We start from the raw sequence: 56,722 nt of genomic DNA on the forward strand, positions 1-56,722 counted from the left end.
TGAATCCGGGACGCTGCATGACGCCGGCTCGGACCAGTTCGGCGAACCCCTCCCCGGCGGTGTCGCTCTCGTCGGCCAGTTCGTCGGCGAGGTCGGCGATGTCGCCCTCGGTCTGGGTGCCGAGCACCTTGACCACCGACGCGGCGACCTCCGCGTTCTCGTGCCGCTGCAGTGCCTCGGACACCCCGCGGGACATGTGGTGCAGGCCGAAGATCCGGCCGACGAACGCGCCGATGCGGGGGTCGGCCGGCAGACGGCCGGCGCCGGCCTCGTCCACCGCCCCGGCGAGCACCCCGAACGTGGACATGAAGCGTTCCGGGCCGCTGCGCTCGTAGCCGAGTTCGGAGGTGACCTGCGCCCAGCCGTCGCCGACGGTGCCGAGCACGAGGTCGTCGGGCACGAACACGTCGTCGAGGACGACCTCGTTGAAGTGGTGCTCACCGGACATCGACAGCACGGGCCGGATCTCCACGCCGGGCGAGTCCAGCAGGACGATGAACTGGCTCAGTCCGGCGTGCCGGTGCGCCGGGTCGAGCGGCGCGGAGCGGGCCAGCGCGAAGAAGGCGTCGGCGTGGTGGGCGCCGGAGGTCCACAGCTTGGTGCCGGTGATGCGCCAGCCGCCGTCGACCTCCACGGCCCTGGTCTTCACGCTCGCCAGGTCGGATCCGGACTCGGGTTCGCTCATGCCGATGGCCCAGCAGATCTCGCCGCGGGCGATGCCGGGCAGGAACCGCCGTTTCTGCTCCTCGGTGCCGTACTTGAGCAGCGACGGCGCCGCCTGCCGGTCCGCGACCCACTGGGCGGCGACCGGTGCGCCGACCGCGAGGAGTTCCTCGGTGACGACGAAACGCTCCATGAAGGTGCGGCCGTGCCCGCCGTACTCGGTGGGGATGGTCATGCCGACCCAGCCGCGGGCGGCGAGGGCCTTGGTGAAGTCGGTGTTCCAGCGGGCGAGCCAGGTGTCCACGCCGGGGGTGAACACGCCTGCGTCGATCTGCTCGCGCAGGAAGGCGCGCACCTCGGCTCGCAACGCGGCGAGGCTCGGGTCGGGGGCACCGGCGGACGGCACCAGTGATGTACGCATCGTCGTCTTCTTCCGTGAGGGGGTCAGGGTCGCGGTTGCAGCAGCAGCAGGGCCAGGTCGCCGTATCGGGCCGCGATGTCGGCGGGGGTGTCCGGACCGTCCGGGTCGTACCAGTTCGCGATCGAGGTCGTCATCGCCAGGATCGAGCGGCGGCAGTCCTCCGGGTACGGGGTGGTGAACGCTCCGGATTTCACGCCGTCCTCGATGATGCTGCCCAGCAACTCGTTTCCGGAACGTCGCCGCTGCTCGTAGACCGCCGCGTTCTCCGGTTCCAGGTTGCGGACCTCGGTGCCGATCATCAGGCTCTGCTCCTGGCAGGTGGTGCGGAACCGGACGAGGGCGATCACCAGGGCCCGCAGTCGCTCCACCGGGTCGTCCCCGACACGCGAGAGTTCCTCGTCGCACATCGCGTCGAAGGCGTTGACGCCGTCGATCAGGATGGCCAGCAGCAGGTCCTGCTTGTTCTTGTAGTGGTAGTACAGCGCGGACAGGCTGACGCCGGCCTCCTGGGCGATCGTCCGGATCGACGAGGCCCCGTATCCGTTGCGGACGAACTCGCGACGGGCCGCCTCGATGAACACCCGTTGCCGCTCCGAGGGGACGACGGTGTCTCCCTGTCGTGCATAGGTGCCCCGCCGGACGCTCATCGGTCACCTCCGGCGGTCACGGGGCGCAGCGCCCCCTTGACGAGCTTGCCGGTGGGCGTCCGGGGCAGCGCAGCGACGAAGTCGACGCTGCGCGGGCACTTGTACCCGGCGATGCGGTCGCGGCAGTAGGCGATCAACTCGGCGGCGAGCGCCTCGTCGCCGGCAACGCCCACCGCCGGCTGGACGACCGCCCGGACCGATTCGCCCATCTCGGCGTCGGGCACGCCGATCACCGCGACGTCGAACACCTTGGGGTGCAAGGCGAGTGCGTTCTCGATCTCCTGCGGGTAGATGTTGACCCCGCCGGAGATGATGGTGAACATGGCCCGGTCGGTGAGGAAGAGGTAGCCGTCCTCGTCGAGATATCCGATGTCCCCGGTCGTCGCCCAGGTGGGGTGGAGCGGGTGGCGCGACTCGGCCGTCTTCTCCGGATCGTTGTGGTACTCGAAGCTGTACCCGGGACGTTCGAAGTAGATCGACCCGATCTGCCCGGGCGGCAACTCCGTTCCGTCCTCGGCGCAGATGCGGGCACGGCTGGGGTGGCCGTGACCGGTGCGGCCCACGGTGCCGGGTTTGCGGAGCCACTCCTGCGGCGAGACGAGGGTGCTGCCGACGGATTCGGTGGACGAGTAGTACTCGTAGATCCGCTCACCCCACCAGTCGATCATGGCGCGCTTGACCTCGACCGGGCACGGCGCGGCCGAGTGGATGGCCACCCGCATCGCGGACAGATCGTAGCGGCCGCGGGCCCGTTCGGACAGCTTCAGCAACCGGACGAAATGCGTGGGCACCCACTGACTGTGGGTGACGCGGTGGCGCTCGAGGTCGGCGAGGCAGGTCTCGGCGTCGAACCTGCCCGCGACGATCGCGGTGCCCCCGAGGGCCTGCGCCGCGGCCCCGAACCGCAGCGGCGCAGCGTGGTAGATCGGCGCCGGGGAGTAGTACACGCAACCGTCGTCGAAGCCGAAACTCTGCAGCAGGCCGACCGCGTTGGAGGCCGCCTGCTCACCGACCTGCACTCCGCTGAGCGCGGGCTTGATCCCCTTCGGCCGGCCGGTCGTGCCCGACGAGTAGAGCATGTCCGTGCCGCCGGGCTGGTCGGCCGGCGGGGTGGTGCTCATCGCGGCGATCTCGGCTTCGTATCCGAGGTGTCCGGGTATGTCGCCGCCGAATGCCAAGCGGTGCCGCACCTTCGGCGTGTCGTCGGTAACGGCGACGGCAAGGTCGGCGAGCGGCGCGGAGACCACGAGTGCGGTGGCGTCGCAGTCGTCGACGATGTAGGCGACCTCGGAGGGGGCGAGATGCGTGTTGACGAACGTCACGTACATTCCGGAACGTACTGCCGCCCAGTACAGTTCGAATGCGGTGGCGTCGTTGACCGACAGCACCGCGAGGTGGTCCCCGAGGCCGAGGCCGTGGGCGCGGAGCCAGTGTGCGAACTGCACCGAACGGTCCTCGAGCTCACGGTAGCTCACCACACGGCCGGTGGCGGCCTCGATCGCCGCCGGCTTGTCCGGGGTGACCGACGCGTAGCGTCCGGGATACATCCGAGCTCCTTCCACCTGCCCTGACGGGACGGTTACAGGCCGAGGTCCTTGGCAATGATCGTCTTCATGACTTCGCTGGTGCCGCCGTAGATCCGGCTGACGCGGGTGTCGGCGTAGAGCCGGGCGATCGGATACTCGGTGATGTAGCCGTACCCGCCGTGCAGCTGCAGGCACCTGTCGATCACGCGACCGGCGACCTCGGTGCAGAACAGCTTCGCCCGGGCGGCGTCGGCGACCGACAGCTCGCCCCGGTCGAGCAGCTCGAGGCAGTGGTCGGCGAAGACCCGTGCCGCCTGCACCTCGGCGGAACATTCCGCGAGAACGAACTTGGTGTTCTGGAAGGAGGCCACCGGCTTGCCGAACACCGTGCGGTCCCGGGTGTACGCGAGGGCATGCTCGATCGCGGCCGCGGCCTGGCCCACCTGGTTCAACGCGATGCTCAGACGTTCCTGGGGCAGGTTGTGGGCGAGATAGCCGAAGGCCTTGCCCTCCTCGCCGAGGAGATTCTCCACCGGCACCTTCACGTCCTGGTACGACAGCTCGGCGGTGTCCTGCTGGTGCAGACCGAGCTTGTCGAGCTTGCGGCCGACGGAGAACCCCTCGGCGTCGGTGGGGACGCAGAGGATCGACAGTCCGGCGCGACGGTCCTCCGGGTCGAACGGGGCGGTGCGGCACACGGTGAGGACCAGGTCGGCGGTGACGCCGCCGGTGATGAACGTCTTCGCGCCGTTGACGACGTAGTGCGAGCCGTCGGCGGACAGCGTGGCCGTGGTGGCGATGCTGGCCAGGTCGGAGCCGGTGCCGGGCTCGGTCATCGCGACGGCGGTCATCATCCGCCCGGACGCGAAGTCCGGCAACCAGCGCTTCCGCTGCTCGTCGGTACCGTATTCGAGCAGGTACGGCAGGATCAGGCAGGAGTGCACGGTATAGGAGCCGAAGGACACCCCGGCCCGCGCCACTTCCTCGAACACGATGGCGTTGTACTTGAAGCTCGCCTCGCCGCCACCGCCGAACTCCTCGGGCACCTGGATGCCGAGGATGCCGAGTTCACCGAGGCGGTGGAAGAACTCGCGCGGGGGCCGGCCCAGCTCGTCCCACTCCTCGCGATGCGGCAGCACCTCTCGCGCGATGAAATCGCGCACCATGGACCGGAATTCGTCGTGCTCCCGGCTGAAGATCGTCCGCTCCACGGCCGTATTCCCTTCGTTGCGTGCGGCGACCCGCGAGGGCGCGGCGGTCAGTTCCCGGTGAAGTTCCCGCCGCGGCGTTCGAGGAACGCCGAGAGGGCCTCGCCGTGGTCGGCGGTGTGGTGCGAGAGGGCCTGGAACGCCGCCGAGAGCTCGAGGATGCTGTCGAGATCCTGGCGCTGCCCCTCGCGCATCAGCTTCTTGGTCATGCGCAGTGCGTGCGGCGGGTTCGAGGCGACGCGGGCGGCGAGCTCACCGGCCGCGGCGAGCAGCTGATCGGGTTCGACGACCCGGGAGACCATGCCCCACTCGAGCGCGGTGGCGGCGTCGACGCGGTCGCCGGTGAAGGCCATCTCCGCGGCCCGCGCCGCACCGATGGCGCGGGGCAGCAGCCAGGCGCCGCCGTCGCCGGGGATGATGCCGAGCTTGACGAAGCTCTCGGCGAAGAACGCGGTGTTCGAGGCGATCCGCATGTCGCACATCATGGCCAGGTCGCAGCCGGCGCCGACCGCGGGACCGTTGACGGCGGCGATGATCGGCACCTCGCAGTGGTAGATCGCCTTGGGCAGCCGTTGGATTCCGCGACGGTAGCCCTCCCGCAGCTGATGCGGGGCGCCCCCGAACATCCCCGTACGGTCGGCCATGTCCTTGACGTTGCCGCCGGCCGAGAACGCGCTCCCGGCGCCGGTGAGGATCACCACGCGGGTCTCGTAGTCCGCGTTCGCCTCGTCCACGAGCTGCACCAGCCGCTCGACGACGTCGTCGCCGGAGATCGGATTGCGCGCCTCGGGCAGGTTGATCGTCCACGTCGTGACGTGGCCTTCGCGGCTGGAGAGTACGACGTCCTCGGGTGCGCTCATGCGGAGGTCCTTTCGGCCGACGGAACGGCAGGCAGCAGATTAGGTCGAACGATCGTTCAAATTACTGTGCCGAGGACCCGTTGTAAAGAGGGGGACGCCGCGACGGCCGGGCCGGCCGCGCTCACGCGAAGTCGAACGCCCGCGCTCACGCGAAGTCGAACGCCCGCGCTCACGCGAAGTCGAACGCCCGCGCTCACGCGAAGTCGAACAGGGGTGGGAGCACGCACACCACCAGCGCCGCCCAGATCCCGAAGACCGGCAGGTAGCGGGTCTGCCAGCGTTCGACGGAGCCGAACCCGCGGCGGCCACGGACGAACCCGAACAGGAGCCGAGCCGACCAGGTGAGACCGACCAGCAGAACCAGGTTCATCCCGAGTGCGGCCACCTTGTTCGGAGTGAAGCCGAACTCCGCGATTCGCGTGAGCATGGCGGTCAGCATGAGCACGTCGACCACGAGCGCAAGGACGACGAGGACGAGTTGCAGGCGGTCGAACAGGTCGGGCGGCAGATGCGGCTCGCGGGCGGAGACCGCGTACAGCAACAGGCCCAGGACGACGACGAGGATGAGGTCCATCAGGATCAACAGATTCCGGTCGACGTCGACGACGCTTCCCGTCGTCGCGAGGGCCGCGAGCAACACCAGCAGCATGACGATCGTGACGGGGGTGAACACGCGGGTGAGGACGGGCGCGATGTTCTCCACCACGTTCTGCTTCGCCTCGACCAGCCAGGCGGCGACGACGACCGCGCCCGCCGCGCCGAACGGCAGCACCCACTCCTCGACGACCCACTCGGCATCCGTGCCGAGCGCATCGAACGCGCCGATCGTCAGACCCACCAGCACACCCCCGCCGAGGGCGAGAAGGGTGAGATAGACGACCCATTCGCCGGTGAACCGGATGAAGTCCATCCGGCGCCGGTCGGACCGCCACTCGCCACCGACGTAGGCGAGACCGACGACGAACCACAACACGATCGGGGTGTGGATCGCGACGATCACCTCGGTCGAACCGCTCGGGACGAAGGGGTATCCGTTAGTCACGGCCGCCGCCAGCGCGAACGGCACCAGCAGCGCCACGGCGCCGCGGGGCGACATCCGGCGCTTCCACGCGAAGTAGGCGGCGAGGAACGGGAGCACGAGCAGGCCGAGGTTGCGCGCGACGACGCCCTCGTCCAGGGTCGCCAGTCCCGCCTTCAGTGCGACGGCGCCGCCGACGGCGAGCGCGAGAACGACGAGCAACTCACGTCTGGGCCGGGGACCGCTGCCGTCCGCGGCGACGGACGTCAGGACGAGTTGCTTCCAGAGCCGATCGGAATGCTCGCGCGCGAACTCCCGGGAGATGTCGTCCACGCTGCCCATGCGCTTGACCGCGACCAGGAAAGCCTCGTCGGCCGCCAGACCCGCGGCGGACAGATCCGAGATCTGGTCCCGCAGATGATCTTCCATCTCGTCGGCGTCGGCGGTGGAGATCACGCGACGCCGTTCGACGTAACCTCGCCATCGGCCGATCTGCGTCTCCAACGCGGCGTCCATCACGACCACCCGGGGGCCGCGGGCATCTCCGCGCAGCGCCAGACCTGGTCGAGCGCGTCCGCGACGACGTCCCACTGGCTGCGCCGTTCGGCGAGCGCGCTCCGTCCCGCGTCGGTGATCGCGTAGTGCTTGCGTCGTCGTCCGGTGTCGGAACTCCCCCACGATGCCGACACGTATCCGGACCGTTCCAGCCGGTGCAGCAGGGGGTAGAGCATTCCGTCGGTCCACTGGATCCGTCCGCCGGACAGGTCCTTGACGCGTTTGAGGATGGCGTAGCCGTAGGAATCGCCCTCGGCGAGGATTCCGAGCACGAGCGGGGTCGCCGACGCGGCCACGAGGTCCTTCTCGATGTACATAGGTCTCCTACGCCTAGGTCTGCTAGGCATGAACCTAGCAGACCTAGGCATAGGTCGGCCGGTCTTCGGCTGCGGACTGCGCGTCCGAAACGCCCGTCGCACGCTCTGCACAGCGCGGGGAGGGCGCCGGGGTCCGGCGCCCTCCCCGCGGTGGGCCTGCGTTGCTCCGTACTGCCGTGTACCACCCGGTCGGCAGGCGGCTCCGGTGACGCGGTCAGCCCTTCTTCGGCTCCGCCTCCACCTCGTCGTCGTCGGCGAAGACCAACCGGCCGTCGTCCAGCGCGACGGCCCAACGGCGCACCGGCGCCCAGTCCCGTCCGAGTTGCTCGCCGGCCTGGGCAGCCTCGCTGGCATAGTCCTCGACCACTACACCGGGTGCACGGCCCTTCTCGTCGCCGCGGCGCACCACCACCCGCGAGCCGACGGTGAGCCCGCCGCGACCTGCGTCTCCCGAGTTGTCACTCATAACAAATGATCATGACAGCTAATGCGCCCGCGGACATCCCAACGGCGGTTCGGCGCCCTCCGTGTCGGCTTCGGCACGTCCTCACGGCCCGACTCACTCGACGATCGGGAAGAGGGAGTCGCCGTCCTCGGGACTGCCGTCGATCTGCCCTCGATCGACGCGCGAGTCCTCGACGATGACACCCTCGACCACCTCGGCGTGCTTCCCACCGCCGCCCGCGACGGCGGCGTCCCCGTCGACCACCTCGTCGACGACATCCTCGGTCAGTTCGTCGTCGGGCATGGCCGCGACCGGCCGTTCGAGCGGCTCCGCGGGTGCCACGTCGGGCTCCTCCTCCGCGAGGCGCTGGTCCAGCGACTCGCCCTCCTGTTCCTCCCGCTGCGTGGTGCCGAATCGGTCGGCACCGCTCCAGCCCTCCGGCGGGTCCACGACCTCGTCACCGTCGTCGTTGCGGACTTCGTCGGAGTCGAGGCCCTCGCTGGGGCTGAGGGTGTCGCCGGGGCCGTCTTCGATACTCATGACTGTGACGTACCCGAGCCGGCGAACGCGGAAACGCGCAGGTTTACCGGGGTCGGAGGCCGGATATGCCGGGGAGACGACCACAGCGAGGGAGTCTTCCCATGGACGAGAACGACCTCTTCCAGCACATCGAGGAACTGGTGGACGAGGAGAAGGCGCTGCGTTCGAAGTCGAGCGGCGACGGCATGAGCGATCAGGACCGGCAGCGCCTGCGCGCCGTCGAGGAACGCCTCGACCAGTGCTGGGACCTGCTCCGGCAACGCCGCGCGAAAGCCGAGTTCGGCAACGACCCGGACGAGGCGGAGGCGCGGCCGGTCGGGGAGGTCGAGTCCTACCGCCAGTGAGGACCTCGTGACCGGGACCGCGAGGGGGACGGCGTGAGGTTCGAAAGCGTGCGGCTCAGAGCATCGAAAACTCTTGCTGCAGTGGCCCTCTCGCTCGGACTGGTCACCTCGTGCGGCGACACCCCGCCGGGTCCGGCGCCGACCACCGGCGTGCCCGCGTCGTCACCGGCACCGGTGACGGCGACGACGGCCGAGAGCACCCCCGTGCCGAACACCTCGTCGACCACAGCGACCGGGGACACCGCTCCACCGACCGACGCGTCCTTTCCCGGCGAGAACCTGACCCCGGAGGAGGCCGGGGAACTTCAGCGTGCGGTCGACGAGGGCAGCCGGCCGTGGCGGCTGGATCCGTCCCTGGTCGCGCAGGCGTTCGTGGCGGACCGGTTCGGCTGGAGCGACACCGAGGCGCGCACGGCCGACCCGCACACCGTGGAGGTGACCGACCGGACGGACGGCAGCATCGTGGTGCTTCAGCTACGCCAGCCCGTCCGCGAGGGGGCCGACGGCATCTGGGTCGTCACGGGCGGTGTCCGGATCGACTGAGGAACCCGCGCCGGAATCATGCCTGCGCCGCGGTCCGCCGCACGAGGTCGACGATCGCGACGGGAGCATCCGACTGCGGCGCGTGCCCGGCCCACGGCAGCGGCACGAACCGCGCCCCGGGAATCAGTGGGACGTACCGCACCGTCTGCGCGGATGCGACGACGTCGAGCACGCCCTGCGCGAGGGTGACGGGGCACGAGATGCGGTCGAGACCCGTCGGCACGTCCGTCAGCACGGCATTCCACAGCATCGACCAGTAACCTTCCGATTCCGCGAAACCTCCCTTCACGGACAGGGATTCAGCCTTCGAGGTGCGCCACGGCAGGGCCCGCAGCCCGGCGGTGAGCGCAGTGCGCCCGACGGCGCTGTCCGACATCCGCTCGATCAACGGGCTGCGTGCCTTGTTGACGATCCGCGCGACGGCCATGAGCAGTCCCTGGAACGCCCGCTCCGGCGGCAATCCGAGACCGGACGGGGACAGCGCCACCACCGACCTGGCGCGCCCGCGCCGCGCCAGGTCCAACGCCAGACGGCCGCCGAGGGAGTTGCCCAGGACGTGTACCCGGTCCAGCCCGTGGGCGTCGAGGTCCGCCGCGACGGCAGCGCCGAGAGACTCGACGGTGGGACGGGTCGGCAGCATCGGTGACGATCCGTGGCCGGGAAGGTCCACGGCCAGGACGTCGAAGTGCTCGGCGAGGCGCGGAACGAGTTCGGCGAAGTCGTCGCGAGTAGCGCCGATCCCGTGCAGGAGAAGCAGCGGCTCGCCGGAACCGGCACGTCGACAGGCCAATCGAGGAGTGTGCATCGTGCCCATCCTGCCCGGACCGGGAGGGTGCGGCCACCCGGACGCCCGGGGACCCGGCCCCGTCACACCGGCTCGAGCAGCTCCGGACGGTTGTTGCGGGGGTTGTTGACCTCGGTGCTGACCTCGTACGGACGCAGGTGAGGTTCCGGTACCGAGGCGACCAGCGCGTCGACGTCGTCGCGGTCGGTGAGGGCCGGGTCGAGCCACACGTCGTGGAAGGACGACGGGAGCACCAGCGGACACCGCTCGTGGATCTGCCCGGCCGCATCGGTGGCCTCCGTCGTCAGCACGGTGACGGTCCACAGCCACTTGTCGGGATGGTCGTCGGGCAGGTCCGGATCGGGCCACAGCTCGTACAGTCCCGCCATCGCGAGCACGCCGTCGCCGTGCAGGAAGTACGGGATCTTGGTGCCGTCCTCGCGCTTCTGCCACTCGAAGTACCCGTCGGCCGGCAGGATGCACCGTCGCCGCGAGGCGGCGGCCTTGAACGACGGCTTCTCGGTGATCGTCTCGCAGCGGGCATTGATCATCCGGTTGCCGATCTTCGGATCCTTCGCCCACGACGGCACGAGCCCCCACCGGGCGGACCGGAGCTGCCGCACCGCCTCCGCGCCGGGCTCGCCCTTCGGGGCGCGCTCGAGCACCACCCGCACGGTCTGCGTCGGCGCGACGTTGTACGACGGGGGCAGCGGCTCGCCCACCGTCTCCACCACGTCGAACAGGGAGCGCAGTTCCTGATCGGTGACCGTGCTCGCATACCGACCGCACATGGACACCCACCTTCCGTCGTCGGGCCTCGACCGGTCGGTTCCCATGGTGCCGCACCGCACCGACACGCGTGTGACGCCGGTCATCGGCGGGGGCCGTCCGGCCGGGACGCCGGACCCGGCGCGCTAGCCTGGGTGCCGGGACCGGTCGCGCGAACCCGGCGACGACGTCGCGGGCCGCCGTGGTCTCCCCGGACGTGCGGGCTCCTCGGTCCGGCACGCAGTCTGTCCCCCATCGGATTGGAGTACACCGTGGTCGACCTCGCCTATGTCATCGCCGGGTCCGAAGCCACCGGCGGCGCAGGGCTGCAGGCGGATCTGAAGACGTTTCAGGAGCTGGGCGTCTACGGCGTCGGCACCACGACCTGCATCGTCTCCTTCGACCCCCGCAACAGTTGGTCGCACCGCTTCGTCCCGATCGCGCCCGAGGTCGTCGCGGACCAGATCGAGGCGGCCACCGCGGCCCACGACCTCGACGTCGTCAAGATCGGCATGCTCGGCACCCCCGCCACGATCGACGTGGTGGCCGAAGGTCTGCGTGGCCGGTCGTGGCGGCACGTCGTTCTGGACCCGGTGCTGATCTGCAAGGGTCAGGAACCCGGGGCGGCGCTCGACACCGACAACGCGCTGCGTGAGTCCGTGCTTCCCCTGGCCACGGTGGTCACCCCCAACCTGTTCGAGGCCCGCACCCTGGCGGGAATGGACCGCATCGACACCGTCGACGACCTCGTCGAGGCCGCTCGCCGCATCCATGCCCTGGGCCCGCGGTACGTCCTGGCCAAGGGCGGCGTCGAACTCGCCGGTGACGATGCCGTCGACGTGCTCTTCGACGGCGAGCAGGTCACCGTCCTCGCCGCGCCGAAGGTCGGCCGGGAACGGGTGTCGGGTGCCGGCTGCACTCTCGCCGCGGCCGTGACCGCCGAACTCGCCAAGGGCGCCGACGTGCCGGCCGCCGTCGCGCTCGCGAAGGACTTCGTCACCGCCGGTATCGAGGGCCGGGTCGGGGCGCACACCCCGTTCGACACGGTGTGGCAGGGCGCGTACGCGGCGTCGCGCTCCGCGTAGGGCCCCCTCTCCGTCGGCGGGCCGGATTCGCCTACCGGAGTGCAGATCCGGACGTCGACAACCGTCGGGACGGTTGTCGATGTCGGGAACCGGAGCGCGTAGCCCGGTATCGCGATGCGCGGGTGCGCCCGGCGCCTATCGTGGACGGGCATCCGTCCGCTCGCCGAGAGGATCTTCGATGACCACGACCCGGTCCGCGCTCGTCACCGGCGGCACCGGCGGTCTCGGTGCCGCCGTCACGACGCATCTGCTCGAGGCGGGCTGGCGGGTCGTGGTCCCCTGGGTGGCTCGTACCGAACTCGGGCGGCTCGGGGACCATCCGAGTCTGCATCTCGTGGAGGCGGACGTGTCGGACGACGCGCAGCTGCGGCAGGCCGTCGCGCTCGCGGCCGCCGACGACTCCGCGCCGCTGTTCGGCGTGGTGAATCTGGTGGGCGGGTTCACCTCGGGCTCCCGGGTACACGAGACGCCCGTCGAGGTCCTCGACGCCCAGCTGGATCTGAACCTGCGTACCGCCTACGCCGTGACCCGCGCGGCGCTGCCGCACCTGCTCGCGGGCGGCGGCGGGTCGGTGGTCTGCATGTCCACCGCGGCGACGAAACGGCCGTTCGCCGGGGGTGCCGCGTACGTCGCGTCGAAGGCTGCCGTGACCGCACTGGCCGAGACCCTGGCCGTCGAGTACGCCGGCGACGGTGTCCGGGTCAACGCGCTGCTGCCCGTCGTCATCGACACACCCGCGAACCGGGCGGCGATGCCCGACGCGGACCGGCGCTCGTGGTCGCGGCCGGCCGAGGTCGCGCGGGTGATCCGGTTCCTGCTCTCCGACGACGGCGCCGCCGTCACCGGGGCTTCGATCCCCGTCACCCACGTGGGCTGACGCGCCGGACACACCACGCCCCGCCCGGGCCGGCTGGAACCGAGCGAACGGACCATGCCGCCGGCGTGCGGAGCTGGGCGATGGGTCCGCACGCTCCGCGGCCCGGCGCCTCCGTGTCAGGCGGGTAGCTCGAGCCCCTGTTCGGCGGCGCGGCGCGCCACCTCCTCGGGGAAGACGTTGCGCAGCAGGTACAGGTCCCGGCCGATGACCCAGCCGGGGGCGAGGGCGGTGGCGTAGCGCTCGAAGTAGCCGAGCTGCTTGCCGAACAGCACCAGTTCCTCCGGGCTGGCGATCCCCCACTGCTTGCCGAGCCGGATCAGCGCGACGATGAGGTCGCTGAGCCGCAGCTGTCCCAGGTCGCGCCCGAGGATCGGAGCGAGCGCCTGCGCCACCTGGCGGCCGATCTCGGCGTCGTCGGCGTCGAGCCCGCTGGTGTAGCCGAGTGCGCGGATGCCGCGCGCCACACGGGCGAAGTCCCCGTCGATGGCGGTCGCGCGGAACAGATCGCGCAGGATGGCGCGCCAGTGCTCGGGCAGCTCACCGACGATGCCGAAGTCCAGGAAGGCGAGACGGCCGTCGTCGAGCAGCCACAGGTTGCCGGCGTGCACGTCGCCGTGGAACGGTCCGTGCAGGACGACCGATTCGATCCATACCTTCACCCCGCGGCGGATGAGCAGACTGGTGTCGATCGCCGAGTCGGCGGGCACCCGGTCCATGGGCACACCGCGGAGCCGTTCCATGCAGATCACGCGCGGGCCGCAGTAGTCCCAGTACACCTGCGGCGTGGTGACGGTCGTGTTGTCCCCGAACGCGCCGATGCACTCCCGGAATCGGCTCTGCCGGTCCGCTTCGACCGCGCTGTTGAGTTCGGTCATCGTGGACGAGTGCAGGTCGCGGATGATGGCGGTGGCGTTGGCGATGCGGAAGAACTCGAACGCCTGCAGCAGACGCGCGCCGACGTAGGCCGCCCGCAGGTCGACGAGCATGCGGTGGGCGATGCCGGGCCGCTGCACCTTCACGACCGCTTCCCGGCCGTCGTGCAAGACGCACGCATGCACCTGGCCGACGGACGCGGCGGCCAGCGGGACATCGTCGAACCGGGCGAACAGTTCGCCGACGGGATGGCCGAGATCCTCCTCGATCACGGCGCGGGCCCGGTCCGCGGGCACGGGTGCGACGTCGTCGAGGCAGCGCAGGCACGCGTCGGCCAGCGGCCTGGGGAACACCCCGGACGACGACGCCATGAGCTGGCCGAGCTTGACGAATGTGGGACCGAGGATCTCGAACGCATCGACGGTGCCCTCGGCAGCGGCATCGGCGGGGCCGCGGCCGTCGGGCCGCAGCGGCCAGGCGAGCAGTTTCAGCAGGACGCTGACGAGGAGCACCACACCGATGACGACCGTGCGACCGGCCTCGCGCAGGCCGAAACGCTCGAGCGGGGGCATGTCGACATGCAGCGCCGACGCGGGCGGTCCCCCGGCGTACGGGCCTGTCGGTCGGGGCGCGATGTCGGGCACGGGTCACCTTCGTCCTTCTGCCTGCCGGCGGGGCTGTCGGCCGGGGCAGTTACTGGACGGTACCCGGAGTGCACAGATAGTTCGAGACCCTGTTTCCTGTCGGCCCCCGGGACTACGCTCACGCTCGTAACTGCACTTCGGCAGCGACGGGCAGGCGGGGGTACGACATGACTGAGCAGGTTCTCGACTCGCAGGACGACTTTCTGACGCTGGCCGGTCCGTACCGGCGGGAGCTGCTGGCGCACTGTTACCGGATGAGCGGCTCGATCCACGACGCGGAGGACCTCGTGCAGGAGACGTACCTGCGCGCCTGGCGCGGCTACGCGAACTTCGGTGGCCGCTCGTCGCTGCGGACGTGGCTGCACCGCATCGCGACCAACGTGTGCCTGACCGCGCTCGAGGGCAGGTCGCGCCGGCCGCTGCCGACGGGGCTAGGGGCGCCGAGCTCGGATCCGGCCGACGACCTCGTCGAGCGCGGGGAGGTGCCGTGGCTCGAGCCGATTCCCGGCGGGTCCTTCGGCGACGACGGCCGGCCGGACGATCCGACGGACCCGGCGGCGATCGTGACCTCGCGGGAGTCCATCCGCCTGGCGTTCGTCGCGGCGCTGCAGCATCTGTCGGCGCGGCAACGGGCAGTGCTGCTGCTGCGGGACGTCCTGCAGTGGCGGGCGACCGAGGTGGCCGCCGCGCTGGACACCTCGACGGCCGCGGTGAACAGTCTGCTCCAGCGGGCCCGCGCGCAGCTGGAGCAGGCGCAGGTGACGAAGGACGATCTGGTCGAGCCGGAGAGTCCGGAGGCCCAGGCGCTGGTGCGGCGCTGGGTCGAGGGGTTCGAGAAGTACGACATCGATTCGATCGTCGAGATGCTCACCCAGGAGGCGGTGTGGGAGATGCCGCCGTTCGAGGGCTGGTACCGCGGCGCCGAGGCGATCGGAAACCTCATCCGGACGCATTGCCCGGCGAGCGGTCCCGGCGACCAGGTTCTGCTGCCCACGGTGGCGAACGGGCAGCCCGCCCTCGGCCTCTACATGCGAGGCGAGGACGGGCAGCACCATCCGTTCCAGCTGCAGGTGCTCGACGTCGTGGGTGACCGGGTCGTGCATGTGACCGTGTTCTTCGACACCGATCTGTTCGCCCTGTTCGGACTACCCGAGCACCCCTGACGCCGGCCGCTACGCCTGCGCGGACGTCTCGGCCTGCGGTCCCATCGCGGCGGCCGCGGCCTGGACGTCCATCCACATGACCTCCCAGACGTGCCCGTCGAGGTCGCGGAAGGCCCGGCCGTACATGAAGTCGGTCTTCATCTCCTCCGACCCGGCGGTGATCCAGTCGCTGCCACCGGCGGCGAGCGCGGCATCGACGAGGCGGTCGACGTCGTCGCGGCTCTCGGCGGACACGCTCAGGAGCACCTCGCGGGCCGTGGCGGTGTCGCAGATGTCGCCGGTGATGAAGTCGCGGAAGCGCGCCTCCTCGAGGAGCATGACGTAGGTCTGGTCGTTGATCTCGAGGCAGGCGGTGTTGTCGTCGCAGAACATCTCGTTGAAGGTGAAGCCGAGAGCATCGAAGAACGTGCGGGCGGCAGCCACGTCCTTGACGGACAGGTTGGCGAAGAGCATGCGGGACATCTTCAACTCCTTGTGTGTGAGCGGACGGCCGGCACCTCGTGTGAGGTGTCGAGAAGGTAGACCGTCCGGCTCCGGAAAACTCATCGCGCCGGACGGGATCGCCGAAACCCCGGCACGCATCGGAGCGAGAAACTATGCTCGGCGCCCGGTGCTCCGCGCGCCGAGGTGATGGACCATACCCCTGCGGGTATGTATCCTGGCCTCACCCGGCCGACGGAGACGATCGGCCGCCACCGACACCGCGTCCCTCCTCCCTCCCCCCGAAGGCGGGACGTGGCGCCGGGCGTCACACGCCCGGCGCGGACCCCCTGCCCTCCCTCCCCTCGGGCAGGGGGTTTCGTCGTCTCTCGGGTCCGCCTGCACACCGCTCGGAGCGCAGGAACAAATCCCCCGGCCCGTCGGTTAGAGTAGTTGCATAGTCAACTACATGCCGAAGGAGCCCGCCATGCCCGCGGTGACCGTAGACAACATCCTCACCCTGCCCCGCATCCCGGCCCCCGCACCCGACGCGACCGCCCGTCCGGTCCTCGGCGTGCGGACCGCTCCCGTCGGATACGAGGGCGAAGGCTTCCCGGTACGCCGGGCATTCGCAGGTATCGACCAGCGCTTCCTCGACCCGTTCATCCACATGGACCAGATGGGCGAGGTGCAGTACGCGCCCGGCGAACCAAAGGGCACCCCGTGGCACCCGCACCGTGGATTCGAGACCGTCACCTACATGATCGACGGGATCCTCGAACACAAGGACTCCAACGGCGGGGGCGGCACCATCGGCGGGGGCGACACCCAGTGGATGACCGCGGGCTCGGGGATCCTGCACATCGAGGCGCCGCCGGAACACGTCGTCGCCAGCGGCGGCCTCTTCCACGGCGTGCAGTTGTGGGTGAACCTGCCCCGGAACCACAAGATGGCGCAGCCGCGATACCAGGACATCGCCGGCAGCCACGTAGCCCTGGCCTCCTCGCCCGACGGCGGCGCCCTCGTCCGCGTCGTCGCCGGTGAGATCGGCGGTGTCCGCGGCCCGGGCGTGACCCACACCCCGATCGCCCTCGCACACCTGACCGTCGCGCCGGGCGCGTCGGTGACCCTGCCCTGGCATCGCGAGTACAACGCGCTCGGCTACGTGCTCGCCGGGGACGGCACCGTCGGCGCCGAGCACGCCCCCATCCGGGCGGGACAGACCGCCGTGTTCGGCCCGGACGGCGACAGCGTCACGTTCACCGCCGACCGCACCCAGGACTCGCGCACCGCGTCCCTCGAGGTGTTCCTGCTCGGCGGACGGCCGATCCGCGAGCCCGTCGCGATGTACGGGCCGTTCGTGATGAACACCAAGGCCGAGATCATCCAGGCGTTCGAGGACTTCCAGGCGGGACGTCTCGGGACCATCCCGGCCGGGCACGAACAGCTGCCCTGACGCTGCGCCGACGCGCTCGTACCCTGAACCCGCCGCACCTCACCGAGGAGAATCCATGACCGACGCCACGACTCTCGACATCCGGCGCGCCGAGGACCGGCTGACGACGAACATCTCCTGGCTCGACTCGAAGCACTCGTTCTCGTTCGGCCACCACTACGACCCGGACAACACGCACCACGGGCTGCTGCTGGTCAACAACGACGACACGGTCCTGCCCGGTCAGGGCTTCGACACGCATCCGCACCGCGACATGGAGATCGTGACCTGGGTGCTGCGCGGCAGCCTCGTGCACCAGGACTCGATCGGGCACTCGGGCGTCATCTATCCGGGCCTGGCACAGCGGATGAGCGCCGGAACGGGCATCCTGCACTCGGAGAAGAACGACTCCTGGCGGTTGCCCGGCGCCACCGGCGTGCACGCCGCGGAGCACGCCGAGCTGGTCCGCTTCGTCCAGATGTGGGTGGTGCCGGACGAATCGGGCATCACCCCCGGTTACGAGCAACTCGAGATCGACGACGAGCTCATGCGCGGCGGCCTGGTGCCCGTCGCCACCGGCATCCCCGAGCACCGCGATCACGCCGCCATCCGCATCCACAACAAGTACGCCGGGTTGTCGGTCGCCCGCCTGCAGCCGGGCCGGCCGGTCGTCCTGCCCGATGCCCCCTACCTGCACCTCTTCGTCGCCCAGGGCACAGCCGAGCTCGAAGGCGCCGGAATCCTGCGGGAGGGCGACGCCGTGCGGCTGACCGGCTCCGGCGGACAGCGGGTCCACACCGACACGGCCGCGGAAATCCTCGTGTGGGAGATGCACGCCCGCATCGGCTGACCGGGGTGGGCGCAACGCCCGGCCCCGGCCTCGGTACCGTGACCGAGCGAACCCTCGCTCCGCTCGACCTCAGGATGTCGCCGTGACCGTCACCGCCCCCGAAACCGATCGTCTCAACGCCTTCATGGGCATCGACACCGTGAGCGGGGAGCCGGGCACGGTGTCGTTCCGCCAGCCGCTGGGCGCCCGATTCGTCGACCACCGCGGCCGCACCACCGTCGGATCCGTCGGCGTGTTCACCGACGTCCTTCTCGGCGCCGCCCCGCACCTCGTGTGGCGCGGGCAGGGCCGCGACACCCGGTCCGTCCTGAGCCAGCTCAGCGCCTCGACCGCGAATCCGATGCCGGCCCGGGGGGCTCTGCACGGCACCGGCCGCGCCGTCCACGTGGACGACGCCACCGCGTTGAGCACCGCGCAGATCTGCGACGACGCAGGCGATCTGGTGATCCAGCTGACGGGACGGTCGATGGTCGTGGATCGTCCCGCCGTGTTCGACGCGTTCGCGGACGCGTCCGGACTGGTCCGGCCCGCCCCCGAACCCTGGACGGACCCTTCGGAACTCGCCGAGCGCACCGGCCTCGACACGGTCTCCGGCATCGCCGCCGGAACCGTGGCCCGGGGCCCGCTCGCCGGGCTGCTCGATCTGCGCGTCGGCGCCGTCGAGAAGGGACGCGTCGCCGCGGTCGTACCACCCGCGGAATGGATGGCCAATCCGATGGGCGCCGTGCAGGGTGGGGTCCTGGTCTCCGTCGCCGGCACCGTCGCCGAACTCGCGGCGCAGACCCTCACCGCTGCCGGACAGGAGTACCGGTTGCTGAACCTGACGCTCGACTACCTGCGCTCCCCCGCGGCACCCGGCCCCGACCTTCTCGTCGATGCCCGGGTCACCCGGGCCGGCCGACGGCTCGCCTCGATCGACACGCATCTCACCGCACCCGACGGCGCGGTCCTGGTCCGGGCCCAGGCGAGCGTGCAGCTGCTGGCGCCCTGACGACGGCTCACGAGCGCGGCCGGACGGAGGACCGGTGACGGAACGGGCGTCGGCCGTCAGGCCGCCCGCCGTGCGACGACGACGCCCGCGGCCCCGAGCCGCGGGAACCGCATGTCCGAGATGGGGGTGACACTGCCGAGGCGGTTGGTGACGAAGGCGATGGACAAGCCCGTCTCCGGATCGGCGAACGCGCCGGAGCCGCCGAAGCCGAAGTGACCGATCGACTGCAGCGGCTGTTCCCGCAGGGCGACCCAGCCCGGGTGGTAGCCCAGCCGCCAGTTGGGGCGGATACCGAGCACGTAGTCGCGGCGCCGGGTCTGCACCTCGAGGACCTGTTCGAGGGTTTCCGCCTTCAGCAGCCGCGCTCCGTCGAGTTCGCCGCCGTTCGCCAGCGCCCCGTACATCCGGGCCAGCGCGCGGGCGGTGAAGACCCCGTTCCATCCCGGCATCACCGCGTCGTGCGCGGCGGGGCTGCGGGCCAGCTCGTCGAAGCCTTCGGCCATGCCCGCCTCGGCGACGCCACGCAGCCCGGGCAGCCGCGACAGCACGGTGCCGGTGACCGCCCACGGCGCGGGGGTCGGGTTCAGCCGGGGGAAGACCCGGGCGATGCGGTGCCGCTCGTCCTGCGGCACGTGGAACCAGAATTCGCGCAGACCGAGCGGGCCGGCGATCTCCTGCTCGACCAGTTCGGTGAAGGACAGGCCGGTCACCCGGATGGCGATCTCGGCGACGAGGTTGCCGTAGGTGACGGCGTGATAGCCGGGGCCGGCGAGCCGCCGCGGATCCGGTGCGGCGGCCGCCAGCGCGGCCGCCACCGCATCGGAGTCGAGCAGCCCGAAGCGTCCCGGGACGAGGCCCCGCGCGCGGTGCAGACCGGCGCGGTGGGACATCAGTTCCCGGACGGTGATGGACTCCTTTCCGGCGGCCCCGAACTCGGGCCAGTACGTCGCGACGGGTTCGTCGTAGTCGACGAGTCCGCGCTCGGCGAGCCGGTGCAGCACGGTGCTCGCGACGCCCTTGCCCGTGGAGAACGACAGCGCGACGGTGTCGTGGGTCCACCGCTTGTCCCGGGACGCCCAGCCCGCCCAGATGTCGAGCACCGGCTCGCCGTGCAGGTACGCCGCGAGCGCCCCGCCGCCGTTCCGGGTGTCGCGGAACATCTTGAAGAAGCGGTCGGCGACCGGCAGGAAGCGGGGGTCGACGATCATCTCGGTCGGGGGGTGCTCGCCGTCCACCCGCTTGGCCGCTCCGGCATCGGAACTCATCACGCCACTCCTACCGCAGTCTCCAACTCCGACAGAGACCGCTCCGTCAGAGGTATCAGCGTCGCGATGTCCGGTATTGCTTCCCCGCCGGCCACATATCCGAAACCGATCCGGTCGGCATACGAGCACACCGTGACGTTGAGGGCCATCCCGTCGTAGACGATCGAGACGGGGTACATCTCCTCGAGGTGGGCGCCGTTCCAGTACAGCTCGGTGCGCGGACCGGGCACGTTGGAGATCGGCAGGTTGTACCCGGGCCGCAGCCCCGGGTCGAACGGAAGCATCGGGGCGAGGATGGTCGGCAGGATGCTCGGTGCCGTCACCACCAGCGACGGCACCGGCCCCAGCGCTGCGACGCGGTCCTTGGCGACCTGCATCGAGCGGTGGATCAGCCGCAGCCGGTCGGCCGGGTCGGCGAGATCGGTGCCCAGGGTGCACACCGCCGTTCCGAACGCATTGCCCGCCGTCGCGCCGTCCTGCCGTCCGCGCACCGAGACCGGGCAGATCGCCACGAGGGAGTCGCCGGGGAGTTCGCCGTGCTCGCCGAACCACGAGCGCAACGCCCCGGCCACCACGGCCGTGACGACGTCGTTGCCGGTCACGCCCGCAGCGCGCTCGATCGCGCGCAGTCGCGACTTCGGCCAGCCGGCGGCGACGAAGGCGCGTCCGGCTCCGAGTGGACCGTTGAGCCGGGTGCGGGGCGCCCCGAACGGCAGCACGGTGGTGTCGGTGGTCAGACCCTGCACCGTGGCCCCGACCTGCCCCTCGACCGTCCGGCGAACCAGGCCCACACCGGAGGTGAGCGCCCCGAGGACCGAACGGGCCAGGCCGAGCGGCGTCGGAAGGCCACCGGGCGCGGCGTCGGGCCGCGGGTGCCCGCCGGTGGCGAAGAACGGGGACATCGACCGGCGATCGGGGTCGGGCGACATCGACTCCTCGATCATCCGCAGGCCCGCGATCCCGTCGAGCACCGCGTGGTGGACCTTCGTGTAGAGCGCGAACCGGCCGTCGGGAAGGCCGTCGACGAGGTGGGCCTCCCACATCGGGCGGGAGCGGTCGAGCGGTTCGGCATGCAGCTTCCCCACCAGCTGCCACAGCGCGTCCCGTCCGGCGCCGGGCGGCAGCGACGCCCGCCGCACGTGGTAGCTCAGATCGATGTCGTCCACGTCGCGCCAGGCCCACCACCCGCCGGTGTCCACACCCCGGTGCGCCCGGCGTCGCAGCACCGGATCCACCTCGTCGCCCCGGCCGAGCGCGTCCCGGTAGGCGTCGTCGACGAATCGGGAGCCGGCGTCCTCGGGTGGGTTCAGGATCAGCACCACCCCGACGTGCATGGGGTTCGCCAGCAGCTCTGCCGTCATGAGAACCGCGTCGATCGGGTCCATCAGACCCACTCGCCCACCCCGCTTCCACGTGTCTGTGTGGCTTCGGTCACGGTAACTCGAGCGCGGCGTGTCGCGGGCGGAGACGGCCCGTCGCCCGTACGCAGGCCCGTGCCGGGTGCGGGGAATGGGTGTAAGGATGGACGGCATGACCATCGTGGAGCATCCCCGGGCCCGACACTCGGGCATCGACCTGACCCACCTCGACGAGCGCACCCGAGCGCAGGACGATCTGTTCGAGCACGTCAACGGCCGCTGGCTCGCCGAACACGAGATCCCCGCCGATCGTGCCCTCGACGGCGCATTCCGCACCCTGTTCGACAAGGCCGAGGTCGACGTCCGCACCCTCATCGAGGAGGCGGCCGCGTCCTCGGCCGAGCCGGGCACCGACGCGCAGCGCATCGGTGACCTGTACGCCAGCTTCATGGACACCGAGACCGTCGAGGCGGCGGGCCTGGACCCGATCGCCGGCGAACTGGCCGCCGTGGCGGACGCCGCGGACCGGAACGCGCTCGCGGCGGTGCTCGGCCGGTTGCAGCGCGTCGGGATCGGCGGCGCCGTCGGGCACTACGTGGACACCGACGCGAAGAACTCGGCGCGCTACCTGATGCACACGACGCAGTCCGGTCTGGGCCTGCCCGACGAGTCGTACTACCGCGAGGACGGTCACGCCGAGATCCGGGCACAGTACGTCGCGCACATCGGGCGCATGTTCGAGCTCGCCGGCATCGGGTACGACCCGCAGCGGGTGCTCGACCTCGAGACCCGCCTGGCGGCCGGGCACTGGGACGTGGTCAAGCGGCGCGACGCCGACCTGTCCTACAACCTGGTGACGTTCGAGGCGCTGACGTCCGAGCGACCCGGTTTCGACTGGCGCGGCTGGATCGGCGCGCTCGGGGCCACCGAGGAACAGTGGGCCGAGATCGTGGTCCGCCAACCGGGCTTTCTCGACACGTTCGCGCAGCTGTGGGCCGAGGCGGCCCTCGACGACTGGAAGGCCTGGGCCACCTGGCGGGTCCTGCACTCCCGCGCGCCGTACCTCACCGAGAAGCTCGTCGACGAGAACTTCGCGTTCTACGGCCGCACCCTCACCGGGGCGCAGGAGATCCGCGACCGGTGGAAGCGCGGCGTGGCGCTCGTCCAGGATCTGCTCGGCGAGGCTGTCGGCAAGCTGTACGTCGAACGGCACTTCCCGGCCGAGGCCAAAGACCGCATGCAGCAGCTCGTCGCCAACCTGCAGGAGGCGTACCGGCGCAGCATCGCCGAGCTCGAATGGATGAGCCCGCAGACCCGTGAGGCGGCGCTGCGCAAGCTGGAGAAGTTCACGCCGAAGATCGGCTACCCCGACAAGTGGCGCGACTACTCGGCCGTGACCGTCGCCGCGGACGACCTGGTCGGCAACTACCGCAGCGGCTACGCCGCCGAGTACGACCGTGACCTGGCCAAGCTCGGCGGCCCGGTGGACCGCGACGAGTGGTTCATGACACCGCAGACCGTGAACGCCTACTACAACCCGGGCATGAACGAGATCGTGTTCCCCGCCGCGATCCTGCAACCGCCGTTCTTCGATCTGCATGCCGACGACGCCGCCAACTACGGCGGGATCGGGGCCGTCATCGGGCACGAGATCGGGCACGGCTTCGACGATCAGGGCGCCAAGTACGACGGCGACGGCAATCTCGAGAACTGGTGGACCGACGACGATCGCACCGAGTTCGGTAAGCGCACCGCGGCACTGATCGCGCAGTACGACGAGTTCGAACCGAAGGGACTCGCCGGGCACCGCGTCAACGGCAGCTTCACCATCGGCGAGAACATCGGCGATCTCGGCGGGCTGTCCATCGCGCTGAAGGCGTACGAGATCGCGCTCGACGGAGCCGAACCGCCCGTGATCGACGGCCTCACGGGCCTGCAGCGGGTGTTCTTCGGCTGGGCGCAGGTGTGGCGGACCAAGGTCCGCGACGAGGAGGCGCTGCGCCGGCTCGCCGTGGACCCGCACTCCCCGCCGGAGTTCCGCTGCAACGGGGTGGTGCGCAACATCGACGCCTTCTACGAGGCGTTCGACGTGCACCCCGGCGACGAGTTGTATCTCGACCCGGCGCAGCGCGTGCGGATCTGGTGAGCCGGACGCCGGTGCGCCGCGCCCCCCGACGGGGCGGCGTACCGGCGTCCGACTAGGAACGCGAGGACTGTGGTACGGATACCCCGCGCGAGCCGAACCAGGCCAGCGGGTCCATCTTGGCGCCGCCCGGCTGCCACACCTCGAAGTGCAGGTGCGGCCCGGTGGACTGGCCGCGGTTGCCCATCGTGGCGATCACGTCGCCCGCCCGCACCTGCTGGCCGACCGACACGAGCGACTGGTCGATGTGCCCGTAGACGCCGATCGTGCCGTCGTCCTGCTGGATGCGCACCCATAGTCCGAAGCCGGAGGCGGGGCCGGATTCGATCACGGTGCCGTCGGTGACCGACTTGATCGGCGTGCCGATGGCGTTGGCGATGTCGATGCCGTTGTGCGCCGTTCCCCAGCGGGGCCCGAACCCGGAGGTCAGCGCCCCGATGGTGGGGAAGACGGCACTCGGGCGGCTCGCGAGTTCCTGCGCGATCCGCTCGGCTTCCTCCCGGGCGAGGCGCTCGGCTTCACGCCGGCGCTCCTCGGCCTCCGCGGCGAGGCGGGCGGTCTCGCGCTCGGCGGCGCGCTGCAACTGGTCGACGTACCGGTCGGTGCCGGCGTCCGGGAATTGCAGCACCTGCGGTGCGGTCGAGAGCCCGACGGTCGGCTGCTGCCGTTCGGGGGCGGCCTCGGCCCGGGGCTGCCCGGGGGCGGCCTGGGCCGCGGCGCTGCCGGCCGCGAGCACGGCGCCGACCGCCAGGGGAATGGTCAGCAATCGACGCGCGGGCCCGGTCCGGGTCGAGCGTCGGTGTGCCCCACGCCGAGGCGCTGCGGGTTCGAGTGTTTCGCTGAAGTTGTCACCATCGGGGCGGGCGTACGGGGCCAAACTGCTGTCCTCGACGTTCGAGTAGTCCGTTCAATAACGGATTGGTCACGGTCGAGTCACAGATTAGCGCATGCTTGCGGCTGTGGGTAGCGCCTCCTACCTGACCGAATGTCACATCCGGTCGGTTCAGCGGGCTGTTGCGAAATCGCCGAGGGTCCGCGACCGCGAACCAAAGCGCCGGTCCCGGGGCGGGGTCTCCCGCCCCGGGACCACCGCCTCACACAGCGGCCGGCAACCCGCCCCCACCCACCGCAGCGAGGATCTTGCCGATGTTGTGCACCGCGGCATGAAAACTCCACTCACCACGGGCACGGACCAGTCCCCGGCCGGTGAACCGCCGAAAATTCAGATTGTGTTTGGCATGCCCGAACGGAGTCTCGGCAATGTGAGAACGCTTGCGGTAGGTGGCGATTCCCTCCTCGGTGCGCAACCGGTGGGCCATCACCTCGACCGGTGAAGCCTCGACCGGCGCCGGCCCAGACACCGGTGTGTGCCGGGCCGCGTGTTCGAGGTGGCGGGCCTTGCCGCGGGCGATCAACCGGTCCGGTCCCGGCGCGGTGATGTTGGCTTCGGAGAAGTACCCGGCAGCGGCCACCGCCGCCTGCATCATCGGCACGAACGTCGGCGCATCGGTGGGATTGGCCGCCACCGACACCGCCATGATCAGCCCGTCACCGCTGGTCACGGCCTGACAGTTGAACCCCTGCACCCAGCCGCCACCACGCAACGGTTGCAACCCGGACTCCGGGTCGGTGGTGTTGACCACCCGCTCGGGCCGGCCCTCGGTGTCGGCATCGGCTCGTGCCGCCGCGACCGCAGTCGCCGCCGCCGCTGCGGCGGTGGCACGAGCCAGACGTGCCCGGGCCTTGATCACCTTCGGGTCCTGCCCGGCCGGCCGGATCACCCAGCCACCGTATCGGTGGCCTTTCGCTGCCGCTTCGGCCCGCCGCTGCTCGTACCGCCGAACTTTCGCGGCATGGGCAGCCAGGGTCTTCTCCAACGCCAGTTCCGCTGCCGCGACCGCCGCCGAGGCGGGCGGGGCACCCATCGGCATCTGCCCGCCGCGGGCCTGCTCGAGATACAGACGGGCCGAGGTGTCCTTGTCGGCCCGGGCCTGCTCGTCGGCGGCGCGGGCAGCGTCGAGTGCGGCGATCGCCTCGCTGATCCGCGCTGCCCGTGACCGGGGGTCGGTCAACGCCGGTGGGACCGAACCGGGACCGCGGTCGCCGTGATCGTGGGGTTCGTCTTCGGCGGCATCGGTGGCCGCATGCGCGGCCACCGCTGCCGCCGCCACTGCTCGGGCGTGGGCGGCGGCTTCGGCCCGCACCGACGATTCGGTGCGGTTGGCGCCGGCCGAGGCGTTGGAGGCGATCTTGACCGAGTCCAACGCGATGGTCTCCAGCCGGCCCAGTCCCAGGGCTGCAGCCAGCAGCAGGACCTGGGTGAACAGGTCTTCGCAGGCGGTGGCGTGGGTTTTGCGGAACCGGGCGATCGTCACGTGATCGGGGATGTCCTGGGCGCAGATCACCCGGTAGGCCACGTCCTCGGTGCACAGCCGTTCGATGCGGCGGGAGGAGCGTTCCCCGCGGGACCAGGCCCACACCAGCAAGGTGAGCAGCATGTCCGGGTGGTAGCCGGCACGGCCGGCGCCACCGGTCTTGGCGGTCCGATGGAATGCGGTGGTGTCGATCCGGTCGATGATGTCGATGACCGTCCACACGGGATGGTCGGTGCCGAGCCAGTCGCGCATGTCCGGGGGGATCCGGAACTGCTGGTCACGATCGACGGGTCGATATCCTTTGGCCACCAACGGATTCTACACGAAACCGCAGGTCAGCCCCGCCGTGACATGACGGGGCCGACCCACGATTCTGCAACAACCCCTCAGACCGACGCGATGTGACATTCGGTCCACAGCGGCCGGCTCCCGCCGGGGGCCGCCTCGCTCAGCCGTCCGCCACCTGACGCGACGACCCGCCGTCGGAAGCCCGGGTGCGGGCCCGCTCGGCCAGCACCGTGTCCAGCCAGTCGAACATCCGCTGATCGGTGAGAGCGCGGGCGAGGGGCTGGCAGTGGAAGTTGGCGCCCTCCGCAGCGGTGAACGCGACGAGTTCCGTCACCCCCGGTAGCCCGTCCGCGAGCCGGCGGGACTGGCCGGGCCAGAACTGCTCGTCCTCCGGATCGGTGACCAACAGCGGCGTCGTGATCGAGCCGGCGAGGTCGCCGAGCCGGTACTTCAGCACCTCGGTGAGGGTGTCGAAGTACGAGTCCATCCGACGGTAGGGGCGCGCCCGGAACCGCCAGGTGCGTTCGAGCCGGCCCGACAGCCGCATGCCGAAGGCCATGTCCCGGTCGAACTTCTCCCGGTCGCTCTTCTCGAGCAGCTCGATCATGTTCTTCGGCATGTGGGCGAGCCACGACGCGGCCACGTCGACCACACCCGGGTCGGCGATTGCGGCGGCGATCCGGTGCTCGAAGGCCAGTGCGCGCGGAACCCAGTATCCGCCCTGGCTGATCCCGTAGAGGGCGATGCGCGACCCGTCGACCTCCGGGTACCGGAGGAGGAAGTCCACGATCGGGGTGATCACCGCCTCCCAGTCGTGCCGGAACGGCACGCCGCGCTCGAACAGCATGGACTGCTGGCCCGGTCCGTCGAAGAACAGCACGTTGTAGCCGCGCGCCAGGGCGCCGGCCCCGGCGGCGGTCCACAGGCTGCTGATCGGTCCGTCGCTGCCGTTGTTCAGGATCAGCGTGGGGCGGGGCTCGCGGGTCTCCTCACCGAGCGGACGCAGCAGGTAGCCCGGCAGGAAGCCGTCCTCGTAGGGGATGTCGACCCGTTCGGCCGGGTGCGGGGTGGTCTCGACGAACCGGTCCCACGCCGCCCGATGCTGCCGGAACGTCGGCAGCAGCGGGCCGTCGTCGCCCAGCCCGTCGACAGAGTTGACCGCGGTGGCGAAATACGTTGCCGCACGCAGGTATGCACCCGCGGCACTGACCGCGTGCCCGGCCTCGGCGGAGGCGTCGGCGAGGCGTCGGACGCGAGTGCCGAGCGCAACCCAGGCGTCGAACCACTTCTCGTGGTCCTTCTCGCCCAGCGGGGCGATCGTGGCGAGCACCTCGCCGACGTCCGCCGCGCCGTGCACAGCCTGCCCGAGCAGGAAACGGACGTCGAAGTCGAAGTCCTCGTCGCGGTAGAAACCTGCCGTGAACGCCTGGTGGGGATGCGCAAAGAAGGACGCGGGCATGTGAGCTCCCTCGGGCGGTGGCGGGGCACACCCACCGTACGCCCGAACCGGTCGTCCGGCTCGATTTCCGGTCACAGGCGGTGCAGTGCGACCTCGCCCAGTGCGCCGTCGGCGACGGCGGCGGTCATGAAGGAGCAGAACGGTTGTCGCCGGCGGTCCGTCGGCGACCCCGGGTTCAGCAGCCGCAGCCCCGTGGCCGTGGTGGTGTCCCACGGGATGTGGCTGTGCCCGAACACCAGGACGTCGGTGTCCGGATACGCCGCCGACATCCGCCGGTCGCGGCCCGCCGAGGCTCCGGTCTCGTGGACGACGGCGAAGCGCACATCCTCCAGCGTCACGCGTGCGATCTCGGGCATCCGGCCCCGCAATTCGGCACCGTCGTTGTTGCCCCAGCACGCGACCAACCGGGCCGCCCGCGCGGACAGGGCGTCGAAGAGGGCGATATCGACCCAGTCACCGGCGTGCAGCACCACATCGGCGCGGTCGACCTCCTCCCACACCCGCGCCGGCAGGTCCCGCGCGCGGACGGGGACGTGGGTGTCGGCCAGCAGCAGCAACCTCATGCGACCAGTGTGCCGCCCACCGGGACATCCGAGGTTTCGCACGGCTCCCACCGGGCACCCGGCCCCGAGTACGCGACGAACGCATACACGACGAACGATGCCCACGGCGGACGGCGGGCACCACCGGGAGGAACACCATGGCCAACGTCGCCGACGGGATTGTCGACCGGCTCCGGGCCTGGGGCGTGCACCGCGTCTTCGGTTACGCCGGAGACGGTATCGACCCCATCCTGGCCGCGCTCGACCGCGCGGGCGAGCACATCGAACTCGTCACGGCCCGGCACGAGGAGATGGCCGCGTTCATGGCAACCGGCCACGCCAAGTACACCGGCGAGGTGGGAGTGTGCCTGGCCACCCAGGGACCGGGGGCGGTGCATCTGCTCACCGGGCTGTACGACGCCAAACTGGACGGCAAGCCGGTGGTGGCGATCGTCGGGCACGTGGTGACGACGGCCCAGGGCAGCGGCTACCAGCAGGAAGTCGCGCTGCCCACCCTGTTCAAGGACGTGTGCGCCCAGTACGTGCAGACCCTCGACACCCCCGAACAGCTCGGCGCGGTACTCGACAACGCGTTCCGCACCGCCCGGGCGACCTCGAGCCCGACGTGCGTGATCGTCCCGCACGACGTGCAGCAGGCGGGCGTCGCGGAGGACGAGCACACGCACGGCGTGGTTCCCAGCGCCGCGACGGTCGCGGTCCCGCGGGTCCTGCCCACCGACGCCGACCTCGACCGGGCCGCCGACCTGCTGAACTCCGGGCAGCGGATCGCGCTGCTCGTCGGCCAGGGCGCATACGGTGCGGCCCGGGAGATCGACGAACTCGCCGACCTGCTCGGTGCGGGGGTGACGACGTCGCTGCTCGGCAAGCCGGTGATCGACGAGTCCCGGGACTGGGCCTGTGGCGTCATGGGGCATCTCGGAACCACCGCCGCGGCGGACCTGACGACCGGCTGCGACACCCTGCTGATCGTGGGCAGCAACGACCCGTGGACGGAGTTCTATCCCGCTCCGGGCCAGGCGCGGGCCGTGCAGATCGACATCGAAGCCCGCAACCTCGGTGCCAAGTACCCCGTCGAGGTGCCGCTCGCCGGAGACGCCCGCGAAACCCTGCATGCCCTGCTGCCGCGGCTGCACCGGACCGACCGTCCGTGGCGCCGCGATGTCGAGCAGATGGTCCGGACCTGGCGGCGGATCGCCGCCGCACGATGCGCGGAGCCCGCGGACGGGCTCGATCCGCAGGCGGTCGTCGCGGCCCTGTCCGATCACCTCCCACCCGACACCCAGGTGGCCGTGGATGTCGGCTCGGTCGTGTACTGGTACGCCCGGTTCCTGCGACTGCCACCGGGGGTGCCGGCACACCTGTCGAGCACCCTCGCCTCGATGGGGTCCGCGATGCCGTACGGGCTGGCCGCCAAGCTCGCCCACCCGGATCGCCCGGTGGTCGCGCTGGCCGGGGACGGCGCCATGCAGATGAACGGCATCTCGGAGCTCATCACTCTCGCCCACCGCTGGCGTGACTGGGCCGATCCCCGCTTCGCCGTCCTCGTCCTCGACAACGGCGACCTCACCGAGGTGTCCTGGGAGCAGCGGGAAATGGAGGGCGACGCCCGCATCCCCGCCTCGCAGACCGTCCCGCCGTTCCCCTACGCCGACTACGCCCGCCTGCTCGGTCTCGAAGGCATCCGGGTCGATCGGCCCGAGGACGTCGACGAGGCATGGCGCACCGCCCTGACCGCCGACCGTCCGGTGCTGATCCAGGCGGTCGTCGACCCGGCCACCCCGCTGCTGCCACCGCGTGCCTCCGCCGACAAGGTCAAGACGATGCTCGACGCCCTCGAGCGGGAGGGCGCCCACACGGCCGCACAGCGGCTGCGCCGGCAGCGCGAGCAGGAAACAGCGAACTGACCTCGGCGGTCGGACGAGGTTCCACCTCGGCGGTCGGACGAGGTTCCACCTCGGCGGTCAGACGAGGTTCCACCTCGGCGGTCAGACGAGATTTCGCGGGATCCGGCGGTGCCAGTTCTGCGAGTGGACCCGATTCTCCACCGGCCGCGGATCGACGTCCGGATTCCCCAACTCGAACGCGTCCAGTCGCGCGTCGATGATGAATTCGTCTGCCGTGCAGCGCAGCACGGTGTTCGTCGTGATCTCGGTACGCCAGTCGCCGCGTTCGAGGCGGCGCACGGTCCGCGTCTCGCCCCGTACGGAATCGACGTCGTTGCCCCGGAAACTGAACCATTCGGTGGTGGCGCGGCGGACCGTCGTGCCGACGTCGTCGAGCAGGATCGTGCCCTGATCGTTCTCGATCTCGAGGGTGGAGACCCCGGTCGCCAGATCCCGTTCGACCTTCCAGTGGTGCCTGCCCGGTTCCAGGTGCGTCGCGGGCGCCTCGGGAGCAACCTCGGGGGGACCGAACGCTCGTAGTCTCTCGTCGTCCCCGGGACGCTGGGGGCGGTGGGGCAGCGTCAGGGTGCTGGTTCCCGTATTCACCGTCAGCATCACAGGTTCCGGCGACGGCCATGCCAGCGGCCAGTACGACGAGGACACGGACAACCGGATGCGATGGCCGGCGGGGAACGAATGCGCCATTCCGTTGAGCGGGACACGCACGTGATACGTCCGGCCCGGCTCGAGGGGTTGCGGGTCGCCGCTGCCGTCGCGGTGGGTGAGATTCAGCAGGCCGTAGGTGACGCGGGTGGCCTCGCCGTTCGGCGCCACATCCGACAGACGCGCCGCCACCATCGCATTGGGCCGGTCCGCCGACACGTCCAACTCGAGCGTCGGCAGCCCGAACACCTCGAAGGTGTCGCCGAGCGGTTCGGTCTCGAACACCAGCGATCCGCCGTCGTCCTCCCGCTGATCGCCCGGCAGGTCCGGCGTCGCGGCATACGAGGCCCACTTGCCGGCGAACATGCCCACGCTGAGCGGCGACTGCAGCCGGATCCGATGGTGATCGGCTTCCTCGGCGGGCTTGTCGGACAACGAATGCCGGGTCAGGGTGTATCGCCGGTCCTCGATGTTCGGGGACGGCCAGCACGGTTCCGACACCCAGCGACCGGGCCGGTCCGCGTACGACGGCTGCGGCGGGATGCTGTCCTGCATCCAGGCCCGCAACACCGGCTCGTCCATGATCCCGGTGTCGCGGCCCTTGAGCCAGTGGTCCCACCAGCGGACGAGTTCCTGCAGGAACCCGATCGCCGGGCCGGGCACGCCCAGGTGCGGATACCGGTGCCCCCACGGGCCGATCAGACCGAGACGCGGAACGTGCAGATGCTCGAGCAACCGGAAGATCGCGTTGGTGTAGCCGTCGGCCCAGCCGCCCACCGCGAGCACCGGACACTCCACGTCGCCGTAGTTCTCGTTCACCGACGCGCGCTTCCAGTAGTCGTCGCGGTGCTGATGCCCGAGCCACTTCTCGATCCACAATCCGCTGCCGGACAGGCGCTCGTGCCACATCTCCCGCCACCGGTCACCGACGATCGCCGGATCCGGGGGCAGGCTGTTGAACGCGAACATCACCGTTGCCTCGGACAGGTTGTCCGAGAGCAGGCATCCGCCCATGTAGTGCATGTTGTCGACGTACAGATCCTCGGTGGCGGAGGCACTGACGATCGCCTTGAGCGCCGGCGGGCGGCGGGCGGCCACCTGCAGGCTGTTGAACCCACCCCACGAGATGCCCATCATGCCGACGTTGCCGTCGCACCACGGCTGTTCGGCGAGCCACGCGATGACGTCGCAGGCGTCGTCGTGCTCGGCGTCCAGATACTCGTCGGCGAGCACCCCGTCGGAGTCGCCGCTGCCACGCATGTCCACGCGCACGGACACGTAGCCGTGCCCGGCGAGATAGGGGTGGTTGAGGGCATCCCGCGCCCGGGTCAGGTCCCGCTTCCGGTACGGGATGTACTCGAGCACCGCCGGGAGCGGTTCGTCGGTGATCGGTCGCCACATCCGGGCGGCCAGGCGCGCGCCGTCGCGCATGGGAATGAACACGTTCTCGACGTCTCGCACCTCGTACGGGAACGACTCGACCGTGTGCACTAGGTGACCTCCTCGAATTCGAAGGGCAGTGCCTCGAGGCAGTCGCGGTACCGCTGCTCCAGTTCGTCGTGACCGGAAGCGCCGAGGTAGAGGGTGGCGAGCTTGTACCGGTAGGCGTCCTGGTTGGGCAGGTCCGACAGCCGGGTGCCGGGCCGCACATCGATCCGCACGACCGTACCGGGGAAACGTGCCTGCAGCGCGGCGATCTCACTCTCGCTCGGGACGCGGGTGACGATGCCGTCGTCGTAGCGGGGCACCATGCACTGGGCCGCCACCGCGAACTCGCCCTGCCGGTGCGGCATCCGCGGCCGGCGGCCGAGGGCGACGTCGATGGCCACCGCGTGGTTGGACGCTCCGTCCACCTTCGCGAACAGGTCGCTGTGCGACTGCGAGATGCGGGTGTTCACCTCGATGAGCCACAGTTTGCCCGTCTCGGCGTCCCACATGAATTCGGAGTTGAAGCAGCCGTTGTCGTAACCGGTGTGCCGCAGATAGCGCTCGGTGACGTCGATCATCTGCTGCTGCACCTCGGGCGGGACGGTGCGCGCGGGATAGTCGAGATGATCGAAGCTGTGGCCGGCCTCGTCCTTGCGCATGTCGAACACGCCGTGCACCCCGAACTCCCCTTGGAAGATCGACCCTTCCGGTGCAGCCTGCGTCCCGGTGACGATCTGTTCGGCCAGGCAGGTGCGTGCGCCCGCGGCACGCGCCTCCGCCGGGACGTCCACGTGAGCCAGCGCCTGGTCGAAGGGACTCGCGATGCGGCCGATCTCCTCTCGGATGCGGGCGGTGGCGGAGGCGAACTCCTCGGCGTTCGAGACCTCGAATCCCAGCTGGGACGAGTGCGCCTTGATCGGCTTGACCCAGAACGGGAACGGGACGTCGATCTTGTCGAGTGCCTCGGGGTCGAAGGGATCGAAGGCGTCGAAGGCCGGCACACACTCGGGCACGACCTCGCGTTGCAGGATGCGGCTCCACAGCTTGTGTTCGCTGCGGATCACACTCTCGAGGCTCGGGGACGGCAGGCCGCGTTCGGCCGCGAGAACGGGCACGAGCACGCTGGTCGGAAAGTCCCAGTGGGCGATGATCGCGTCGACACTGCCCTCGAAGGAATCGAGCTCCTTGTCCGCTCTCTCGAGCAAGGCGTCGAAGTCGAAGCTGTCGGCGGAGACCAGCGACTCGTAGTCGAGCAACCCGTGGAGGGTGAACCCTTCGGGAACCTCGACGGTGCCGAGCTCTCCGCGCTGCAGATCGGTCAGTCCGGGTACGAAAATGTTCTTACTCATCGTGAACGGGCTATCCCCGTCCGGTCGCCCCGAAACCTCGGCCGTCCGTTCGGACCGTATTGCGGAGATCGTCGGACTTCGTGCCGCGACGGTCGACGGCCGGTTCGGGGACAACTCGTCGATGCGGGTATACCGGCGGCCGGCTCGGGGTATGTCTTCCCGACAGCAACGGAGGACAGCGCAGTGGATCGGTACATGAGGGCTTCGTTCGATCAGCAGTTGCGCGATCTCACCGATCGGCTCCGGGGCCTCGCCGAACTCGCGGCGAAGGCGCTGGAGCTGTCGACACGCGCGCTGCTCGACGGCGACGTCGTCGCGGCCGAGGAAGCGCTCGACCTCGGCGAGGACATCGAGACATTGCACACGGAGTGCAGCGAGCGGGCCGTGGCGATCCTCGCGTTGCAGCATCCGGTGGCCGGGGATCTCCGGTTCGTGTTCTCCGCGGTGCGCATGAGCAGCGATCTGGCGCGTATGGGCCAGCTCGCCCTGCACATCGCGCGCGCAGCCCGGCGCCGCACCCCCGGCGAGCTCGTCCCCGATCAGGTCCGGGGCGACATCACCCGGATGGGTGAGCTCACGGCCACGATGGTCCGCGCCCTGTGCGATGCCTTCCGCGAGCCGAAGCTGGAGCCGGCCTCGCAGATCCGGAACACCGACGCAGAACTCGACCTCGTCCACGCCCGCGTCCTCGGGACCCTGCAGGACCCGTCCTGGACGCACGGCGTGACCCCCGCCGTCGACCTCGCCCTGGTGGCACGCTTCTACGAACGCTTCGGTGACCAGGCCGTGGACGTGGCCGAACGGGTCGTCTTCCTGATCACCGGACGTCGCCCCGACGGCGATCCAGCTCTACCCGGGCGGCCCTGAGAATGTGCCCGGGCCGGTCCGGGTTCACGGTCCGTTCGAGGTCGGCGACGAACTCCTCCACGCGCTCCGTGGGCCACGATTCCAGGCCCCGGCCCGTGCGCTCGGGGTAGGCGGCATGGACGACGTCGAGGATCCGGTGCGCCAGCCGGCTCGCGTCCGCCACGTCGAGACGGTGGGTCGTGCCGTTCAGTGTGACGTCCAGCCCGTCGCCGGTGTCGGTCACGGCAAAGGTGGTCATGTGCGCCTCCTGTGCTCCCCCGCGTGAGGTTACTCGAGACGACCACCCGCCGACCACCGATGACGTGTCGGCGCCCGGCGAGTGGGTACTCGCCGGTCATGAGCATTCCCGCACACGAGCGGCTCGCGATCGTCACCGGTGCCGATTCCGGAATCGGCAAAGCCACGGCCGAGGCGCTGGCGTCGGAAGGATTCGACGTGGGCATCACGTTCCATACCGACGACGCCGGCGCCCGGAACACCCGGGAGGGGATCGAGGAGCGCGGCCAGCGCTGCTTCGTCGTCCGCCAGGATCTGACCAGTCCGGACACCGCCGACGTCGTCGACACGCTCGCCGAGAAGCTCGGCGGGCTGGGTGTTCTGGTCAACAACGCCGGAACCGGGCACATGGACCGGGTCCTCGACCTCGGCTACGAGACGTGGCGCGAGGTGCTCGCGACGGACCTCGACGGTCCGTTCCTGTGCGCCCAGCGCGCGGCCCGCCGGATGATCGCCGGTGGCCGCGGGGGCCGGATCATCAACGTCACGAGCGTGCACGAGCACATCCCCCGGCTCGGGGCCGCCGCCTACTGCAGCGCCAAGGCCGGCCTGGGCATGCTCACCAAGTGCCTCGCACTGGAGCTGAGCCGGCACGGGATCCTCGTCAATGCGGTTGCGCCCGGCGAGATCTCGACACCGATGACGGGCATGGACGCGTCGCAGGCGTTTCACGAGGACCGTCCCGGAAATCCGGTCGGCCGGCCCGGGCACGTCCACGAAGTCGCCTCGGCCATCGCGTTTCTCGCCTCGCCGCGCTCGTCGTACCTCACGGGCGGTTCGATCCCCGTCGACGGCGGGCTGATGCTCATGGCCGCGCACGGTCACGACATGACCGAGGAGAGCCGGCGCGAGATCTGACGTCACACCGGCTCGACGTCCGGCAGCCGCCACGTCCTGTCGAACCACGGTGCGAGGGGACCGTACAGCCGGAACATGGCCCACCAGCTCTTGCCGGGCACGGTCTGGATCCAGTTGTGGCCGTCGTCGGGCTGCTCCGGACCGAAGCGGATGTCGACGGAACCGTCGTCGTTCGTGGTGAAATCGCGGTCCTGGCTCGTCACCGACGGCCACTCCTGCCCGGTCTGCAGCATGGACCGGGTCTGGGTGTCGTAGACGAGGACCGACCAGAAATCGGCTGCCGGAACGTCCGCAGGGACGCGGAGCCGGTAGGCGCTTCCGCCGTCGAACGGGGCCCCCTCGGAGTCGACGCAGGCGACGACGTACTGGGAGCCGGCGCCGACCTTCTCGACGTCCTCTGCCGGACTGATGCCGATGACCGAGAAGTTGAACTGCGCGGCCGCGTCGAGCAGGGCGACCCCGTCCTCCTCGAACCGGTGGCCGCCGAGGAAGATGGCGCGCCAGGCACCGCCCGGGTGGCGGTAGGCCGCCGGCTCCCGGAACCGGTAGGTGAGGGCGCGACCGGTGGCGTCGCCCACCGCGGCGGCCTCGGTGAGGATCGCCCGCATGCGCTCGTCGGGGTCGAACGGCCGGCCACGCCGGATGCCGATCGAGGCGAAGAATCCGAGGGTGAGCGGATCCGACGACTCGGCCGGCTCGGACTGCACCACCTCGTCGAGCATCTCCCACGCCCGGAAGTCGGCGGGCGGGACGCCGACCATCGGTTCCGGCGACACGTTCACGAACCGCATGGACGGTGGACGATCGGCGAGGGCGAGAGGGTAGGCCCGGGTCCGGGCCTTGACGACCTCGACGGCGGGGTGGGGATCGCCGTGCTCGTCGAGGAAACCCCGCGCGAACAGCACCATCCCGAAGCTGTCGGTCCGCACCACGAAGTAGCCGTCGGGGACCTCACCGTCGTAGCCCGGGGGCAGCAGCAGGTAGGCGCCGCCCTCACCCTTGTCGGGGCCGGACACGCCGACGTCGGCCACCCAGCGTCCCCAGCTGTCGTTGATCGCCCCCAGCACACCGGGCGGCGCCTCGACCACGAGCGGACCGTCGCGCAGGTCGATCCAGATGGCGGTGTAGGAGGTACTCGTGTTCGCCGTGAGCCAGACGGTGCACGGGTGCATCAGGTCTTCGAAGACGTACGCCGTCGAATTGACCGGGCCCCACTTCAGCAGGGCCGTGCGCATTGCTTGTATGTTCAGCACCGGCAGAGCCAGCAGGTATGCCTGGACGGCGCGCTGGAAGTCCAGGTTGTCGAACAACGTCCGGACCGTCGCGTCGTCCGGAACGCCGTCGAAGAACCGCAAGGTGCCCACCCGGGTGTGCACCTGGTCCGGCGACTCGATGCCGGGCGGGATGGGGGTTGCCTTCGTCATCGCCGGCCTCCTCGTCACGATGCCCGACTCCGACGCTACGAATCCCTGCACCGGCCCTCAAGGGCCGAAAGCCCACAGTTCGGCCCCTGCCCGTCGTTCGCCCCTGAGGATCGGCGTTCGGTGACGCCGCAGCGTAGGCGGTCCCGCTCGTGTCGCCGGGCTCGGATCCGAGGCCGCCGGGAGGAGGGACGACGGGTGCTCTCACACAAGCTTCACATTCCGGAACGGGAAGTCTTCACCGACGGTGCGTTGACTCGGTGGGGAGAGAAAGGTGGTGCCGGCAATGAACACACGGCGCAGGACTGTGGCCGCACTCGCGGCAGGGGTGGCGATCGGAATCGCCGGATTCGGAACGGCCGTTGCGACCGCCCAAGCGCCCGAGGGCAATACGAGCGGCGATGCGCTGTCCACGCAGGAGCAGTCCGATCTGGTGACGATGCGCGAGGAGGAACGGCTGGCGCGAGATCTGTACCAGCAGTTCGCGCAGAAGTGGGGGGTACAGACCTTCGAGCGCATCTCCGACAGCGAACAGCGCCACTACGATGCCGTCGGCGGTCTGCTCGACCGGTACGGCGTGAGCGATCCGTCGGCCGGGCTCGCGGCGGGAACCTACGGCGACTCTCGACTGCAGGGCGCCTACGACAGTTGGCTGGCCCGCGGTCTGACCTCCGTCGAGGAGGCGTACGCGGTCGGCGCCGAACTCGAGGCCGCCGATATCGCCGAGTTGTCCCGCGCGATCGATGTCAGCGACGAGGACGCGATCGGCCGCGTGTACGGCAGGCTGCGCACCGGTTCCGAGCATCACCTGCAGGCCTTCCAGGCAGCCGCGGCCGGCGAGGAGCTACCCGGCGGGCAGGGGCACGGCCAGGGACAGGGGCACGGCCAGGGGCAGGGGCAGGGGCACGGCCAGGGACAGGGGCACGGCCAGGGGCAGGGGCACGGCCAGGGACAGGGGCACGGCCAGGGGCAGGGGCAGGGGCACGGCCAGGGGCAGGGGCACGGCCAGGGGCAGCAGGGGCACGGCCAGGGGCCGCAGCACCCGGAGTAACACCTGGCAGCCGGCTCGCTGTCGGAGTGCAGCCCGCCGGGAACCTACGGCACGCGGGCCGGTCCGACTCGGACCGGCCCGGCGTCAGTCTCCGGCCGGATGGCGGTTTCGGGTGGGCAACTGCAGTGTGAACCGTGATCCGTGACCGCGGCCGGGGGACTCGGCGGACAGGTCGCCGCCGTGGGCGCGGGCGATTCCCCGGCTGATGGTCAGGCCGATGCCCGAACCTGGATCGTGCTCCTGCCGGCGCCGGGACGGAACACGGTAGAACCGCTCGAAGATCCGTTCCACATCGTCGGGCTCGAGTCCCTCGCCGGTATCGGTGACGGTCACGGTGGCGACGTCCCGACCGGCGGTGACGTCGATGCTCACCCCGCCGGTCTCCGTGGCGGCCAGGGCATTGCCGAGCAGATTGGTCAGCACCTGCGTGATCCGGTCGGCATCTGCCCACACCACGACCGGGCGGGACGGCGGGAGTACGGTCACGGTCAGGCCGGCGTCGTCGAACTGGGGGCGCAGCCGGCCCGCGACCTGGGTCACCAGCCCGTACAGGTCGACCTCGACCGGCTGCAGGTCCAGCCGGCCCTCCTCCGCCCGGGACAGGGTGGACAGATCGTCGGCGAGCCTGCGCAGTCGACCCACCTCGGCTTCGATCCGGACCAGCTCTGCCGGCGCGAAGACCCCGTCGAGGACGCCCTCGGCGTAGCCGTCGATCACGGTCAGCGGGGTGCGCATCTCGTGCGCCACCTCCGACAGCAGCCGGACCCGCCGGGCTTCCGTGTCGGCGAGTCGGACGGCGAGATCGTTGACGTCGCCGGCGACCGCGGCGAGTTCGGACTCCGGCGGCACCGGGATACGGTGCCGGTAGTCACCGGTGGCGATTGCCCGGGTACCCGACCGCACCGACCGCAGCGACCGCAGCAGGCGGCGGGACGCCAGCAGACCCAGCGCGGCGGCCGCGATCACTCCGGCGAGCACCCCGAGCAGCAATGCCGTCGTCACGGCATCGGACACGACCTCCCGCAACGGCCCAGACCCGTTCGCACGACCGCGGCCGTTGCCGGGGCCGGCGGCGCGTTCTTCGAACAGCGCCGGTGCCGCGGCGCGGACGACGGCGAAGGTGACGAGCGCTCCGACCACCGCCACCAGCACGTGGGAGACGAACAGTCGCATCGTCAGGCTCGGCACCGGGAGCCGGAGACCGCGGTTCACCGGTCGACCTCGCTCGCGGCCACGAACTTGTAGCCGACACCGCGGACCGTCCCGATGAAACGAGGGGCGGTGGCATCGTCGCCGAGCGCCCGGCGGATGCTGCGGATGTGCACGTCCACGACCCGCTCGTCGCCGAAGAAGTCTCCGCCCCAGACCTTCTCGAGCAGCTGCCGCCGCGAGTACACCCGGCCCGGGGCCTGCGCCAGGGCCAGAAGCAGATCGAACTCGAGCGCGGACAGTTCCACGGGCATGCTGTCGACCGTCACCTCCCGGGTCTCGGGGTCCACCGTCAGACCGGCGGCCACGACCCGGGAGGGCGCCCCGCCGGTGCCGCGGGCGCGGCGCAGGACGGCACGGACGCGGGCCGCGACCTCGCGAGGCGCGAACGGTTTGGTGATGTAGTCGTCGGCGCCGACCGCGAGTCCCACCAGCTTGTCGACCTCCTCGGCGCGGGCAGTGACCAGCACGACGTACACGTCCGAGAACCCGCGGATCCGGCGCAGCACCTCGAGGCCGTCGAGATCGGGAAGGCGGATGTCGAGCAACACCAGGTCGGGGCGGCGGGACTGCACCGATGTCAACGCTTGTGAGCCTGTTGCGGCTTCGATGACGTCGTAGCCGTCCGCCTCCAGATAGCCGCGCAGGACACGACGGATGTGAGGTTCGTCGTCGACGACGAGGACGCTGTGGGGCACCGTCTCCCCTTTCGATCCGACGGACCGGTTCGGCCGGGCGTCCGGACAGCTGTGGACAGGAGGGTCCGTCGAGGTGTTCGACGGGCAGACCGAGGGTAATCCAGCCGTGCAGTCCTCCGTGGAGTTGCCGTCGCACGCTCCGTCCCCGGTGCGTCCGCCGATGTGTGCGCCGTTCGGTGGGGCTCGCATCACCGGTCGCCCGGAGGTCGAGGTGACGAGGTTGTGGACGTGAGACGAGGTGGAACGCGTGCCGTCGGAGACCGAGCAGAAGAAGAAGTTGTCGCTGACCGGGTCGGTCGCGCTGGGAACCGGGGTGATGATCGGCGCGGGCATCTTCGCCCTGGTCGGGCAGGTGGCGGAACTGGCCGGGTCCTGGATCCCCTGGGCGTTCGTCGCGGGCGCGGTGGTGGTGGCCTTCAGTGCCTACTCGTACGTGCGGTACTCGAGCACGAACCCGTCCTCGGGCGGGATCGCGATGATCCTGAAAGCCGCCTACGGCCCCGGGGTGGTGGCCGGGTCGTTCTCGTTGTTCATGTACGTGTCGATGATCCTGGCCGAGAGCCTGCTGGCCCGGACCTTCGGCACGTACCTGCTGCGTCCGTTCGGGATGCAGGGCTCGGCGGTGTGGGTGCCGGTCCTGGCCGTGGTGGCGATCGCGGCCGCGACGGTGGTCAACCTGGTCGGCAACCGGTGGGTGGAAGGGTCGGCGACGGTGACCGCCGCGATCAAGATCGTCGGGATCGCGGCGCTCGCGGTGGCCGGGATCGCCGCCACCGGGGTGTCGGCCTTCTCCCGGCTGGTCACCGGGGGTGCGGACGCGACGCCGCCGGACAGCGGACTGCTCGGATTCCTGGCCGGCATCGCTCTGTGCATCCTGGCGTACAAGGGCTTCACCACGATCACCAATCAGGGTGACGATCTGCGCGATCCCCAGCGCAACATCGCGCGCTCGATCGTGATCGCGATCGCGGTGTGCACGGTGCTGTATCTGCTGCTGACCGTCGCGGTCACCGGGAGCCTGTCGGTGCCGGAGATCGTCGCCGCCCGGGACTACGCACTGGCCGAGGCCGCCGAGCCGCTGTTCGGGTCCTGGGGCGTGTGGCTGACGGTGGCGGTGGCGGTGGTCGCGACCCTGTCCGGCTTGGTGGCGAGCCTGTTCTCCGTGTCGCGGCTGTACGACATGCTGCGGGAGATGGGACAGGTGCCCGGGTTGCCGGGGTCGGTGAACCGGCAGTCGTTGCTGATCACGGCCGCGCTGGCGTTGGTGACGGCGACGGTGTTCGACCTGAGTCAGATCGCCTCACTCGGGGCGATGCTGTACCTGTCGATGGACATCGCCATCCACTGGGGCATGGTCCGCCGCCTGCGCGACGAGGTCGAGTTCGCGACCTGGGTCCCGGCCGTGGCGATCGCGCTCGACGTGCTCGTGCTCGTGCCGTTCGTGATCATGAAGGTGCGCACGGATGTGTTCACGGTGGTTGTCACCGCGGTGGTGGCCGCAGCCGTCTTCGCGAGCCAATGGCTGATCGTGCGCCGCCACGTGGCACACCGCCGGCGGTCCACCGGACGCTCGGCGCAATGACGGTGGGCACCCGCCGATCGTCCAGCCCAGCGGCCGAGCGTCCGGTGTTCGCGGCAAGGGTGGTGACGGCGGACTCTCAGCCGAGGGAACCGATCAGGTCCCGGCAGGCCTGCTCGCATCGCCGGCACGCATCGGCGCACGTCTTGCAGTGCGCGTGACGGGAGGCGTGCTGCGCGCACTCGTCCCCGCAGGACTTGCACGCCGCCGCGCAGGTCTCGAGCACCGAACGGGTCAGGTCGGCGTCGTAGCCGGTATGGCGCGAGAGGACCCGGCCGGTGGTTTCGCAGATGTCGGCGCAGTCCAGATCGGTGCGGATGCACTTGATCAACTCCGCCACCGAATCCTCGCTCAGGCAGGCATCGGCGCAGGCGGTGCACGCCTGAGCGCATTCGATACACGCCTCGATGCACGCGGCGAGCTTGCCGGTGTCGACGCCGTCGAGGTCCTTCGGGTAGCTGTCGAGCATGGTCGCTGCAGTGCTCATGAATGTGCGTCCTTTCGTGGGGACTCGTTGTTCGGCTGATCCGGATCGGTGTCGACCGAGATCCGGTACCGACTCGCGTACCCACAGGATCGACGAGATAACACCAGACACACGATTCGTTCCCCGAGGCGATTCCGGTTGCAGGGCGTCCTGTTACGAGGCGCTCACCGGCCGATGCCGGTGGTCGTCAGCGAAGCGTTCGCAGATCTCGTCGACGGTTCCGCCGGTGTGGAGGAACCCGGTGTCCAGACGCCCGGCGAGGCGACGGGTCTGTTCGTCGAGGATCGCCGCGGCCCGGCGGACCTCGACCGCGGACGACCCGGCGCCCGCGGCCGCGAGTCGCGGTGCATACGACAGAGCGGCGGCGAACGAGAGGTCCGCGTCGGATTCGCGGAAGAAGTAGGTCTCGCCGTACTGCATCAGGTCCAGTTCGCACGTGATCAGCGACTCGGTGACCGAGTCGAGCCACTGCACGGCGATGCTCGCCTCGGCGGCGGGAAGGATCTGCTCGGTGCCGGTGGCCGTCAGAAGCACGAGCCGGCGGGCGGTGGCGCGGCGACGGCTCAGCGCCGGATAGATCTGCAGCACCCAGGAAATGGCCGCAGTGAACAGCACGAACCCCATCAGCGCCTGCAACGGAATCAGCAGTCGCAGCGCCGGATAGGCAGGGGTGATGTCCCCGAAGCCGAGGGTGCCGACGGTCACCAGGGACAGATACAGCGCCATGACCGGGTCCGACGCGGCCGACGGGCGCAGCGCACTGGCGAAGTAGAACCCGTCGGGCATGTGCGGCAGGTAGATCAGTGCCCAGCCGAGCACGATCATCGTCGCCCACACCCCGGCGGTGACGACGAGTCCGGCCGGCCCGACCGAGCCCAGCAGCCGCCCTCGTCGCCCGGCGTGGTGCGCCCCACGCCACAGGACGACGAACACCCCCCGGGAGATCGTGCCCAATCCCCGGGGATGCCACAACGTGACGAAGATGTCCCGCAGTGCCCCGACGATCAACGCCGCGCCCACCACGCTCGAGATCCAGATCATGATGTCTGCCGTCGTCCTTCGAGGGCGTCGCCTACCTGACGGGTGAGCTCGTCGAAGTGCCCACGCGTCGCGGTACCGTGGCCGGGGATGTGCTCCCGCAGTCGACCGAGCTGGTCCGTGATCGCCGCACGCTGTTCCGCAGTGGTGGCCTTCCATGCCAGCTCCCGCAGCATCGAGAGCAACGCGTCCAGCACGACCGGATCGTCGGCGCCGTAGAGCCGCGGCTGGGTGCACACCAGATCCAGCAGTTCGGCGAAGGTCGGTCGCGCCAGCACCACCCGGACCCGGTCGTGTTCGTCGCACAGGGGGTACGGGCCGAGCTCGAGGTCGAGCAGCTCGCCCAGGACCGCGGTGCACGAGACCAGGCCGTGCACCGCGGTGGTCGGATCGTTGATGCCGGGCGACAGGGCCCGCACCACCACGTCGGTCAGCTGCCGCAGTCCGTACCCGAGGTCCTGGACGGCGGTGCGTTCGCTACCGGTGCGCAGGGCACCGCGCACCCGGTCGCACAGCCTTCGGGCCTGGTCCTCGGTCAGGGGCTGCGGACGCAGGGACCACCACGACGCGACCGGCGTGCCCGCCAGCACCGGGCTGCCCACCGGTCGGTTCACCCACACCACGGCCTCGGCCTCCTCGGCCGCCGCGAGCAGCGCGTACTCGTCGAGCTCGACCAGGAATCCGGACGAGTCCGCTTCGACGACATGCGGGGCCGGCGGGGGGACGGGCAGTGTGGGCCGATCCTGCCGATCCGGAGGTAGCAACCTGGCGGCGGTCTCGCAGGTGTCGGCGCGCACCTGTTCGAGCACGGCCTCGACGCGGATCTGCCGGACCAGATGCCCGAGGAACAGCACGAGGGCGATGACGCTGGCGACCGCGAGCAGGTACGCCGTCGTGACCGCCAGCTGGGGGACGAAGGCACTGTCGTCGGTGTCGTCGGTGCCGCTGCGGACCGTGCGCAGCACGGTCAGCGCGTAGACGAACGTCGCGAGGAACAGTCCCAAGGTGCGTTGGACGACCCGGTCGGCGGCGAAGGTGCGCAGCAACCGCGGTGAATACTGACTACTGGCCAGCTGCAGGGTCACCAGGGTCAGCGAGAACGTCAGCGAGGTGACGGTGATCAGCGAGCCGGCGATCGCACTCAGCACCTCGCGGGCGGCGTCGGCACCACCACCGAACAGGTACCCCGCCACCGTCGGTGGCAGCCGGTCGTCGATGGCGGCGTCGAGCTCGGGTATGCCGATGCCGGCCAGCACGGCCACCAGCACCGCAGCTGCCGGGACCGGCCACAGCCGCGACCGTATCGCTTCGACGAACACCTGTCGGCGTTTCAGCGCAGCCCCGATCGGTCCCTGTCGTGTCCGGGTCCGGGAGTCGTCGGTCATCGCAGGCTCACTCGGTGCTGCATCACCGAGCCCACCAGCAGCACCCGCACAATTTCCGACCACGTCTCGAACCACATCTCCTGCGAATACCCCGGGAACGGCCCGGCAATCACACTCGGAACCGCGGCGGCGCTCACCGGTGCCGCTCGGGGGACCGCGCCGCCGGAGCCGTGGCCCGCCGGTACAGCACCCGGCCGGCCACCGCGGTGACACCGAAGATCACCGTGCTCGCCGCCAGCACCAGCGACCCCGCCGCCAGCACCGTCTCGTCCGCACCCATCCGCTCCGCTTCGAGCGTCAGGTAGAACAGCGCCGACACCCCGATGGGACCGAACCAGCCCAGATACAGAGCATCCGGCATCGACAAGCGCAGCGGACGGCGCAGCAACAGCAGAACCGGCACCCGGCGCAACGCCAGCACCGCCACCACGAGACCAACCCCCGCCCAGCCCAGCTCGGCCCACTGCGGCCAGGGCAGCGCCGCCCCCAGCAGGACGAACAGCGGCAACACCGCAAAGCGGTTGATCGCCTCGTCGATCGGCACCTCCGCCGTCCGCTCGCTGCCGGTACTGGTGAGGTTGAATGCCAGCCCGCCGACGAACACCGCCAGCACCCCGTCGACATGGATCAACCCGGCGACACCCAGAATTCCCAGCGCGAGCACGACGGTGAAGAACAGGGCCGGCGCCGGATCCGTCGCCCCGTACCTTTCACCCCAGCGCAGGGCCCGGCCACCGGCCCATCCGCTCGCGGCCCCCATCAGCACGGCCCCGGCCACCTGCCACAGCGACTCCAGTGCCGCCGTGCCCGCTCCCATGCCTCCGGCGACGGCGACCGCGGCCAGCACCAGTGGCAACGCCAGACCGTCGTTCGCCCCGGACTCGAGCGAGAGGACCTGCCGGTTCCGGGCGGGCAGATCCTCCTCGGCCGCCTCTCCGGTGACGACATTCGAGGCGAGAACCGGGTCCGTCGGGCACAGGGCCGCGCCCAGCAACACGGCCGTGGCCAGGGGCATGGACAGCAACGCCCACCCCAACCCGGCGGTGACGGCCGCCATCACCGGCATCGCTACGGCCAGCAACACGGCGACGGGACGCCATTGCCGGAGCACGTCCGCCATCGGATACCGCAGCGCCACCGCCATCACCGATACCGCCAGCAGTATCCGGCTCGCCTCGTGCAACAACCCGTGCTCGGCCGTCAGCGGCGGTAGGGACAGCACATCGAGCACGTACGGTCCGAGCAGCACACCCGCTGCCAGTCCGAGCAGGGGTTCGGACAGCGGCAGGCGGCGCATCTTCGCCGACAACGCCGCCACACCGACCCCCAGCACCCCGACGGTGGCGAGAACGATGTCGATGCTCATGCGTGCAGTGTTGCCCGGAGAACGGCACCGTCAATCCTCTCCGGATTCGGAGAGGGGCAGGCACATCCGGACTTCGGTGCCGTGCGGCTCGTTGGGCAGATAGCGGATGCTGCCCCCGTGTCGCTCGACGATGTGCTCCGAGATGATCAGACCGATGCCGGAACTGTCCTGCTTGGCCGAGAACGCCCCGGAGGCCAGCCGGTTTCCCGAGGCATCATCCATGCCCCGTCCCTGGTCGAAAACGGAGACACAGGCCCACTCTCCACGCCGAGCGGTCCGGACGGTGAGCTCCTTGACGGCGGTCGAGGGCAACACGATCTCGTCGATCGCGTTGAAGCAGAGGTTGATCACCACCTGCCCGATCAGCACGCTCTCCCCTACCACGGGCAACGGCGAACGGGACCTGTCGAGCGAAATGTGCACCCCCCGTTCGGCTGCCCGCAGCCGAACGAAGTACAGGCTCTCGTCGACCGTCTCGTTGAGGTCGATGGCGGCCTTGGTGCTCTCGATCCGCCGCACATAGCGCTTCACGGAGGACACGATCTCCGCCGCCCGGCCGAGCTGCTTCTCCATCCTGTCCAGCCCGTAGCTCAGGGCCTCGGGGTCGAGGGATCCATCGGAGATCCGTGCCTTGAGGCCGCTCAGGTAGTTCGTCGAGGCCGCGAGGGGCTGCCCGAGTTCGTGAGCGAGGATCATGGCCATGTCCCCCATTGCGTTGTACCGGCTGAGGTACTGGAGGTTGGCCTCCTGGTAGGCATGACGGCGTTCCCACTCCACACGATCCGTGACGTCTCGGATCGTCAGCACCCGTGACGTCATTCCGTCGTGCACCACGGCCTCGAGGAAGCCGGACAACCAGGTCGTCGTCCCGTCGCTCTTCTCGATCTCCTGCATGATGCCCACCGGTCCTGCCGCCGCGTCCAGTTTGGCCACGACGGGCTCGGCGGTCAGCCGGGGCTCACAACGGCCCAGATCCTCGAGATACACCCCGGACAGTTCGTCCGGGGTTCTGCCGAACAGCCGGGCCGCGAGCGGCGAGATGTCTTCGATGCAGTTCGTCTCGTCGAGCACCACGATGCCCGCCGACGTGTGCGTCATGATGCGCTGCAGCGACTGTGACACCCAGCTGAGTTCCTCCTGCAGCTCCACCTCTTCCGCGATGTTGCGGAACTCGACCATCACGACCTGCCCGTCCTGGAACGTCAGGCGTGAGGCGACCGCATCGGCCAGGAAGTCCTGCCCGTCCTTGGTCCGGTACTTCCATTGTCTGCGGCTCGAACCACGTACGACGGCGTCCTGCAGCCACGCCACCCCGACCGAGCGCCGGTACTGACGCTCCTGGCTGCTCATGTGGTGGGCCTTCAGCGGTCGCAGCTCCTCGAGCGTGAAACCGAACATCCGGCACGCAGCCGGGTTGGCCCAGAGGATGTTCTTCGACGCCGCCTCGTGGATGAGGATCCCCGTCTCCGTCTTCTCCACCATCTCCTGGAAGTCGCGGCCTGTCGGGAACATCGATCCTCACTTCCGGGTGCCGTGACGGTTCATTGTCGACCCACGATCGGCGGATCGACCATAGGGGATTGCTTTATGACCGGCGGAGGAAATCCCGATACCGCCTCGTCCGAACCTTTCCTAGCGTTCTCCTCAGCGCGACACGACGAGGTGGATGGAGACGACGATGGCGATCCGGAGCACGATGAATCCAGTGCGGGCCGCGACAGCGGGCCCCGCGCGGGAGAAGGCCTTCGAGGACGCTCTCGCCGTGCTGCGGGACCGGCGCGACGAGTTCAACCGGCAACGATTCGTACCGAGGGACTTCGTCGCGCTCCTCAAGCGCGCCGGGCTCTACCGCGCGTCGACCCCCGCACAGTTCGGCGGCGAACCGATGGCCCCCGCCTCCTTCATGAAGCAGGTCGAGCGGATCTCCGCGGTGGATCCGGCCACCGGCTGGGTGGCAAGTTTCGGGTCCTCACTCGTGTACTTCGCGGCCCTGCCGGTCGAAACCCAGGAGAAGATCTACTCCGACGGCCCGGACGTCGCCTATGCCGGCGGGCTGTTCCCCATGCAGAAGGCCGAGAAGGTGGACGGCGGCTACCTGTGCAGCGGCCTCTGGCAGTTCGCCAGCGGATGCCTGGGCGCCGACATCCTCGGCATCGGCCTCGCCGGCGGTCCGGAAACGAACGGCAAGCCGCTGACCGCCCTCGTCGACCCCGCCGACGTCGAGATAGTGGAGAACTGGGACGTCGCAGGCATGAAGGCGACGGGATCACACGCAGTGAAGGCCGACAGACTCTTCGTCCCCGAGGAGATGACGTTCGTCCGCGGCGGCGCTCCCCGAATCGACGAGCCGCTCACCCGGTATCCGACGCTCGCCTACGCGGCCCAGGTGCTGGCGGTGGTGACTCTCGGTGCCGCACGGGGGGCTCTCGACTACGCCCACGAGGTCGGGGCGGTGCGATCCAGCATCACCGGCGGTGACAGCAAAGGAAACCGTCCCGCGTACAAGACTGGGCTGGCCCGCGCCGAGGCCGATCTCCGCTCCGCTCGGGCCTTCTTCTACGAGATCACCGACGAGGTGTGGGGCCTGGCGGTCCGCGGCGACGAGATCACCGCCGAACACACGGCCCTGCTCCGCCTGGGAGCGACCCAGGCCGCCCACGTCGGCCGCAACGTCGTGCTCGCCGCGTTCGACCTGGCCGGCACCGGGGCGATCTACGAGAGCCACCCGCTGCAGCGCTACCTGCGGGACGCTCTCGTCCCGGCCCAGCACGCCATGCTCCAGACCAACACCTTCGAGGCGGCCGGAGCCGTCCTGCTGGGCCTCGACCCCGGCATTCCCAGCTTCCCCTGACCGGGACACGACCGTTCGAGACCAGTTCCTGCCTTCCCCGCGAAAGGACGCCCATGACCGCCGAACCGTTGCGCACCCTGTTCTGCATCGGCAACAACCAGAACTTCTTCGACCTGCCCAAGGCGGAGATCGGCCCGGTGTGGGTCGGCATCTCCACCATGCTCTCGGCTCTCGCGAACATGGACGGCGTCCAGGTCATCGGCACCTTCGACGACGACGCCCACATGGTCGGCCCGTCCGACGGCTGGCCTTGGACCTGCTACGTCCTGGCCGACGTGAAGGACCAGGAAACCGTCCGGGCCGCGTGCAACTTGTTGCGGACGACGATGATCGGCGAGTACGCCCTGTGGAAGTACTTCAAGATCGAGGCCCGCATGGGCCGGGAACTGACGATCCGCGCGGACGTCGCGGTCTGACCCGTGACCGGCACCGACCAGCGCCTCGAGGTCGTCGAGGCGAAGGACGCCGTCCGTGACTGCATCGCTCGCTACCTGGACCTGTGCGATGTGCCCGGACCTCTGCAGAGCCCGGAGCAGCTCGGCGTCCTGTTCACCGACGACGCGACGTGGGAAGGGCTGGGTCCGGAGTACGCCGACAAGTTCGGAATCGCCCGTGGGCGAGACGAAGTCGTCACTCTCGTGTCCCGGTACCTGCCGCCGGCCGACCACTTCCTCCGCAACGTGCACCTCCTCGGCAGCGAGCAGATCCGTCTCGACGGCAACCGTGCGAGCGGACGGTGGATCATGCAGCAGTTGTCGCTCCATCCGACGGGAACGGCCGAACTTCTCTGCGCCCGGCTCACGATCGACTTCGACCTGGACCGGGCATCCGGACGGACGGCGGCCCGCATGAGCCGATTCCGCACCCGGCGGATGTTCGCCGCGCCGCTGCCGACCGACGCGATGGCCCACCTATCCGGGGCGACCGCCCGACCTCACGAACGAAGGATGACATGACGACGACAGAAGAACCCACCGCACGCACCTACGCGGACCTCGTCGCGAAGGACCGGGTCGCGGGCCGGCTGTACACCGACCCGGACATCTTCCAGGAGGAGATGAAGAGGATCTTCTACAAGACCTGGGTGTGGGTGGCACACGAGAGCGAGATCCCGGAAGCGGGTTCGTTCAAGACCACCCAGGTCGGGGATCAGCCGGTTATCGTGACCCGGGATCGCAAGGGCAACTTCAACACCCTGCTGAACCGGTGCCGGCATCGCGGTGCGACGGTCTGCGATCAGCGCAGCGGTAAGGCCAACGGCTTCACGTGCCCGTACCACAACTGGTCCTACGCACTCGACGGACGCCTTCGTGGCATTCCCTACCCGGACGGATACGAGGGCGTCGTCGACAAGAAGGACTTCCCGCTCCAGACCCTGCGTACCGAGAGCTACCTGGGAATGATCTGGGCAACATTCGACCCGGACATCGAACCCCTCGAGGACTTCCTGGGGGACGCGAAGATCTGGATGGAGCGCTTCTTCAAGCAGAGCAACGGATTTCCGACCAAGGTGATCGGAGTTCACAAGTTCCGTTTCAAGGGGAACTGGAAGATCCAGCTCGAGAACACCACGGACGGCTACCACTTCCCGATGGTGCACAAGTCGTGGATGGCCTCGGTCGACGCCGAGACGGCGGACATGATGTCGTTCATGGACGACCCCACGGCCGAGACCCACGCCCTCGGCAACGGACACAGCGTCGCGATCATGGCCGCAGCCCACGCGGATCTCGACATCGACGACGGCAGCGAGGAAATCCAGCCTCGGTTCCAGCACCTGGTCGACGAGCTCGCCGCCGCGGGAGAAAGCCCCGAACGGATCCGTCGCTACATGCGGTCCATGCACGGTTGCGGCTTCAATCTCAACACTTTCCCGAACGTCGCGATGTCGTCGTCGTTCTTCCGCGTCCTCATCCCCCTCTCCGTCGACGAGACCGAGATCTGGCACATGGCACTGGGAATGGACGGCGGACCCGAGAGCATCAACCGCGAGCGGCTGAGGATCCACGAGCACTTCCAGGGCCCGTTCGGTTTCGGCAGCCCCGACGACGCCGAGGGGTGGATCCGGGTGCAGATCGGGGCCGGCGGCAATCCGAACATGCCGATCCTCGTCAACCGCGGCGAGGGACGCGAGTACACGACCGAAGAAGGCTGGCCCACCTCACATGTCACCGACGAGACGGGCATGCGGGAGGCCTACGCGATGTGGAAGAAGATGATGAGCAATGACTGAGGCCCTGACGATGTCGACCCTGACGGACTCCCGCACCCTCCGCGCGATCGAGCTCGTCTGGAAGGAAGCACAGGTCCTCGATGCCAAGGACTATCGGACCTGGGAGCAGATGTACACGGACGACGCTCACTACGTGATTCCCATCGATCCGCACACCGACGACTTCGCCGCAGGCCTGAACATGGTCTACGACGACAAGCGCATGCGGCACCTGCGCGTCGAGCGGATGATGCAGGGCTATTCGCCTTCTGCGGTGGCCGCGGCCCGGACCGTGCGGATCGTCTCGCGGTTCACCGTGGAGGACGTCACCGACACGTCGGTCACCCTCCGGTCGGCCCAGATCCTCAATGCGTTCAAGCGCAACGAGTTCACGACCGTCGGTGCCGAGCTGACCCACCGGATCGCTCTCGGCGAGGACAGGGACGCGATCGCTCTCAAGGTCGTTCGGCTCATCGACAGCGAGGACGCGGTCAGCGCCTCGGGTTACCTGCTGTAGGGGGCCGATGTGATCTCTCAGTCCACCGGACCCGGCATCGCCGTCGTCACGGGCGCAGCCGGAGGTATGGGTGCGGCGATCGCCCGGAAACTCCACACCGACGGTAGGAGGGTTCTGCTCACCGACATCGACACGGCCGGTGTCGAAGCCCTCGCAGCGGAGTTGTCCGGCGACGGGTCGACCGCACGTGGCCTCGAACTCGACGTCAGCCGCAAGGACGGATTCGAGGAAGCGCTGGCGACCTGCCGGCAGCTCTGGGGCGTCCCCACGATCGTCGTCAACAATGCCGCCGTCACGCAGGCAGCGGATCTGATGAACCTGGCGGAGGCGGACTTCACGAGCGTCCTCACGACGAACGTGAACAGCATCTTCTTCGGTTGCCAGGTGTTCGGTGCGGCCATGGCCGAGCGGGGCTTCGGACGGATCGTCAACATGGCGTCGCTCGCCGGGCAGAACGGAGGGACGGCAACCGGGGGCCACTACGCGGCGTCGAAGGGAGCGATCCTGACCACCACCAAGGTCTTCGCGCGCGAGCTGGCGGGCCGGGGAGTGACGGTCAACGCGATCTCTCCCGGCCCGCACGACCTCCCGGTCGTGCGCGCGACGGTGCCCCCCGACAGACTCGAAGGCATCGTCGCCGGGATCCCCGTGGGACGCTTGGGAAATCCGTCGTTCGTGGCCGACATGGTCGGGCTGCTCACCTCGGACGACGCCTACTTCGTCACGGGCGCCTGCTGGGACGTCAACGGCGGACTGTATCTGCGCTGACCGGAATCCTCCTGTCCGGGAGGGTCCGGTCGGCACTTCCGTCCGGAGAAATTCACGAGGAGAAACGGACATGGCACTCATCGACGTCACCGTCGCCGAGATCGTTCAGGAATCACCCACCGTCAGATCGTTCAAGCTGACGAAGACCGATGGGTCGCCACTGGGTACGTACCGGCCGGGTGCGCACATCGACGTCGTCGGACCCACCTCGATCACCCGTCAGTACTCGCTCTTCAGCACACCCGATGCGCAGGATTCGTTCGCGTTCGCGGTCAAGCGCGAGGAGAACTCCCGCGGGGGTTCAGCGGCCCTCCACGAGCTGCGGGTGGGCGACGCTCTCCGGATCAGCCCGCCACGGAATCTGCTGAGCATCGCGGCGGACGCCACGCACCACGTCCTGGTCGCGGCCGGCATCGGCATCACGCCGATGCTGAGCATGGCACGCTACATGGACGTCCACGGCATCAGCTTCGAACTGCACTACTTCGCCCGCAGCGAGACGGAAGCCGCCTTCCTGCCGCTGCTGCGCGAGCGCTGCCCGGACAAGCTCCATGCCCATCTCGGGGTGGGCCGGGACGAGCAGGACGAGATTCTCGGAACCATTTTTGCGGGAACGGATCCCGGAACCCACGTCTACACGTGCGGACCCGACGGGTTCATGACCAAGGTCGTTGCGCTCGCGAGCCGGCACGTCCCGGCCGGATCGATCCACCTCGAGAACTTCCACGCGACGGAACAGCCGGACGCATCCGAGAACTCCGCGTTCGAGGTGGAACTGGAAGGGGAGACCTATCGGGTCCCGGCCGACCGGAGCATCGTCGAGGTGCTCCAGGAGAACGGCTGCGACGTCGACACGTCCTGCCAGGAGGGCATCTGCGGTACCTGCATCATGCAGGTGGTCGCAGGGACTCCGGTCCACCGGGACAACGTTCTCACGCGGTCCGAGAAGGAGTCCGGCGAGGTCATGGCGGTCTGCGTGTCGCGGGCCGCCGGCGAGCGCCTGGTGCTGGACTACTACTGATCCTCCACCGGCACGTCCACCCCGTACCGGAGCACGTCCCGTACGAGGGTGCTGATGCTGTCGGCGTCGGTCTTGCTCTTGATGCGAGCGCGGTGGACGTCGACGGTCTTCACGCTCATGCCGAGTTTCCGGGCGATGTTCTGGCTGGGCAGACCTTCGACCACCAGGGCCAGGATCTGGCGCTCGCGCGGGGTGAGGGACGAGACCTTGCTCCGCACCGATTCTCGCAGTACGTGATCGGTGAAACGGAGGCGGGCCTTCTCCACCCCGGCCTGCACGGCGTCCAACAGCCGTTGCGGATCGTAGGGCTTCTCGAGGAAATCCAGAGCACCCGCCTTCAGGGTGGAGACGGACATCCGGATGTCACCGTGGGCGGAGACGAAGATGATCGCGACGTGCGGCGCGAACTCGTTGAGCTTCTCCTGCAACCGCGTCCCGCTCATACGGGGCATGCGCACGTCGAGGACGATGCAGGCCGGCCGGCTGCCGTCGTAGGCGTCGAGGAACTGCTCGCCGCTGTGGCAGACCACCGGTCTGATCCCGATGCTCTCCAGCAACCAGTCGACGGATTCGCATACTTCGAAGTCGTCGTCGACCACGTACACCGTCGTCTCGGCTCGGAGGTCTTCCGCGCTTTCCACCATGGCTCGTCACCACCTCCGAATTCGGGAGCCAGGGCTTCTCCCCGACTCCCGACATTGTCCCCGCCCCCGCCGGGCGGGAACGACCGGTTCACGCAACGTCCGCCGGAGCGTCGTCCCAGCAGGCATCGGCAGTCCAGTAGTCCATTCCCGCGGCGCTCACCCGGTGCTGCCACTCGGTGGTCCGTCGCAGGAGCGGTTCCTCTCTGCGAACCGACTCGTCGGCCGCCTCCGGGCCGTCGGCCTCCACTGTCCAGTGGACCCAGTTGACCTCACGGCCGTACTCGTCGTGGACGAACAGATCGACGTGGTGCCAACCGCGGTCGAAGGTGTCCTCGTAGCAGGTGAGGAACATCCTGTGATGGTTGGTCGGGCGGGGTTCGAGCATGAGCGGTCCTTTCTACCGAGCGAGCAGATTCACCGAGCCGAGCGAGCAGATTCACCGAGCCGAGCGAGCAGATTTCACCGAGCCGAGCGAGCTTGCCGGCTCAGACGGCAATCTCCGGCAGTTCGCGAAGGAGCACTTCGAGCTTCTCGCCCACGGCGAGCAGCCGGTCCTCGTGCCCCGGTAGCCCGACGATCTGAAGACCCAGTGGCAGTCCCGCGGACGTGCGGGCACCTGGCACGACCACGACCGGCAATCCGAGCAGCTGCCACGGGCGGCTGAGTATCGGCGACCCGGTTGCGGACAGACCGAGCGGGGCCGGTCCCAGCGCTGCAGGGCCGACGATGATCGGATCGGAGGCCAGAATCGCGTCCAGCAGTTCCCGGGAGCGGTCCCGACGGGTCAGGGCCGCGGAATACTCGGTTCCGGCGATCCTGCGGCCGTTCTCCAGCAGATCCCGGATCGGCGCGCTCAGTGCACCCGCGTGTTCGTCGAATTCGTGGGCCCGCGCCCGCGCGGCTTCGTACGACATGACGGTGACGTGGTCCTCGGACAAGGTCTGGACATGATCGTCCCAGTCGAGAGGCTCGGCCTTCACCCCGATCTCCTCCAACAGGGCGGGCACATGTTCCAGCAACGCCGACATTGGGGGCTCCACGGGGTGGAGGGCACCGGCGTTCCAGACCAGGCCCCGAGTCACCGGCTCCGGAGCCGGGACCTCCGAGTGCCCGTGGCCGCTGAATGCGTTGTGCACGAAGCGAAGATCGGACACGGACCGGGTCAGCAGGCCGAGGGCGTCCAGTGACTCGCTCAGACCGGTGATGCCGGACATGTCCGTGGTGCCGTGCGCGAGAACCATGCCGGCGGCTCCGCAGTACGAGGCCGGCCGGGTCAGCGAGCCGGCCGTCTGGGTGCCGAGCGCGAGGGGCACGGTCCCCGCTGCGACGGCCGCAGCAGAGCCACTGGAGGACCCGCCGGGGGTGTGACCGAGAGCGTGCGGGTTGCGGGTGGGCCCGGGGGTGAAGTAGCCGAACTCCGTCGTCACGGTCTTGCCCTGGACGATCGCACCGAGGGAACGCAGGCGGCTCACGCAGGCGGCGTCGGTGCCGACCAGATTCGGGGAGGTCACTGCGGAACCGGCGCGCGTCGGCATCCCGGCGACGTCGATGAGGTCCTTGACTCCGACGGACAGCCCGGCCAACGGTGCAGAGCCGGGGTCCCGGTCGACGGCACGGGCCTGCTCCGCAATCGTCGACGACAGGCACACCCACGCACCGAGTTCCGGTTCCCGCAGCTCGATCGCTCGTCTGACCTGCGTAGCAAGGTCCTCGGCCGTCACCGACCCGGTTCGGACAGCCCCGACCTGCTCACCCAGGGACAGGTCCGACGCGCGCGTGCTCATAGTCCTCCTCCGGTCTCGACCCCTTCATTCTGGGTGAACACGGCGGGAGCCGACAGTAAAGGTTTCCCTCCTACCGCAGTAGGGATGCGTGGAAATAGCTTCTGAACCACTGTCGACTCGCCGACGGATTCAGCATCCGCGGCTCGCTAGGAAAGGTGGCTGCTCATGGCTTCGACCGTGGCGCCCGATGTCTCCGCCTCCCCGGAAAACGGGGAGAAGAGGATCGACTTCCACAGGATGAACCGCAAGGCGTGGATAGTGACGGCGCTGCTCGTCCTCTTCCAGATCGTGGCCTTCGCCGACAAGGCCGTACTAGGCCTGGTGGCCTCCGAGGCCATGCCCGATCTCGGAATCTCCGCCGTCGAGTTCGGATTCATCGGCAGTGCGTTCTTCTTCCTCTACGCAGTGGTCTCCGTGATCACGGGTTTCCTGGCTGCCAGATTCTCGGTCAAGTGGATCATCCTCACGATGGGCGTCGTCTGGGCGGTCATGCAGTTCCCGATGCTCCTCGGTGGCGGTGCTGCGGTGCTGCTGATGACCCGCATCGTCCTCGGCGGCGCTGAAGGCCCCGCGACGGCGATGTCCCTCACCTCGGCTCATTCGTGGTTCGAGCCGCGTCGTCGCGCATTGCCGTCCAACTTGGTTGCTGCCGGCTCGACCCTGGGACCGGTCATCGCCGCGCCTGCCCTCGCCTGGGTGATCGTCGCCTGGGGTTGGCGCTGGGCCTTCGGCGTCCTCGGCATCGTCGGATTCGTGTGGGTCGTCGCCTGGCTCCTGATCGCCGACGACGGTCCGTTCGCCGGGCACGGCAAGCAGAATCGCGCCGACGCCCGTACCGGCGACCGGAAGCCGGCGGACCGCACCGCGGAGGTCGCCACGGCCGATGTGGACGAGCAGAAGCCTGTCGTCGTCTGGCGTGCGCTGCTCAGCATGACCTTC

General features: G+C 69.7%; 55 protein-coding genes (2 of these 55 cut by a window edge). 22 read left to right on the plus strand and 33 right to left on the minus strand.

What is annotated here, in order from left to right; genetic code table 11:
* From RR3_RS17390 to RR3_RS17430, 9 genes are all read right to left on the minus strand, one after another.
* Positions 1-1,084, minus strand: the 5' portion of a protein-coding gene (locus tag RR3_RS17390; RefSeq protein ID WP_026138049.1) for an acyl-CoA dehydrogenase family protein. 65 nt of this gene lie to the left of the window's left edge; only the first 1,084 of its 1,149 coding nucleotides appear in the window; its start codon is at positions 1,082-1,084; its stop codon lies beyond the left edge, outside the window.
* Positions 1,085-1,107: 23 nt separating this feature from the next.
* Positions 1,108-1,731 (minus strand): TetR/AcrR family transcriptional regulator, encoded by a 624-nt coding sequence (locus RR3_RS17395; protein WP_010593584.1) that lies wholly within the window; start codon positions 1,729-1,731, stop codon positions 1,108-1,110.
* Positions 1,728-3,278: an acyl-CoA synthetase gene (locus tag RR3_RS17400; RefSeq protein ID WP_064065885.1), complete on the minus strand. Its 1,551-nt coding sequence runs from the start codon at positions 3,276-3,278 to the stop codon at positions 1,728-1,730. Before RR3_RS17400 ends, RR3_RS17395 begins: the two co-directional genes overlap by 4 nt.
* 32 nt (positions 3,279-3,310) lie before the next feature.
* Complete coding sequence (locus RR3_RS17405) at positions 3,311-4,468, minus strand: acyl-CoA dehydrogenase family protein (RefSeq protein ID WP_017681960.1); 1,158 nt, start codon at positions 4,466-4,468, stop codon at positions 3,311-3,313.
* A 47-nt stretch (positions 4,469-4,515) separates the two neighbouring features.
* Positions 4,516-5,325 carry a crotonase/enoyl-CoA hydratase family protein gene (locus tag RR3_RS17410; protein ID WP_010593587.1) on the minus strand — a complete coding sequence of 270 codons (810 nt, stop codon included), beginning with the start codon at positions 5,323-5,325 and terminating at the stop codon, positions 4,516-4,518.
* A 193-nt stretch (positions 5,326-5,518) separates the two neighbouring features.
* Positions 5,519-6,859, minus strand: coding sequence for a permease prefix domain 1-containing protein (locus RR3_RS17415; protein ID WP_040274952.1), 1,341 nt, complete (start codon positions 6,857-6,859; stop codon positions 5,519-5,521).
* Entirely contained in the window at positions 6,859-7,215 is a 357-nt protein-coding gene (locus RR3_RS17420) for a PadR family transcriptional regulator (protein ID WP_010593589.1), read from the minus strand. The genes RR3_RS17415 and RR3_RS17420 overlap by 1 nt, the downstream gene beginning before the upstream one ends.
* 214 nt (positions 7,216-7,429) lie before the next feature.
* Complete coding sequence (locus RR3_RS17425) at positions 7,430-7,681, minus strand: hypothetical protein (protein ID WP_010593590.1); 252 nt, start codon at positions 7,679-7,681, stop codon at positions 7,430-7,432.
* A gap of 93 nt (positions 7,682-7,774) precedes the next feature.
* On the minus strand, positions 7,775-8,200 hold the full coding sequence (locus RR3_RS17430; RefSeq protein WP_010593591.1) for a hypothetical protein: 426 nt from the start codon (positions 8,198-8,200) through the stop codon (positions 7,775-7,777).
* A 101-nt stretch (positions 8,201-8,301) separates the two neighbouring features.
* Here RR3_RS17430 and RR3_RS17435 point away from each other — a divergent pair, with 101 nt between their 5' ends.
* A complete protein-coding gene (locus tag RR3_RS17435) occupies positions 8,302-8,544 on the plus strand; it encodes a DUF2630 family protein (RefSeq protein ID WP_010593592.1) in 243 nt (80 codons plus the stop codon).
* 81 nt (positions 8,545-8,625) lie between these two features.
* Positions 8,626-9,087 (plus strand): hypothetical protein, encoded by a 462-nt coding sequence (locus RR3_RS17440; RefSeq protein WP_064065884.1) that lies wholly within the window; start codon positions 8,626-8,628, stop codon positions 9,085-9,087.
* Between the two features lie 16 nt (positions 9,088-9,103).
* On the opposite strand, the gene RR3_RS17445 is transcribed toward RR3_RS17440, so the two are convergent.
* Together RR3_RS17445 and RR3_RS17450 are read right to left on the minus strand one after the other, a co-directional pair.
* Positions 9,104-9,877, minus strand: a complete 774-nt coding sequence (locus tag RR3_RS17445; RefSeq protein ID WP_059174325.1) for an alpha/beta fold hydrolase — start codon at positions 9,875-9,877, stop codon at positions 9,104-9,106.
* 77 nt (positions 9,878-9,954) lie between these two features.
* Entirely contained in the window at positions 9,955-10,662 is a 708-nt protein-coding gene (locus RR3_RS17450; RefSeq protein ID WP_064065883.1) for an SOS response-associated peptidase, read from the minus strand.
* A 249-nt stretch (positions 10,663-10,911) separates the two neighbouring features.
* Here RR3_RS17450 and thiD point away from each other — a divergent pair, with 249 nt between their 5' ends.
* Together thiD and RR3_RS17460 are read left to right on the plus strand one after the other, a co-directional pair.
* Positions 10,912-11,724, plus strand: coding sequence for a bifunctional hydroxymethylpyrimidine kinase/phosphomethylpyrimidine kinase (thiD, locus tag RR3_RS17455; protein ID WP_040274859.1), 813 nt, complete (start codon positions 10,912-10,914; stop codon positions 11,722-11,724).
* A gap of 178 nt (positions 11,725-11,902) precedes the next feature.
* Positions 11,903-12,601: an SDR family NAD(P)-dependent oxidoreductase gene (locus tag RR3_RS17460; RefSeq protein WP_017681964.1), complete on the plus strand. Its 699-nt coding sequence runs from the start codon at positions 11,903-11,905 to the stop codon at positions 12,599-12,601.
* 116 nt (positions 12,602-12,717) lie between these two features.
* Here RR3_RS17460 and RR3_RS17465 read toward each other — a convergent pair whose 3' ends face one another.
* Entirely contained in the window at positions 12,718-14,118 is a 1,401-nt protein-coding gene (locus RR3_RS17465; RefSeq protein ID WP_010593598.1) for an ABC1 kinase family protein, read from the minus strand.
* Between the two features lie 167 nt (positions 14,119-14,285).
* Between RR3_RS17465 and RR3_RS17470 the strand changes: the two genes are divergently transcribed.
* The gene (locus tag RR3_RS17470) at positions 14,286-15,281 is read left to right on the plus strand and encodes a sigma-70 family RNA polymerase sigma factor (protein WP_010593599.1); all 996 of its coding nucleotides are present in this window, start codon (positions 14,286-14,288) and stop codon (positions 15,279-15,281) included.
* 9 nt (positions 15,282-15,290) lie between these two features.
* Here the strand turns inward: RR3_RS17470 and RR3_RS17475 are convergent, their stop codons facing one another.
* Positions 15,291-15,743: a VOC family protein gene (locus RR3_RS17475; RefSeq protein ID WP_010593600.1), complete on the minus strand. Its 453-nt coding sequence runs from the start codon at positions 15,741-15,743 to the stop codon at positions 15,291-15,293.
* 445 nt (positions 15,744-16,188) lie between these two features.
* Between RR3_RS17475 and RR3_RS17480 the strand changes: the two genes are divergently transcribed.
* From RR3_RS17480 to RR3_RS17490, 3 genes are all read left to right on the plus strand, one after another.
* Entirely contained in the window at positions 16,189-17,157 is a 969-nt protein-coding gene (locus tag RR3_RS17480; RefSeq protein ID WP_010593601.1) for a pirin family protein, read from the plus strand.
* Between the two features lie 55 nt (positions 17,158-17,212).
* Entirely contained in the window at positions 17,213-17,986 is a 774-nt protein-coding gene (locus RR3_RS17485; RefSeq protein WP_059174328.1) for a pirin family protein, read from the plus strand.
* 82 nt (positions 17,987-18,068) lie between these two features.
* Complete coding sequence (locus RR3_RS17490) at positions 18,069-18,977, plus strand: PaaI family thioesterase (RefSeq protein WP_010593603.1); 909 nt, start codon at positions 18,069-18,071, stop codon at positions 18,975-18,977.
* Positions 18,978-19,033: 56 nt separating this feature from the next.
* Here the strand turns inward: RR3_RS17490 and RR3_RS17495 are convergent, their stop codons facing one another.
* Both RR3_RS17495 and RR3_RS17500 read right to left on the minus strand, forming a co-directional pair.
* Positions 19,034-20,242 carry a serine hydrolase domain-containing protein gene (locus tag RR3_RS17495; protein WP_064066686.1) on the minus strand — a complete coding sequence of 403 codons (1,209 nt, stop codon included), beginning with the start codon at positions 20,240-20,242 and terminating at the stop codon, positions 19,034-19,036.
* Complete coding sequence (locus tag RR3_RS17500; protein ID WP_064066685.1) at positions 20,242-21,636, minus strand: WS/DGAT/MGAT family O-acyltransferase; 1,395 nt, start codon at positions 21,634-21,636, stop codon at positions 20,242-20,244. The genes RR3_RS17495 and RR3_RS17500 overlap by 1 nt, the downstream gene beginning before the upstream one ends.
* A gap of 136 nt (positions 21,637-21,772) precedes the next feature.
* Between RR3_RS17500 and RR3_RS17505 the strand changes: the two genes are divergently transcribed.
* Positions 21,773-23,746 carry a M13 family metallopeptidase gene (locus tag RR3_RS17505; protein WP_017681969.1) on the plus strand — a complete coding sequence of 658 codons (1,974 nt, stop codon included), beginning with the start codon at positions 21,773-21,775 and terminating at the stop codon, positions 23,744-23,746.
* Positions 23,747-23,798: 52 nt separating this feature from the next.
* On the opposite strand, the gene RR3_RS17510 is transcribed toward RR3_RS17505, so the two are convergent.
* The 4 genes from RR3_RS17510 to RR3_RS17525 form a co-directional block, all read right to left on the minus strand.
* Complete coding sequence (locus tag RR3_RS17510; protein ID WP_010593608.1) at positions 23,799-24,509, minus strand: M23 family metallopeptidase; 711 nt, start codon at positions 24,507-24,509, stop codon at positions 23,799-23,801.
* Between the two features lie 328 nt (positions 24,510-24,837).
* Entirely contained in the window at positions 24,838-26,427 is a 1,590-nt protein-coding gene (locus tag RR3_RS17515; protein ID WP_064066684.1) for a transposase, read from the minus strand.
* A 139-nt stretch (positions 26,428-26,566) separates the two neighbouring features.
* Positions 26,567-27,865, minus strand: coding sequence for an alpha/beta hydrolase family protein (locus tag RR3_RS17520; protein ID WP_064066683.1), 1,299 nt, complete (start codon positions 27,863-27,865; stop codon positions 26,567-26,569).
* 71 nt (positions 27,866-27,936) lie between these two features.
* Entirely contained in the window at positions 27,937-28,428 is a 492-nt protein-coding gene (locus tag RR3_RS17525; RefSeq protein ID WP_064066682.1) for a metallophosphoesterase family protein, read from the minus strand.
* Positions 28,429-28,565: 137 nt separating this feature from the next.
* On the opposite strand from RR3_RS17525, the gene RR3_RS17530 reads away from it, so the two are divergent.
* Complete coding sequence (locus tag RR3_RS17530) at positions 28,566-30,332, plus strand: thiamine pyrophosphate-requiring protein (RefSeq protein ID WP_064066681.1); 1,767 nt, start codon at positions 28,566-28,568, stop codon at positions 30,330-30,332.
* An 81-nt stretch (positions 30,333-30,413) separates the two neighbouring features.
* Here RR3_RS17530 and RR3_RS17535 read toward each other — a convergent pair whose 3' ends face one another.
* Both RR3_RS17535 and RR3_RS17540 read right to left on the minus strand, forming a co-directional pair.
* Complete coding sequence (locus RR3_RS17535; RefSeq protein ID WP_017680764.1) at positions 30,414-32,465, minus strand: CocE/NonD family hydrolase; 2,052 nt, start codon at positions 32,463-32,465, stop codon at positions 30,414-30,416.
* Positions 32,465-33,751 carry an ATP-grasp domain-containing protein gene (locus RR3_RS17540; RefSeq protein ID WP_064066680.1) on the minus strand — a complete coding sequence of 429 codons (1,287 nt, stop codon included), beginning with the start codon at positions 33,749-33,751 and terminating at the stop codon, positions 32,465-32,467. The genes RR3_RS17535 and RR3_RS17540 overlap by 1 nt, the downstream gene beginning before the upstream one ends.
* Positions 33,752-33,946: 195 nt before the next feature.
* Here RR3_RS17540 and phoU point away from each other — a divergent pair, with 195 nt between their 5' ends.
* Entirely contained in the window at positions 33,947-34,618 is a 672-nt protein-coding gene (gene phoU, locus RR3_RS17545) for a phosphate signaling complex protein PhoU (protein WP_010593614.1), read from the plus strand.
* On the opposite strand, the gene RR3_RS17550 is transcribed toward phoU, so the two are convergent.
* Positions 34,569-34,856 (minus strand): hypothetical protein, encoded by a 288-nt coding sequence (locus RR3_RS17550; RefSeq protein ID WP_010593615.1) that lies wholly within the window; start codon positions 34,854-34,856, stop codon positions 34,569-34,571. The genes phoU and RR3_RS17550 overlap by 50 nt on opposite strands.
* A gap of 98 nt (positions 34,857-34,954) precedes the next feature.
* On the opposite strand from RR3_RS17550, the gene RR3_RS17555 reads away from it, so the two are divergent.
* On the plus strand, positions 34,955-35,752 hold the full coding sequence (locus tag RR3_RS17555; RefSeq protein ID WP_064066679.1) for an SDR family oxidoreductase: 798 nt from the start codon (positions 34,955-34,957) through the stop codon (positions 35,750-35,752).
* A 2-nt stretch (positions 35,753-35,754) separates the two neighbouring features.
* On the opposite strand, the gene RR3_RS17560 is transcribed toward RR3_RS17555, so the two are convergent.
* A complete protein-coding gene (locus tag RR3_RS17560) occupies positions 35,755-37,176 on the minus strand; it encodes a DUF1254 domain-containing protein (RefSeq protein ID WP_064066678.1) in 1,422 nt (473 codons plus the stop codon).
* Positions 37,177-37,459: 283 nt separating this feature from the next.
* Between RR3_RS17560 and RR3_RS17565 the strand changes: the two genes are divergently transcribed.
* On the plus strand, positions 37,460-38,224 hold the full coding sequence (locus tag RR3_RS17565; RefSeq protein ID WP_234420124.1) for a ferritin-like domain-containing protein: 765 nt from the start codon (positions 37,460-37,462) through the stop codon (positions 38,222-38,224).
* A gap of 84 nt (positions 38,225-38,308) precedes the next feature.
* On the opposite strand, the gene RR3_RS17570 is transcribed toward RR3_RS17565, so the two are convergent.
* Both RR3_RS17570 and RR3_RS17575 read right to left on the minus strand, forming a co-directional pair.
* Positions 38,309-39,436 (minus strand): sensor histidine kinase, encoded by a 1,128-nt coding sequence (locus RR3_RS17570; protein ID WP_017680769.1) that lies wholly within the window; start codon positions 39,434-39,436, stop codon positions 38,309-38,311.
* On the minus strand, positions 39,433-40,131 hold the full coding sequence (locus RR3_RS17575; protein ID WP_010593620.1) for a response regulator transcription factor: 699 nt from the start codon (positions 40,129-40,131) through the stop codon (positions 39,433-39,435). Before RR3_RS17575 ends, RR3_RS17570 begins: the two co-directional genes overlap by 4 nt.
* 238 nt (positions 40,132-40,369) lie before the next feature.
* On the opposite strand from RR3_RS17575, the gene RR3_RS17580 reads away from it, so the two are divergent.
* Positions 40,370-41,713 (plus strand): APC family permease, encoded by a 1,344-nt coding sequence (locus RR3_RS17580; RefSeq protein WP_064066018.1) that lies wholly within the window; start codon positions 40,370-40,372, stop codon positions 41,711-41,713.
* Between the two features lie 76 nt (positions 41,714-41,789).
* On the opposite strand, the gene RR3_RS17585 is transcribed toward RR3_RS17580, so the two are convergent.
* The 5 genes from RR3_RS17585 to RR3_RS17605 all read right to left on the minus strand — a co-directional run bounded on the left by RR3_RS17585 (position 41,790) and on the right by RR3_RS17605 (position 47,498).
* Positions 41,790-42,197: a four-helix bundle copper-binding protein gene (locus RR3_RS17585; RefSeq protein ID WP_010593622.1), complete on the minus strand. Its 408-nt coding sequence runs from the start codon at positions 42,195-42,197 to the stop codon at positions 41,790-41,792.
* Between the two features lie 153 nt (positions 42,198-42,350).
* Positions 42,351-43,238, minus strand: a complete 888-nt coding sequence (locus RR3_RS17590) for a potassium channel family protein (protein ID WP_064066019.1) — start codon at positions 43,236-43,238, stop codon at positions 42,351-42,353.
* Positions 43,235-44,620, minus strand: coding sequence for a DUF2254 domain-containing protein (locus RR3_RS17595; RefSeq protein WP_064066020.1), 1,386 nt, complete (start codon positions 44,618-44,620; stop codon positions 43,235-43,237). Before RR3_RS17595 ends, RR3_RS17590 begins: the two co-directional genes overlap by 4 nt.
* A 133-nt stretch (positions 44,621-44,753) precedes the next feature.
* The gene (locus tag RR3_RS17600; protein ID WP_010593626.1) at positions 44,754-45,986 is read right to left on the minus strand and encodes a cation:proton antiporter domain-containing protein; all 1,233 of its coding nucleotides are present in this window, start codon (positions 45,984-45,986) and stop codon (positions 44,754-44,756) included.
* A 30-nt stretch (positions 45,987-46,016) separates the two neighbouring features.
* Positions 46,017-47,498, minus strand: coding sequence for a PAS domain S-box protein (locus tag RR3_RS17605; protein WP_048773720.1), 1,482 nt, complete (start codon positions 47,496-47,498; stop codon positions 46,017-46,019).
* Between the two features lie 154 nt (positions 47,499-47,652).
* On the opposite strand from RR3_RS17605, the gene RR3_RS17610 reads away from it, so the two are divergent.
* From RR3_RS17610 to RR3_RS17640, 7 genes are all read left to right on the plus strand, one after another.
* Complete coding sequence (locus tag RR3_RS17610; RefSeq protein ID WP_040274815.1) at positions 47,653-48,837, plus strand: acyl-CoA dehydrogenase family protein; 1,185 nt, start codon at positions 47,653-47,655, stop codon at positions 48,835-48,837.
* Between the two features lie 53 nt (positions 48,838-48,890).
* Complete coding sequence (locus tag RR3_RS17615) at positions 48,891-49,253, plus strand: hypothetical protein (RefSeq protein ID WP_010593629.1); 363 nt, start codon at positions 48,891-48,893, stop codon at positions 49,251-49,253.
* A 3-nt stretch (positions 49,254-49,256) separates the two neighbouring features.
* On the plus strand, positions 49,257-49,793 hold the full coding sequence (locus RR3_RS17620; RefSeq protein ID WP_017680775.1) for a nuclear transport factor 2 family protein: 537 nt from the start codon (positions 49,257-49,259) through the stop codon (positions 49,791-49,793).
* The gene (locus RR3_RS17625; protein WP_010593631.1) at positions 49,790-51,070 is read left to right on the plus strand and encodes an aromatic ring-hydroxylating oxygenase subunit alpha; all 1,281 of its coding nucleotides are present in this window, start codon (positions 49,790-49,792) and stop codon (positions 51,068-51,070) included. The genes RR3_RS17620 and RR3_RS17625 overlap by 4 nt, the downstream gene beginning before the upstream one ends.
* On the plus strand, positions 51,063-51,566 hold the full coding sequence (locus RR3_RS17630) for an aromatic-ring-hydroxylating dioxygenase subunit beta (protein WP_010593632.1): 504 nt from the start codon (positions 51,063-51,065) through the stop codon (positions 51,564-51,566). The genes RR3_RS17625 and RR3_RS17630 overlap by 8 nt, the downstream gene beginning before the upstream one ends.
* 9 nt (positions 51,567-51,575) lie before the next feature.
* Positions 51,576-52,334, plus strand: a complete 759-nt coding sequence (locus RR3_RS17635) for an SDR family NAD(P)-dependent oxidoreductase (protein WP_082335462.1) — start codon at positions 51,576-51,578, stop codon at positions 52,332-52,334.
* 70 nt (positions 52,335-52,404) lie between these two features.
* Complete coding sequence (locus RR3_RS17640; protein ID WP_017680778.1) at positions 52,405-53,355, plus strand: PDR/VanB family oxidoreductase; 951 nt, start codon at positions 52,405-52,407, stop codon at positions 53,353-53,355.
* Here RR3_RS17640 and RR3_RS17645 read toward each other — a convergent pair.
* From RR3_RS17645 to RR3_RS17655, 3 genes are all read right to left on the minus strand, one after another.
* Complete coding sequence (locus RR3_RS17645; RefSeq protein WP_010593635.1) at positions 53,349-53,999, minus strand: response regulator transcription factor; 651 nt, start codon at positions 53,997-53,999, stop codon at positions 53,349-53,351. The two genes, RR3_RS17640 and RR3_RS17645, sit on opposite strands and share 7 nt — an antisense overlap.
* A gap of 88 nt (positions 54,000-54,087) precedes the next feature.
* Positions 54,088-54,384 (minus strand): hypothetical protein, encoded by a 297-nt coding sequence (locus RR3_RS17650; protein ID WP_010593636.1) that lies wholly within the window; start codon positions 54,382-54,384, stop codon positions 54,088-54,090.
* A 100-nt stretch (positions 54,385-54,484) separates the two neighbouring features.
* Positions 54,485-55,783 carry an amidase gene (locus RR3_RS17655; protein ID WP_010593637.1) on the minus strand — a complete coding sequence of 433 codons (1,299 nt, stop codon included), beginning with the start codon at positions 55,781-55,783 and terminating at the stop codon, positions 54,485-54,487.
* A gap of 165 nt (positions 55,784-55,948) precedes the next feature.
* Here RR3_RS17655 and RR3_RS17660 point away from each other — a divergent pair, with 165 nt between their 5' ends.
* A protein-coding gene (locus RR3_RS17660) for an MFS transporter (protein ID WP_010593638.1) crosses the window boundary here: on the plus strand, positions 55,949-56,722 show its 5' portion. Its footprint extends 657 nt past the window's final position; only the first 774 of its 1,431 coding nucleotides appear in the window; its start codon is at positions 55,949-55,951; its stop codon lies beyond the right edge, outside the window.

This window comes from Rhodococcus ruber NBRC 15591, assembly GCF_001894945.1.
Taxonomy (GTDB): Bacteria; Actinomycetota; Actinomycetes; order Mycobacteriales; family Mycobacteriaceae; genus Rhodococcus; species Rhodococcus ruber.

Bases quoted from the DNA above. Each gene is read 5' to 3' on its own strand.
- RR3_RS17395 (WP_010593584.1), bottom strand. From the start codon at position 1,731: ATGAGCGTCCGGCGGGGCACCTATGCACGACAGGGAGACACCGTCGTC.
- RR3_RS17400 (WP_064065885.1), bottom strand. From the start codon at position 3,278: ATGTATCCCGGACGCTACGCGTCGGTCACCCCGGACAAGCCGGCGGCG.
- RR3_RS17410 (WP_010593587.1), bottom strand. From the start codon at position 5,325: ATGAGCGCACCCGAGGACGTCGTACTCTCCAGCCGCGAAGGCCACGTC.
- RR3_RS17415 (WP_040274952.1), bottom strand. From the start codon at position 6,859: ATGGACGCCGCGTTGGAGACGCAGATCGGCCGATGGCGAGGTTACGTC.
- RR3_RS17420 (WP_010593589.1), bottom strand. From the start codon at position 7,215: ATGTACATCGAGAAGGACCTCGTGGCCGCGTCGGCGACCCCGCTCGTG.
- RR3_RS17425 (WP_010593590.1), bottom strand. From the start codon at position 7,681: ATGAGTGACAACTCGGGAGACGCAGGTCGCGGCGGGCTCACCGTCGGC.
- RR3_RS17430 (WP_010593591.1), bottom strand. From the start codon at position 8,200: ATGAGTATCGAAGACGGCCCCGGCGACACCCTCAGCCCCAGCGAGGGC.
- RR3_RS17435 (WP_010593592.1), top strand. From the start codon at position 8,302: ATGGACGAGAACGACCTCTTCCAGCACATCGAGGAACTGGTGGACGAG.
- RR3_RS17450 (WP_064065883.1), bottom strand. From the start codon at position 10,662: ATGTGCGGTCGGTATGCGAGCACGGTCACCGATCAGGAACTGCGCTCC.
- RR3_RS17460 (WP_017681964.1), top strand. From the start codon at position 11,903: ATGACCACGACCCGGTCCGCGCTCGTCACCGGCGGCACCGGCGGTCTC.
- RR3_RS17470 (WP_010593599.1), top strand. From the start codon at position 14,286: ATGACTGAGCAGGTTCTCGACTCGCAGGACGACTTTCTGACGCTGGCC.
- RR3_RS17475 (WP_010593600.1), bottom strand. From the start codon at position 15,743: ATGTCCCGCATGCTCTTCGCCAACCTGTCCGTCAAGGACGTGGCTGCC.
- RR3_RS17480 (WP_010593601.1), top strand. From the start codon at position 16,189: ATGCCCGCGGTGACCGTAGACAACATCCTCACCCTGCCCCGCATCCCG.
- RR3_RS17485 (WP_059174328.1), top strand. From the start codon at position 17,213: ATGACCGACGCCACGACTCTCGACATCCGGCGCGCCGAGGACCGGCTG.
- RR3_RS17495 (WP_064066686.1), bottom strand. From the start codon at position 20,242: ATGAGTTCCGATGCCGGAGCGGCCAAGCGGGTGGACGGCGAGCACCCC.
- RR3_RS17505 (WP_017681969.1), top strand. From the start codon at position 21,773: ATGACCATCGTGGAGCATCCCCGGGCCCGACACTCGGGCATCGACCTG.
- RR3_RS17520 (WP_064066683.1), bottom strand. From the start codon at position 27,865: ATGCCCGCGTCCTTCTTTGCGCATCCCCACCAGGCGTTCACGGCAGGT.
- RR3_RS17525 (WP_064066682.1), bottom strand. From the start codon at position 28,428: ATGAGGTTGCTGCTGCTGGCCGACACCCACGTCCCCGTCCGCGCGCGG.
- RR3_RS17530 (WP_064066681.1), top strand. From the start codon at position 28,566: ATGGCCAACGTCGCCGACGGGATTGTCGACCGGCTCCGGGCCTGGGGC.
- RR3_RS17540 (WP_064066680.1), bottom strand. From the start codon at position 33,751: ATGAGTAAGAACATTTTCGTACCCGGACTGACCGATCTGCAGCGCGGA.
- phoU (WP_010593614.1), top strand. From the start codon at position 33,947: ATGAGGGCTTCGTTCGATCAGCAGTTGCGCGATCTCACCGATCGGCTC.
- RR3_RS17550 (WP_010593615.1), bottom strand. From the start codon at position 34,856: ATGACCACCTTTGCCGTGACCGACACCGGCGACGGGCTGGACGTCACA.
- RR3_RS17555 (WP_064066679.1), top strand. From the start codon at position 34,955: ATGAGCATTCCCGCACACGAGCGGCTCGCGATCGTCACCGGTGCCGAT.
- RR3_RS17560 (WP_064066678.1), bottom strand. From the start codon at position 37,176: ATGACGAAGGCAACCCCCATCCCGCCCGGCATCGAGTCGCCGGACCAG.
- RR3_RS17565 (WP_234420124.1), top strand. From the start codon at position 37,460: ATGAACACACGGCGCAGGACTGTGGCCGCACTCGCGGCAGGGGTGGCG.
- RR3_RS17585 (WP_010593622.1), bottom strand. From the start codon at position 42,197: ATGAGCACTGCAGCGACCATGCTCGACAGCTACCCGAAGGACCTCGAC.
- RR3_RS17590 (WP_064066019.1), bottom strand. From the start codon at position 43,238: ATGATCTGGATCTCGAGCGTGGTGGGCGCGGCGTTGATCGTCGGGGCA.
- RR3_RS17595 (WP_064066020.1), bottom strand. From the start codon at position 44,620: ATGACCGACGACTCCCGGACCCGGACACGACAGGGACCGATCGGGGCT.
- RR3_RS17600 (WP_010593626.1), bottom strand. From the start codon at position 45,986: ATGAGCATCGACATCGTTCTCGCCACCGTCGGGGTGCTGGGGGTCGGT.
- RR3_RS17605 (WP_048773720.1), bottom strand. From the start codon at position 47,498: ATGTTCCCGACAGGCCGCGACTTCCAGGAGATGGTGGAGAAGACGGAG.
- RR3_RS17610 (WP_040274815.1), top strand. From the start codon at position 47,653: ATGGAGACGACGATGGCGATCCGGAGCACGATGAATCCAGTGCGGGCC.
- RR3_RS17615 (WP_010593629.1), top strand. From the start codon at position 48,891: ATGACCGCCGAACCGTTGCGCACCCTGTTCTGCATCGGCAACAACCAG.
- RR3_RS17625 (WP_010593631.1), top strand. From the start codon at position 49,790: ATGACGACGACAGAAGAACCCACCGCACGCACCTACGCGGACCTCGTC.
- RR3_RS17630 (WP_010593632.1), top strand. From the start codon at position 51,063: ATGACTGAGGCCCTGACGATGTCGACCCTGACGGACTCCCGCACCCTC.
- RR3_RS17640 (WP_017680778.1), top strand. From the start codon at position 52,405: ATGGCACTCATCGACGTCACCGTCGCCGAGATCGTTCAGGAATCACCC.
- RR3_RS17645 (WP_010593635.1), bottom strand. From the start codon at position 53,999: ATGGTGGAAAGCGCGGAAGACCTCCGAGCCGAGACGACGGTGTACGTG.
- RR3_RS17650 (WP_010593636.1), bottom strand. From the start codon at position 54,384: ATGCTCGAACCCCGCCCGACCAACCATCACAGGATGTTCCTCACCTGC.
- RR3_RS17655 (WP_010593637.1), bottom strand. From the start codon at position 55,783: ATGAGCACGCGCGCGTCGGACCTGTCCCTGGGTGAGCAGGTCGGGGCT.